At 61.8% G+C, this 46,798-nt stretch carries 25 protein-coding genes; 15 read left to right on the forward strand and 10 right to left on the reverse strand.

Annotated elements, in window-relative coordinates; translation table 11 throughout:
- Positions 1–306: 306 nt before the first annotated feature.
- Positions 307–3,447, reverse strand: coding sequence for an efflux RND transporter permease subunit (locus OJ996_RS25395; protein ID WP_264516569.1), 3,141 nt, complete (start codon positions 3,445–3,447; stop codon positions 307–309).
- On the reverse strand, positions 3,444–4,574 hold the full coding sequence (locus OJ996_RS25400; RefSeq protein ID WP_264516570.1) for an efflux RND transporter periplasmic adaptor subunit: 1,131 nt from the start codon (positions 4,572–4,574) through the stop codon (positions 3,444–3,446). The genes OJ996_RS25395 and OJ996_RS25400 overlap by 4 nt, the downstream gene beginning before the upstream one ends.
- Before the next feature lie 156 nt (positions 4,575–4,730).
- On the opposite strand from OJ996_RS25400, the gene OJ996_RS25405 reads away from it, so the two are divergent.
- The 6 genes from OJ996_RS25405 (at position 4,731) to OJ996_RS25430 (ending at position 15,513) form a co-directional block, all read left to right on the forward strand.
- A complete protein-coding gene (locus tag OJ996_RS25405) occupies positions 4,731–5,456 on the forward strand; it encodes a response regulator (RefSeq protein ID WP_264516571.1) in 726 nt (241 codons plus the stop codon).
- Positions 5,453–6,817, forward strand: a complete 1,365-nt coding sequence (locus OJ996_RS25410; protein WP_264516572.1) for an ATP-binding protein — start codon at positions 5,453–5,455, stop codon at positions 6,815–6,817. Before OJ996_RS25405 ends, OJ996_RS25410 begins: the two co-directional genes overlap by 4 nt.
- 355 nt (positions 6,818–7,172) lie before the next feature.
- Positions 7,173–7,805 (forward strand): RNA polymerase sigma factor, encoded by a 633-nt coding sequence (locus OJ996_RS25415; RefSeq protein ID WP_264516573.1) that lies wholly within the window; start codon positions 7,173–7,175, stop codon positions 7,803–7,805.
- Positions 7,802–8,275, forward strand: a complete 474-nt coding sequence (locus OJ996_RS25420) for an FHA domain-containing protein (RefSeq protein ID WP_264516574.1) — start codon at positions 7,802–7,804, stop codon at positions 8,273–8,275. The genes OJ996_RS25415 and OJ996_RS25420 overlap by 4 nt, the downstream gene beginning before the upstream one ends.
- 76 nt (positions 8,276–8,351) lie before the next feature.
- The gene (locus OJ996_RS25425; protein WP_264516575.1) at positions 8,352–11,588 is read left to right on the forward strand and encodes a protein kinase domain-containing protein; all 3,237 of its coding nucleotides are present in this window, start codon (positions 8,352–8,354) and stop codon (positions 11,586–11,588) included.
- 94 nt (positions 11,589–11,682) lie between these two features.
- Positions 11,683–15,513, forward strand: coding sequence for an alpha-amylase family glycosyl hydrolase (locus OJ996_RS25430; RefSeq protein WP_264516576.1), 3,831 nt, complete (start codon positions 11,683–11,685; stop codon positions 15,511–15,513).
- 167 nt (positions 15,514–15,680) lie between these two features.
- Here OJ996_RS25430 and OJ996_RS25435 read toward each other — a convergent pair whose 3' ends face one another.
- The 8 genes from OJ996_RS25435 to OJ996_RS25470 all read right to left on the reverse strand — a co-directional run bounded on the left by OJ996_RS25435 (position 15,681) and on the right by OJ996_RS25470 (position 25,339).
- Entirely contained in the window at positions 15,681–17,093 is a 1,413-nt protein-coding gene (locus OJ996_RS25435) for a sulfatase family protein (RefSeq protein ID WP_264516577.1), read from the reverse strand.
- Complete coding sequence (locus OJ996_RS25440) at positions 17,093–19,174, reverse strand: arylsulfatase (protein ID WP_264516578.1); 2,082 nt, start codon at positions 19,172–19,174, stop codon at positions 17,093–17,095. The genes OJ996_RS25435 and OJ996_RS25440 overlap by 1 nt, the downstream gene beginning before the upstream one ends.
- A 23-nt stretch (positions 19,175–19,197) precedes the next feature.
- Positions 19,198–20,802, reverse strand: a complete 1,605-nt coding sequence (locus tag OJ996_RS25445; RefSeq protein WP_264516579.1) for a sulfatase family protein — start codon at positions 20,800–20,802, stop codon at positions 19,198–19,200.
- Positions 20,803–20,808: 6 nt separating this feature from the next.
- Positions 20,809–22,212, reverse strand: coding sequence for a sulfatase (locus OJ996_RS25450; protein ID WP_264516580.1), 1,404 nt, complete (start codon positions 22,210–22,212; stop codon positions 20,809–20,811).
- Positions 22,213–22,217: 5 nt separating this feature from the next.
- Positions 22,218–23,651, reverse strand: a complete 1,434-nt coding sequence (locus OJ996_RS25455) for a sulfatase (protein WP_264516581.1) — start codon at positions 23,649–23,651, stop codon at positions 22,218–22,220.
- Positions 23,652–24,164: 513 nt separating this feature from the next.
- Positions 24,165–24,386, reverse strand: coding sequence for a hypothetical protein (locus OJ996_RS25460; protein WP_264516582.1), 222 nt, complete (start codon positions 24,384–24,386; stop codon positions 24,165–24,167).
- Between the two features lie 304 nt (positions 24,387–24,690).
- A complete protein-coding gene (locus OJ996_RS25465) occupies positions 24,691–25,101 on the reverse strand; it encodes a hypothetical protein (protein ID WP_264516583.1) in 411 nt (136 codons plus the stop codon).
- 25 nt (positions 25,102–25,126) lie between these two features.
- Positions 25,127–25,339 carry a hypothetical protein gene (locus OJ996_RS25470; RefSeq protein WP_264516584.1) on the reverse strand — a complete coding sequence of 71 codons (213 nt, stop codon included), beginning with the start codon at positions 25,337–25,339 and terminating at the stop codon, positions 25,127–25,129.
- Positions 25,340–25,848: 509 nt separating this feature from the next.
- On the opposite strand from OJ996_RS25470, the gene OJ996_RS25475 reads away from it, so the two are divergent.
- The 9 genes from OJ996_RS25475 (at position 25,849) to OJ996_RS25510 (ending at position 46,382) form a co-directional block, all read left to right on the forward strand.
- A complete protein-coding gene (locus OJ996_RS25475; protein ID WP_264516585.1) occupies positions 25,849–26,301 on the forward strand; it encodes a hypothetical protein in 453 nt (150 codons plus the stop codon).
- On the forward strand, positions 26,298–26,786 hold the full coding sequence (locus OJ996_RS25480) for a hypothetical protein (RefSeq protein WP_264516586.1): 489 nt from the start codon (positions 26,298–26,300) through the stop codon (positions 26,784–26,786). The genes OJ996_RS25475 and OJ996_RS25480 overlap by 4 nt, the downstream gene beginning before the upstream one ends.
- A gap of 138 nt (positions 26,787–26,924) precedes the next feature.
- Complete coding sequence (locus tag OJ996_RS26650) at positions 26,925–27,473, forward strand: YbbD-related protein (RefSeq protein WP_486624556.1); 549 nt, start codon at positions 26,925–26,927, stop codon at positions 27,471–27,473.
- A gap of 262 nt (positions 27,474–27,735) precedes the next feature.
- Positions 27,736–27,864 carry a hypothetical protein gene (locus OJ996_RS25485; protein ID WP_264516587.1) on the forward strand — a complete coding sequence of 43 codons (129 nt, stop codon included), beginning with the start codon at positions 27,736–27,738 and terminating at the stop codon, positions 27,862–27,864.
- A gap of 222 nt (positions 27,865–28,086) precedes the next feature.
- The gene (locus OJ996_RS25490; protein WP_264516588.1) at positions 28,087–37,017 is read left to right on the forward strand and encodes an RCC1 domain-containing protein; all 8,931 of its coding nucleotides are present in this window, start codon (positions 28,087–28,089) and stop codon (positions 37,015–37,017) included.
- A 990-nt stretch (positions 37,018–38,007) separates the two neighbouring features.
- Positions 38,008–44,619, forward strand: coding sequence for an RHS repeat-associated core domain-containing protein (locus tag OJ996_RS25495; protein ID WP_264516589.1), 6,612 nt, complete (start codon positions 38,008–38,010; stop codon positions 44,617–44,619).
- A complete protein-coding gene (locus OJ996_RS25500; RefSeq protein WP_264516590.1) occupies positions 44,582–45,064 on the forward strand; it encodes an SMI1/KNR4 family protein in 483 nt (160 codons plus the stop codon). Before OJ996_RS25495 ends, OJ996_RS25500 begins: the two co-directional genes overlap by 38 nt.
- Positions 45,065–45,119: 55 nt before the next feature.
- The gene (locus OJ996_RS25505; protein ID WP_264516591.1) at positions 45,120–45,251 is read left to right on the forward strand and encodes a hypothetical protein; all 132 of its coding nucleotides are present in this window, start codon (positions 45,120–45,122) and stop codon (positions 45,249–45,251) included.
- Between the two features lie 309 nt (positions 45,252–45,560).
- Positions 45,561–46,382 carry a Hint domain-containing protein gene (locus OJ996_RS25510; protein WP_264516592.1) on the forward strand — a complete coding sequence of 274 codons (822 nt, stop codon included), beginning with the start codon at positions 45,561–45,563 and terminating at the stop codon, positions 46,380–46,382.
- Positions 46,383–46,798: the final 416 nt, after the last annotated feature.

Below are 46,798 nucleotides of genomic sequence, written 5' to 3' on the forward strand. Positions count from 1 at the left end.
TGGGTACTGGAGGACCGGAACACGTTCGTGTTGAGACGGGTCAAACCGGCGAAGTCGGTGCTGAAAAAGCCGAAGGCTTAACCTGACGCGCATGCCCAAAGGGGCGGCAATGAGAAAGCCCAGGGTAGGGAGCAAAGCGACGCAACCCTGGGTACACCGCCAAGAATGATTGGTGCCCTGAAGGGGCACAAGGAGCCTGCCCCCCCCACCAATCAATTCCCGCATCTCAACAACCCCCGCCCGGGCCACCACCCCTCCGACCACACTTCATTCGAAAATTCGACATTCGTCATTCGTCATTCCCTCTCAAACCGCGTGCACCTCCACCCCCTCTGATTGCTCGTCCACCTTCCTCTCCCGCCTCCGCTTCAATCTCTCCCTCCACCCGTCGAACATCAAATAAACCACCGGCGTCGTGAACAAGGTCAGCATCTGACTCAGCGCCAAACCACCCACGATCGCATACCCCAGCGGCTGCCTCAGTTCCGACCCATCCCCATGACCCAAGGCCAAGGGAATCCCCCCGATCATCGCCGCCAGCGTTGTCATCAGGATTGGTCTGAACCGCTTCAGGCACGCCTCGAAGATCGCTTCATCCGCCGCCATCCCTCGATCCCTCTCCGCCTCGATCGCGAAGTCGATCATCATGATCGCGTTCTTCTTCACGATCCCGATCAAGAGGAGGATACCAATGATTGCGATCACCCCGATGTCATACCCGAAAGCCCAGAGGGTCACCAAGGCCCCCAAGCCGGCCGAAGGCAAGGTCGAGAGAATCGTCAATGGATGAATATAACTTTCATACAGCATCCCGAGGATGATGTAGATCGCGATGATCGCCGCCGCGATCAGATAGGGCTGGCTCCGCAGCGAATCCTGGAAGGCCTGCGCCGTGCCTTGGAAGCTGCCGGTGATCGTCGGCGGCAGCCCCATGTCCGCATTCGCCTTCTCCACCGCCGCCACCGCATCACCCAGCGCCACGTTCGGAGCCAGGTTGAAGGAGATGGTCACCGAGGGATACTGCCCGAGGTGGTTCACCGAAAGCGGCTTGTTCACCCCGGTATTGAAGGTCACCAGCGAAGACAGCGGCACCTGTCCGCCGGTCGTCGGTGATGTAAGGAAGATCCGGTCGAAGGTGGAAGGGTCCTTCTGCAGTTCCGGCGGCACCTCGATGATCACCTTATACTGGCTCACCTGGGTATAGAACTGCGTCACCTGCCGTTCGCCGAAGGCGTTGTAGAGCGCCGCGTTGATCGCCTGCGCCGGGATGCCGAAGCGGCTCGCCGCCTGACGATCGATGTCCACGCTCAGGGCTGGGGCGGATGACTCCTGGTCGGAAGTCACGTCCCGCAGCTCGGGCAGCTCTTTCATCTTCTCCATCACCCGGGGTGCCCAAGAGTTCAGCTCGTCCATGTCGGCATCGCGCAGCGCATACTGGAACTGCGTCTTGGACATCATCCCGCCCACGTTCAGGTCCTGCTGGGCTTGAAAGAACATCGTGATTCCCGGCACATGCGCCGTCGCCTTGCGCAGGCGGTCCATCACCACGTTGACCGGATCGCGCTGGTCGCGTTCTTTCAGCGTGATGAAGTAGCGGCTGGCATTCATCGCGCCGCCCCCGCGACCGCCGGATCCCACGCGATTCTGTAGCCCCTGCACCGCCGGGTCGTTCTTGATGATCTCGCCGATCTCCTGCGTCTTCGCGAACATCGCCTCGTAAGAGATGTCCGGCGCCGCCTCCGCCGTCGCATTCATCATCCCGGTGTCCTGCGAGGGGAAGAAGCCCTTCGGCATCTTCATGAAGACGAAACCCGTAAGGGCGATCGTGACCACCAGTGAGAACAGGGTCGACTTGCGGTGACGCATCACGAAGTGCAGCGCGCCTTCGTAGACCTTCTCCAGCCTACCGAAGAAGCCCTCTAGCATCCGGTCGAGCAGAGCCCGCGGCGAGTTGCCGGTCGGCGAATTGTGGTGCCGCAGGAAGCGCGAGCACATCATCGGCACGAAGGTCAGCGAGACAAAGCCGGAAACGAGAACGGCGGTCGTCACCGTCACCGCGAACTCGCGGAACAGGCGGCCCACGATGCCGCCCATCAGCAGTACCGGGATGAAGACCGCGATCAGCGAGAAGGTGATCGATAGAATCGTGAAACCGATCTCGCCCGCACCTTTCAGCGCCGCATCCATCGGCTTCATCCCGTCCTCGATGTGCCGGTAAATGTTCTCCAGCATCACGATCGCATCATCGATCACGAAGCCCACCGAGATGGTCAGCGCCATCAACGAAAGGTTGTTCAGGCTGAAGCCCAGCACGTACATGATCGCGAAGGTCGCGATGATCGAGATCGGCACCACCGCACTGGCGATCAGCGTCGCCCGCAGGTTCCGTAGGAAGGCGAACACCACGATGGTCACCAGCACCACGGTCAGGACAAGGTGGAGCTCCACTTCTTCCACCGAGGCACGGATCGTGCGGCTGCGATCGCTGAGCAGGTCGATCGACATCGCCGGCGGCATCGAGGCCCGCAGTTGCGGCAGCAGCTCGTTCACGCTCTTGATCGTGTCGATCACGTTGGCATCCGCCTCCTTGCGGATGATGATGCCGACCCCGGGCATGTTGTTGACCAAGGCTCCGGAGCGGATCTGCTCGGGCGCGTCCACGGCCACGCCCACGTCGCGGACCCTCACCGGTGCGCCATTGCGATAGGCCAGGATCAGATCGTTATAGGGCTCTGCCTTGAGGAGCTGGTCGTTGGCGTAGATCGAGAGGCTCTGCTTTGGTCCGTTGATGCTGCCCTTCGGCGAGTTGATGGTGGCCGAGGCGATTACCCCGCGGACGTCGTCCAAGCTCATGCCCAGCGCCGCGAGCTTGGCGGGATCCACTCGCACGCGTACCGCCGGCTTCTGCTCGCCCATCACATCGACCTGCGCCACGCCGCCGAGTTGGGAGATCTGCTGCGCCACCACGTTCGCCGCATAGTCGCTCACCTGCGTCAGCGGCAGGACATCGGAAGTCAGGCTCAGCAGCAGGATCGGCGCATCCGCCGGGTTCACCTTCCGGTAGTTGGGCGGGCTCGGCAGATTCGTCGGCAGTTGTCCTGCCGCCGCGCTGATCGCGGACTGCACCTCCTGCGCCGCCGCATCGATGTTCTTGTCCAGGTCGAACTGGATCGTGATCTGGACGTTGCCCAGACCGCTGTTGGAGGTCATCTGCGTGACCCCGGGGATCAACGCAAGCTGGTTCTCCAGCGGGGTCGCCACCGAGGAGGCCATCGTCTCGGGGCTGGCTCCCGGCAAGTTCGCGGAAACTTGGATAGTCGGGAACTCGACCTGCGGTAGCGGCGCGACCGGCAGCAGCGGAAAGCTCACCACACCCACCAGCATGATAGCGATGGTCATGAGGGCCGTGGCGATCGGCCGCTTGATAAAGGGGGCGGAGAGATTCATGACGCTGCCTTTTGTTCGCTGACCTTCGCACCGGGCTTCAGCTTGCTCTGCCCGTCTCTAACAACCCGGTCACCCGGCGACAGGCCCTCCTCGATCACGGTCATGCCTTCCAGCTCCATGCCCGGCTTCACCTGCCGGACTTCCACGGTTTCGTCCGGCTTCAGCAGATAGGCGAAAGGACCGTTCAAGCCCGGTTGCACCACTTCGGTGGGAACCACCACGGCATCGCTCTTGGTCTCCACCAGCACCTTGGCGGACACGTATTGCCCGGGCCACAGGGTATAATCCTTGTTCGGGAAGGTGGCCTTCAGCCGCAGCGTGCCGGTGCTGTTGTCGATCTGGTTGTCCACCAGTTCCAGGCTGCCCTCGTCCAGCAGCTTGCCGCTATCGTCCTCGGCCTGCACCCGCAGTGCTGCCGCTCCCGGCTTCATGTGTGGGCGCAATGCATCCAGATGTCGCTGCGGCAGCGTGAAGATCACCGAGATCGGTTGGAGCTGGGTCAGCACTACCAATCCCTCGGCCTGTCCCGCCGTGACCACATTGCCCTTGTCCACCATCCGGACGCCGGTGCGTCCGGAGATCGGGGCCCGCACCGTCGTGAAATCCAGATCGAGCTGCGCCGCGTCGATTGCCGCTTGGTCCGCCTGCACCAGTGCCTCAAGCTGCCCGGCGGCCGCTTCCGATTGGTCGAGCACCTGACGGCTCACCGCGTTCTCTTTCACCAGCGCCTGCGAGCGTGCCAAAGTGGCCGCGGCACTGGCGAGCTGCGCTTCGTCCTGCGCCTTCTTCGCTCTCGCTTGAGCCAGCACCGACTCATAGGGGCGGGCATCGATCCGCGCTAGCACGTCGCCTTCCTTCACCATCGCGCCCTCGGTGAAGTCCACGCTTTCCAAAGTCCCTCCCACCCGCGGCCGAACCGTCACCGTATTGGACGCCTGCACCGTCCCGAGACCCTCCAGCCACACCGGCACGTCTTGCTTGGCCACCTCCGTCAGCACCACCGGCACGGTCTGCGGTCCCTTCGGCCCCTTGTTGGCCGATGCAGCGAGCGAATTCGCTCGCGCCTTCCAAACCAATAGACACGTGACGGAGAGGACCAGCATCAGGATCCAGGAGAACTTCTTCATGGCGAGGGGGCATCCCTACCACGGAAAGCGCTCCCATGCGTGTCGGCGACCCGCTTTTATCGTCGCGAATTGTCGCGACTCCCGGTCTGCCGACACACTTTGCGACAAATTTTTCCCCGCTCCCCGCCGCTTAGCTGCCATCTTCTGCCTGACCTCATGGAAGAGCTCCCGCACATCGCGGTGGTCGATGACCACCAGGAGATCCGCCAGTTGCTCGTCCGCTACCTCGGCCAGCACGGCTACGCCGTCAGCGAGGCCGCCAGCGCCCAAGAGTTCCGCAACCAGCTCGATGCCGGCCTATGCCCTCATTTGGTCGTACTGGACATCATGATGCCACATGAAGACGGCCTCTCCCTCTGCCGCCACCTCAGGGCTACAAGTTCGTTACCCGTAATCTTCCTCACCGCCATGGCCGAGGACACCGACCGTATCGTCGGCCTCGAACTCGGCGCCGACGACTACCTCGTCAAACCCTTCAATCCCCGCGAGCTCCTCGCCCGCATCCGCGCCGTCCTCCGCCGCTCCAACAATCCGCAAGCCCAGGAAGACAATACTCCCAAGACCGAGCGCCTCCGCTTCGGTGACAAGATCTTCGACCTCACCCGCCACGAAGTAACCGGTAGCGACGGCGTCGCCGTCCCCCTCAGCACCTCCGAGTTCCGCCTGCTCTGCGTCTTCCTCGAACACCCGGGCAAAGTCCTGAGCCGCGACGCATTGCTGGAACTGACGAGCGGCCGCGAAGCCGACGTGTGGGACCGCAGTATCGACAACCAAGTCAGCCGCCTGCGCCGGAAGGTCGAGGAAGACCCCAAGAATCCCGTGCTGATCAAGACCTACTGGGGCGACGGCTACTGCTTCACGGGAAAGGTGAGTCCGGCATGAAGCGCTTCTGGATGCGAAGCCTGACCGGGCAATGGGTCACGCTGGTGCTCCTGGCACTGGCGGTCTCACAGCTGCTGTTCTTCGCGATCTACCGCGGCGACCAGATGCGAACGGTATTCCTGCTCCGGCGCGACGAGTTCCTCTCTCGTGCCGCCTCGGTGTCCCGTCTTCTCGACTCGGCGGAGCCCAACCTACATCCGGGGATTCTCAATGCGGCGAACACCGTTGCGGTGCGCTATTGGCTGGGTGAGAAACCCGCAAACGATCCTATCGAATGGGAGAAAGCGGCCCGCGAGAGCCTGATGGAGTCCTCGCGTCCGCCGCGGCTCGAGGATCTTCCGGTAATCGAGGGTGTGAAATGGGAAGAGCTGACGACTGAAGAATGGAAGGGCGAGTCACAGGCACACTTGCTCCATCTCCCGGACTGGAACGGTTTCGGCCTCACGACGAAGACCAAGGAGGGCTCGTGGCTGCACGCGGTGTACGCCAAGCCGGGGGCTCCGGTGGGTCCGCCTGGGAGCTACTATGTTTCGATGGTGATCACGGCGGTGGCGATTTGCTTCGTGACCGCGCTGGTGGCGCGAAGAGTGGGTCGACCGCTGGGGCGCCTGAGCGATGCGGCGGAGAAGCTGGGGCGCGGTGAGGAAACTCCGCCGCTGCCGGAAGAGGGGGCGGACGACGTGCGGCGCACGGCGGTGGCGTTCAACCGGATGCAGTCACGGCTGAAACTCTATGTGGAGGACCGGACGCGGATGATGGCGGCGATCAGCCATGATCTGCGGACGCCGATCACGTCGCTGAGGTTGCAGGCGGAGTTTGTGAGTGATGCGGAGACGCGCGACAAACTTGTAACCACGCTGGACGAGATGAAGGAGATCACGGAGGCGAGTCTGGCGTTTGCAAGGGAAGATGCTGTTTTGGAAGCTACTCGTAATGTGGATGTTATGGCTCTTTTGGAGAGTTTGTGCGAGGATCTTTCGCAGTTGGGGTGGGAGGTGAGGTTCACGGGAGGGGAGGCGCTGGCGTGGCGGTGCCGGCCGGATTCGCTGCGGAGAGCGCTGAGGAATTTAATCGAGAACGCGGTGCGCTATGGCGGTGCCGCGGCGGTCAGTTCGGAGCGGGGGAGTTCCGAGTTGAAGATCCACATCGACGACGAGGGGCCGGGGATTCCTGCGGCGGAGCAGGAGAAGGTGTTCATTCCCTTCGTGCGGCTGGAGAGCTCGCGGAACCGGAGTACAGGTGGAACAGGTTTGGGTCTGGCGATCGCGCGGACGATCGTGCGGAACCACGGGGGAGATATCTCGCTGCAGAACCGGAGCCCGAAGGGGCTGCGAGCGACGATCCGCCTGCCGCTCGACTAGAGAGCGCATCCGGCCTGCGACCGCCCGTTTCTTCAGGTGGACCTGAAGGGGGAGGCGGGCGGTCGAGGCGGGGAGGGGGATGTGCTATGGGAAAAGGTACCCGAAACTCTCCGGACTGCCTGGGAGGGGGAGCGCGTCAGGCTCCGGCCTAGAGGCCGAGGTCCGGCGCGAAACGATCCGGAGGTTTCGGGGCGATGAGTTAGCTTTTCGCTGTGTCATGAGCTTGAGAAGCAAACCGGCATCTACGGGGTATTGGCGAGGGAAACGGGGATCTTATGCGGAGTCGTGTCTTTTTTTGCGACCGTTTTTGCGCCCGCGCTTGACGGGCTTCCGGCGAGTCGCGATCAAACTGATGATGAATGAGGGTTTGAAGACCTCGGAAACCCAGTTGCGCACTCTCAAGACGCGAGGGTCGGACGGCGACTGGGAGGGTTTTTACCGGAAATATGCCGGGGTGATCCTTAGCTTCTGCAAGAAACAAGGATTAGATGACTTCTCCGCCCGGGACGTGTTACAGGAATCGATGATCCTGTTGATGCGGAAGTTACCGGGCTTCACCTATTCGGAGAGCAAGGGCCGCTTCCGCAACTGGCTGCTGACGCTGGTTTACGGGAAGGTCCGCGACGCACGGCGGCGCCTGATCCGCAGGGCGGAACAACCGTGGCAGGAATCGCCCTTGTCCGGGGAGGCTGCTTCGGCGTCCGTTGGCGAGGATCTGGCCGAAGACGAGGTGGAGAGTGCGTGGAGGATGACGCTTCTCGAAGAGGGGCTGAAGCGACTGAAGCGTAACCCGAGGATCAAGTCGGAGACGATGGAAGTCTTCGAGGCTTGCGTGATCCACAACATGACCATCCCGGCGGTTGCGGCGAAATTCCAGTTGGAGGAGAATAATATCTATCAGATCAAGAACCGGCTGATCCGGAAGTTACGCGAGGAGATCGAAGATCTGGAACAGAACCAAGCACTCCCAACCCCAGGTTCCGTATGAGCGAGCTCGATTTTCAGAAGCGGATTCAAGAGGTGGCCGAGACCGTCGAGATCACGCTGAACGAACCGGACGGCCTATTGGAGCAACTGCGGGCCTTGGACGGGTTGCTGGCTTCGCTGCCAGAGGGCCCCACGGAGCCGTCTTTAATTTTCCGCGATCCGAACGGGAGCATCCAGGTCCGCGGGATCGGCGAGGGGCTGGTTTTCGGTCGCGCGCCGGAATGCGAGGTGGCGTTCCCCGGTTACCGGGAGATCAGCAAACGGCATTTCGAGATCAAGCCGCTGGAGTCCGACTACGTCCTGCGCGATCTCGGCTCGACCAATGGAACCTTCGTGAACTTCGATTCCGCTCCGGTGGACCGGAGATTGTTGATCGACGGGGATCTGATCCGGGTAGCGGCGTTCCGCTTGGCCTTCATCCGCGCCCAAACCACTGATGCGGCCGAGCCCGAACCCGAAACATCCCCCTGAAATCGGGGGCTGGAAGAAGGCTGGATGAACCAGTTCGATTGGCCCAGTATCGAATCCGCCCAGTGCCCGGTGTGTTATGCCGCTGCCCCGTACCGAAATCACGATTTTCCATCGCGAAGAGCTTCTTCTGCGACGGGTGCTGACCCCCGGGCAGTACATCGTCGGATCGGATGACACGGACCTGCAGGTGGATTGTCCGGGGATTTCGCCGAAGCATCTGAGGCTTTCGCTGAGCGCGCACCTGCTCACGGTTGAAGATCTGGGTAGCGAGGAAGGAAGTTTCATCAACAACCGGCGGATCGAGGAACCGGTAAGGCTGTTCCCGAACCAGCGGCTGAAGCTGGGGCCGGAGACCGAACTCGCGGCGACGCGGCTGCGGGAAGATGATGATCCGGAGGCCTCGTGCTCGATCCAGCAAGCCTACGTCGACCGCTTGCTTCCTCCCGAACTGCGCCAGCGGCTGAAGTACGAGGTGAACAACGAAGTCGGACGAGGCGGGATGGGAACCGTCTTCTGCGCCCGCGAGATGCCGATCCGGCGCGAAGTGGCGATGAAGGTGATGCTGACCCAGGCCAGCGAGAGCGCCGTGGCGCGTTTCATCAAGGAAGCCCAGGTCACCGGGCAACTGGAGCATCCCAACATCGTGCCGATTCATGAACTCGGCGTAGATGAGCATGACCAGCTCTTCTACACGATGAAGTACGTGCGCGGGATCACGCTGAAGGAAGCGCTGGCCCGGCTCGGCTATCGTGACGGCGAGGCGCTCCAGCAATTCACACTCACGAACCTGCTCTCGATCTTCGACAAGGTGGCGGATGCGGTGGCCTTCGCCCACTCGCGGCGGGTGGTGCACCGGGATCTGAAGCCCGAGAACATCATGATCGGGAAGTTCGGTGAGGTTCTGGTAATGGACTGGGGCCTGTCTTCGGTGCTGCCGGAAGAAAGCATTTCCGCGAAGAAGAACAGTGCGGCGGCGGGAGCCGACAATGTCTCGTTGCTCTCCGCCGAACTGCCGGGCTTGGACAATGCCGTGGCGGGAACGCCGCAGTACATGGCTCCGGAGCAGGCCCGCGGCGAGCTGCGGTCGATCGGCGTGCGCAGCGACATTTATTCGCTGGGGGCGATCCTGTTTCACATCCTGTTCCTCGAGAAGCCGATCGGCGGCGAGGACATCGACGAAGTGCTGGAGAACGTGCGCGCAGGCCGGACCCGGCTGCAGACGAACGATCTTCCTAACAAGTCGCTGCCGCATCACCCGGGCCAAAGCCCGCCGGTCTCCTTGATCGCCGTGGCGCGGAAGGCGATGGCGCTGGCCCCGGGAGACCGCTATGCGAGCGTGAAGGAACTCCAAGCGGATATCCGGAACTACTCGGCCGGATTCGCCACGGAAGCGGAGAAGGCGGGCGTAAGGCGACAACTTCTGCTAGGGCTGCAACGCTACCGGCGCGAAGCGATCTGGGGAGGTATCTTCCTCGCCGTGCTCGCGGTGTTCGGCACCTCGGCGCTGGTGCGCTTGCTGCACGAGCGGAAGCGGACCGACGCGGCGCTCGCCCAACTGAGGGCCACTGCGCCGTCCTTCATCGGGCAAGCCCGGATGCAGGTGAGACTGCAGGACTTCGCGGAGGCTCGCAAGGCCTTGGACTATGCGCTGCTGTTGCAGCCGAATGTGGCGGAAGCCCATTTGCTCAAAGCCGACATCCTACAAGCGGAGCAGAAGTTCGAAGAGGCTGCGGTTTCGTATCGGGAAGCGGCGCGGCTTGATCCTGCGATCCAGCGGTCCCTTGCGAACGCGCAACTCAGCGAGCGGCTGGCTGCGAGTGTCGCCAGCAAAGGCACGCTGTCGCGAGAGGAGATGGGAGAACTCTTCGAGGTGATGGTGAACGAAGGCCGACTTCCCGGGTTGCTTCTGCCCCTGAGCCAGATTCTCGGACGTGAGAACGCGCTGACCCGGCAAGTCTGGCGGGACAAACTCAACCAACTTGCCAGTCCGGAGGACCGCCCGTGGGACACCCGCCTGATCGTTCGTCCGGACGGGCAACTGGAACTTGATCTGAGCGATACCGCCATCGCGGAGCTGAGCCCGATCGCCGACATGCCGATCCGGGTGTTGAACCTCCGGAACTGCGAACATCTCAAGAGCATTGCTCCCTTGCAGGGAATGCCGCTCCGATCCCTGATTCTGGATGGCAGCGGAGTCACTGACCTATCGCCGCTCAAAGAACTGAAATTGGAGGATCTATCGATTGCGGGGACCGGCGTGACCGACCTAACGCCGCTGGCGGGAAGCAGCCTGGTGCGCTTGGATTGCTCCGATATCCCGGCCAGCTCCTTTTCTCCTCTGGCGCAGACCGGGCTGGAGACGCTTTCGCTTGCGGGAACCTCAGTGGGTGAGCTGTGGTTTCTACGGGGCCTGCCCTTGCGCGTGTTGAGGCTAGACGATTGCCCGTCCGCCCGCGGCTATTCGGCGTTGCTCGACTTGGAAAACCTGGAAGTGCTGACGCTGCCGAAGAACTTCTACGATCTGCCGGTCGAGGAGCTGCCGAGCATCCGCGCCCTGAGCCGGCAGCCGCGGCTGCGGCAGATCCTGGCGGAGGCGGTGCCGACCTTCCGCCTGGGCAAGGAAGAGAATAGCGAGGCTTTCTGGAAGCAGTGGGAGCCGGAGCTGGCGTGGCTGGAGATGCTGCGCCGCGGGCAGAAAGGAACAGCGGAGCGACTGACGGACGGGAGCTGGTCGGTGAGCTTGCGCGGTACTGCCACGGTGGATCTCGGCTTCCTGAAGGGCGCGAAGATCAGCAAGCTGGATCTCTTCAACACGGCGGTGATGGATCTGAAGCCTCTGGCGGGAATGCCGCTGCAAAGCCTGGACATCCGCTTGAGCAAAGTCGCCGACCTCGGTCCGCTGCGGGGCATGCCCTTGAAGGAACTGCTCCTGTGGCGGAACGCGGTGACGGACTTCACGCCGATCTCCACGCTGGCCGAACTGGAGGTGCTGGATCTCACCGAGACCCCATTGTCCGATCTGACGGTGATCAAGGTGCGGCGGCTGAAGATGCTACGGCTCGGCAGCACGAAGATCACCGATCTCTCGCCGCTGGCGGGGATGTTCCTCGAGAAGCTGCATTGCGACGCGGTGGAAGTGACGAGCATCCGGCCGCTGCTGAAGTGCGAGGGCCTGCGCTGGCTGATCCCGCCGGTGGCAGCGACCGATATCGAAGTGCTCAGGGGTCACCCGACACTGGAGCGGATCTCCTACTTCTGGAATGCGGAGAGCGAGCCGACGATGACCGCGGAGGAGTTCTGGAAGACCCGATAGCGAAGCCGATCTGTTAGATGCGGGCTGGCGTAAGATCCGGGTCCTGCGTGCCAATACTTTTCTGCCCACTTTTCCCCAGCACACCCCCACCACGATGGCCAATCGCTTTGAAGAACTCTGGCATTATCACTCCGAGCCCCAGTCCGACCGCACGTCCGAATGGAATACCGAGACGAAAGGGATGCAGCCGATGGCTCTGGCCGAGTCCGACGGTGCCCAATTCGACATCGGCTTCCTGACCGCGAGCCTGCGGCCGAACCACCAGGTCAGCCTGATCACGGAGGCGACCGGTTGGTCGCGCGAGATCTTCGGGGTCTATTGGTACGGGGCGTGGCGCTTCCGCCTGCTGAAGTCGAGCTTCCGTCACGGGAGCAAGTATCGCTTCCGTCTCAACGGGTGCGTGGAATCGCAGACCCTGACGCTGAAGAGTCCGCATGACGTCTACCTGAAGGAGGGTGACGTGATCTTCCCGGAGACTCCGGCGCGCTACATCCACGGCTACGAGAACCTGCGGGTGAGCGAAGACCAGCAGCAGCAGAACGTGTTTCAGCCGCTGCCTTCGGAGTATGTCGACTGGGACATCATCGTCATCGGCTCCGGGATGGGCGGAGGGACGCTGGCGGATGCGCTGACCGATCACAAGGGAGCGAGCCCGCGGGTGCTGGTGCTGGAAGCCGGGCCGCTGGAATACGACACGCACATCTACAACAAGCCGCTGGCGGCCTTCGGGCGCTCGATCAACGGCCACGAGGTCCGCAACTACGAGAAGGACAACGATCACTCGAGTTTCGGGATGTTCCCGCAGATGAACTTCGGTGGACGCTCGCTGTTCTGGTCGGGATTGATCCCGCGGATGAAGGACTGGGAGCTGGCGCACTGGCCGAAAGCGATCGCGGACGACCTGCGCGAGCACCGCTACGACAAGGCGGAGGCGGTGATGCGCAAGCACGTGACGAGCGGGGAATACCAGGAAGATCTGATCAAACAGATGTCGGCGAGGTTTCCGGGATTCGAAGTGGTGGATACCCCGCGCTCGCTGCACCAGCCGGAGATCCGCAAGGATGGCTCGAGGCCGGATAGCGTTCTCCATCGATCAACAGGAACTTATTCCAGCGCGGAGCTCTTGCTCGACTCGCTGCGGAGCCCGGCGGATCCGGGAAGCGGGCGGCTCTTCGCGCAGTGCAACCACCTGGTGACCGAACTGGTGACGGAGAACGGCCGGGTGACGGAGGTGGTCTGCCAGGACCTGGTGGGCAACCGGGAGCGGAGATTCCGCGGGAAGTATGTGGTGCTGGCGGCAGGCTCGCTGGAGAGCGCGCGGCTGGCGATGGTGAGCAAGCTGGAGCCGGGCGAGCTGATCGGGAAGGGTCTAACCGATCATCCCTCGTATTACGCGCCGAACGATGGCAATTTCCTGCTGAAGGAAACCTCGCGCTATGCGGGCAGGGACTTCCATGCGAAGATCTTCCTCTATCCGAAAGAGCAGTGGGCGGGACACTGGTTCAACATCGAGATCGTGATCAACGGGGACTACTGGAACTCGCGCCATGCGGACGACGACGTGCAGATCAAGTGCCACCCGAAGGACATCCGCTCGACGGTGAACTTCAAGTTCATCTTCGGCAGCCCGCTGATCGACAGCAACTGGGTGGCGCTGGGCGGGCCGGACGGCAAGCTGCGGGTGAACGTGCCGCCGAATCCGCATGGCGAGAACGCGCGCGAGTCCGTGCGCAAACTGCTGGCGGATCTGATGGAATTCCTGGAGGTGGAGCCCGCGGACCTGAACGACTGGCGGAGCCTGCACTTCGGCAACGGGGGTACGGTGAACCATGCGGGCGGGACGCTGCGCACCGGCGAGCCGGGCAGCCCGCGGGTGCTGGACGAGGACCTGAAATTCGAGCGCTACGAGAACCTCTATGTTTGCGATCCCTCGGCGTATCCGTACATTCCGGCGGCGAATCCATCGCTCACGCTGGTGGCGCTGGCGCTGCGGCTGGGTGATCATCTGATCGGACGGCTGCAAGAGGATCGGGAGAAGCAGGGAGACAAGCGGGCGGAGGATCCGACTCCGCTGGAGATCCCGCGGCCGCGGATCATCATCGCCGAAGGCTCGGCCGCGGCCAGCAGACACGAAGGGTTGGGGAACATGCCCTTCGCCGGTGGCACGGCATTCCGGGTGTGGGCGCCCTTCGCGAAGTCGGTGGCGGTGGCCTTTTATCCGCATCCGCAGCGGAACCCCGCGGCACCTTCGCACATCGCCTATCTGGCCCAGGAGGAGCTGGGCTACTGGTCGGTGGATGTGCCGGGGGTGGAGCCTGGCCACTGCTACCGCTACCAGATCACGAACCGGGAGACGGCGAACGTTTCGACGAGGATCGATCCCTATGCACGGGAGGTGACGAACTCGATCGGGCATGGGATCGTGAGTTCCCGGGAGTTCCCCTGGCAGGTGAACGACTACCAGATGCCGGAGGCGAGCACGCTGGTGATCTACGAGCTGCATCTGGGGACCTTCGACGATGATCCGGGTGACCGGCCCGGAACCCTGGCGCGGGCTGCGAGCCGGCTCGGGCATCTGGCGGACCTAGGGGTGAACTGCATCCACGTGATGCCCCCGAACGAATTCGCGGCGGACCGCTCCTGGGGCTACAACGTGGCGCTGCCCTTCGCGATCGAGGAGGCATACGGCGGGGTGAGCGAGTTCAAGAAGTTCGTGGACGAGGCGCACCGGCTGGGGCTGGCTGTGATCACGGACTGTGTCTTCAACCACTTCGGCCCGGGGGACCTGGAGTCCTGCCTGTGGCAATTCGATGGCTGGCAGGAGCGGGGACAGGGCGGGATCTACTTCTATAACGACGAGCGGGGCATGACCCAGTGGGGGCCACGCCCGGACTTCGGCCGCGAGGAGGTGCGGCGCTACATCCGGGACTATGTTTCCTTCCTGTTAGAAGAATGCCGCTGCGACGGGCTGCGGATCGACAGCACCTGCAACATCTGGGGCTTCAACAACGGCGAGGGGTGGAATCCCGAGGGCTACGACCTGCTGCGCTCGATCGCGGACGATGTGAAGAACCGCTATCCGCATCCGCGGCAGAAGATCCTGATCGCCGAGGACTGGCACAACGACGGGTGGGTGACGCGGCCGACGCATGAGGGCGGCGCGGGGATGGACGCGGAGTGGCACTGGTTCGTGCACGAGGCGCGGCGGGCGCTGATCCCGCCCGCCGATCATGAGCGCGACATGGGCTCGGTGGCGCGGGCGCTGCATGCGAACTTCAACGGGGATGCCTTCACGCGGGTGATCTACACGGAGTCCCACGATGAATCCGGCAACGACGACAATCTGGCGCGGAAGATCGACCGCCACGATGCGGACTCCTGGTATGCGAGGAAGCGGACAACGCTGGGTGCGGCACTGCTACTGACGGCGCCGGGGATCCCGATGCTGTGGCAGGGGCAGGAGATCCATTGGACCGGGCGCTTCACGGACGAGGTGCCGCTGGATTGGAAGCGGCTGGCTCAGTTTCCGGGGATCTATCAGCTCTACAAGGATCTCTGCCACCTCCGGAGGAACTGGTATAACCACACGCGCGGGCTGCGCGGGCAGCATCTGAACTGCCAGATGGTGGATGAGGAGAACAAGGTGATTGCCTACCACCGCTGGGACCAAGGCGGGCCGGGGGACGATGTGATCGTGATCCTGAACTTTTCCCACCGGAGCTGGACCAACTACGTGGTGGGCCTGCCGCGCGAGGGGACTTGGGAGTGCCGCTTCTCCAGCGATTGGGGAGGGTATGGCCCGGACTTCGGGAACCACGGGGGCCATGCGGTGGAAGCGGTGGCGGAGCCGCGACAAGGGCTGGGATACCATGCGCGGTTCGAGTTGGCGCCGTATTCGGCGGTGATTTATTCGCAGGGTGGGTGAAGGCGGGTTTGAAGGGGAGGAGGTTCGGCCGGGGTGGTGGGCCGCGACCTCCTTGTGCCCCTTCAGGGCACCAATCATTCTTGGCAGTGTACCTAAGGGTTGCGTCGCGTTGCTCCTTACCCTGGGCTATCTCCTTGTCGCCCCTTTGGGGCTTAGATGGCTGGGCTTTAGCGCCTGGCTTTGCGGGCGGGCTTTTCGTTGCCAAAGCGGTCGGGGTCGGCGGAGCCGGGGATCTTGAAGGCGGTTTCGCGTTTGAGTTCGTCGAGGCGCTTCTCAAGGCGCTGGCGAAGCTCGGCCTTTTCGGGGTTCGCGATCTGGTTGGTCAGTTCGTACGGGTCGTCTCGTACTTCGAAGAGCTGGTTCCACGACTCGCGGCCGGGGTAGGTGACGAGCTTCTCGGACTCGGTGCGGACGGCGACGATGGGAGGGTTCCGGAAGTTCCGCTCGTAGAAGTATTCGTAGAGGAAGTCCTTCCGCCAGTTGTCGGGGGTGTTGCCCTCTAACAGAGGCTTGAGGCTGCGGCCTTGGAAGGCGGCGGGCGGAGTGATGCCGGCGAGATCGACGATGGTGGGGGCGAGGTCGAGATTCAGCACGATGGGGGTCGTGGTGGAACGCTTGGGATCGTGGAAGGGTGAACGGACCAGCAGCGGCAGGCGGAGGGATTCCTCGTAGGCGGAGCGCTTGTCGCCCAAGCCGTGTTCGCCGAGGTAGTAGCCGTTGTCGCTGGTGAAGATGACGACGGTGTTCTTTTCCAAGCCGAGCGTGTCGACTTCATCGAGAAGGCGTCCGAGTGCTCTGTCCGCGCTGGTGAGGGTGCGGAAGTAATCGAGCAACTTGGGATTGCCGGCGTTGAAGCGGCGAGGGCCTTGCTCCGCGGCCGGGCGGAAGGGCGAGAGCGCATCGAGATTCGGGACGGGCTTGGCAGACTCGCCGGTGTAGCTCGACTGGTGATCGGGATGCGGCTCGCGCGGGCCGTGGACTGACTTGAAGCCCACGGTGAGGAGGAAGGGGCGCTCCTTGTTCTGGCGGAGGAAGTCGATGGCGAAGTCGGTGGAAGCCTCGTCGATCCACTTGTCCGCGATGATCTCCTTTCGTTCGCCGTCCTTGCGGACGACGACGGGGCATTGGAAGAACTTGCCCTGACCGCGGAAGCTGGCGGAGAAGTCGTAGCCGGGCCGCTCGTCCTGATTTCCCATGTGCCACTTCCCGACGTAGCCGGTGCGGTAGCCGTGCTCCTTCAGCACGGTGGCGTAGGTGGTGCTGTTAGAGGGGAAGGGCGTGTGGTTGTTCGTGACGCCGTGGGTGTGCGTGAACTGCCCGGTGAGGAAGGTGGCGCGGCTGGGCGAGCAGAGCGAGGTGGTGCAGAAGGCGTTCCGGAAGGAGGCCGACTGGGACTTCAGCTTGTCGAGCGCCGGCGTGTGCAGCCATGGGAAGCGGGCCTTGCCTCCCTGCTCCGTTTGCACGGCGGCGATGGCATCCCAGCGCTGGTCATCGGTGATGATGAAGAGGAAGTTCGGACGCTTCTCCTCCGCGAGGGAGACGAGCGTGGCGGCGAAGAATAGCAGTGCGGGAAGTTTCATCAGGGTGCTTGCTTTTTCTTCTTCTTGCCGAGGGTGATATTCACCGAGCGGATGGTACCATCGAAGCGTGCGGCCTTCTTGTAGGGGCCGACCGCGGGGCCGTGGTCCTCGCCGATGCTGAGGCCATCGATGGGATTCGAGGCGAAGAGCTTCTCGCGGGTGCCGCTGGCTTCATTGCCTGCGGCAGAGAGGGTGATCTTGCCATTGCTGGCGAGGACCGCCTTGGCCTGCACCGGGCCATTGAAGGGGCCGGGAAGTTCGACGCTGACGACATCGCCACGGCTGCGGAGGAAGAACACGAGCTTGCCGTGATGGATGGAGAGCGAGAAGCCGTGCGCGGTGCCGCCCTGGGCGGCGATCACGCCATCGCCCTTCGGTGCATCGAAGTCGGCGGTGATGGTGATGGGGCGGTTGCGAAGGTCGGGCGCCTTGTCGCCTTCGAGATAGTCGCCGGTCTTCAGGGTGAAGTTGCGCTCCTTGCTACCCTTCGGGCCGTCCGGTTCGGGGGCGCGCCATGAGCCGAGGGGTAGGACATTCGAGCGTGCGGCCCATGCGTCCCACTTGGCGGCGAGGTCCTTCACGACTTCAGGACGTTCTGCGGCGAGGTCCTTTTGCTCGCTGCGATCGGCGGCGAGATCGTAGAGGCGCCAGGCTTGGTTCTCCAAGGCGACGAGTTTCAGGTCGCCCTCGCGGACGGCGCGGTTGCCTTCGTGTTCCCAGAAGATCGGCTTGGTGCGTGCGAGCTTCTCACCCTTGAACGCGGGGAGGAGGCTGACACCTTCCTTCGGGGTGATGGCCTTGCCCTTGAACTCGGCGGGGTACTCCGCGCCTGCGATATCGACGGCGGTGGCGAGGATATCGATGAGGTGGCCGGGTTGCTTCTCGATGGCACCACGGCGCTGGTCCTTGATGACGGCGGGCCAGTGGGCGATGAGCGGTGTGGAGATGCCGCCTTCATCGGTGTAGTGCTTGTAACGGACGAAGGGGGTGTTGTTGAGCGTGGCCCAGGTTTTGCCGATGAAGACATCGGACTTGGCGTCGCCGAGCTTGTCGCCATTCGAGCGGCCGCGCACACCGGCTTCGGCGTTGCCGCCGTTGTCGCTGAGGAAGAGGATGAGGGTGTTGTCGAGCTGGCCGCGCTGGCGGAGGCCCTCGACAAGAGTGCCGACGCCCTTGTCCATGCGCTCGAGCACGGCGGCGTAGATGGCCATGAGGTGATCGTAGCGGTCTTGGTCCTCGGCGGAGAGACTATCCCATGCGGGGACGTCTTCCGGGCGTGCGGAGAGCGGCCACTTGGGATCGATCAAGCCGTTCTCGATCTGCTTGCGGTAGCGGGCTTCGCGGAGCTTGTCCCAGCCGGCCTTGAACTTGCCGCGCCAGCGGGCGATGTCCTCGTCGGGGGCTTGCAGGGGGAAATGCGGGGCGTTGAAAGCGTTGTAGAGGAAGAAGGGTTTCTTCTCCGTGATGGCTTCGTCGATGAACTTGAGGCCGAACTCGGGCCAGAGGTCGCTGGCGTACCATTCCTTCGGGAGAGGTGCGCTGTTCGTGCCGACATCGGTGCCGTTGTAGAAGATGCGGGTGCCGGGGGAATCCGGGAAATAGAAGCCGCCGGCGGCAGCGGTGAGGGTGCGTTGGAAGCCGCGAAGCTCGGGTCTAACACCGTGATTCTGGCCGACGTGCCACTTGCCGGTCATGGCGGTGAAGTAGCCGGCCGTGCCGAGGACTTCCGGGATGGTGACGCTGGTGTCATTGAGGCGGCCGGAGTAGCCGGGGCGGACCTTGCCTTGTTCGTCGCGGCGTTCCTCCGTCATGTGGCCGACCCCGGCCTGGTGCGCGTAGAGGCCGGTGAGGAGCGAGGCGCGGGTGGGGCAGCAGCGTGCGCCGTTGTAGAATTGGGTGAAGCGCAGGCCGTTCTTGGCGAGGGCGTCGAGGTTCGGGGTTTTCAGCTCGCTGCCGTAGCAACCGAGATCGGACCAGCCCATGTCATCGACGAGGAAGACGACGATGTTCGGCTTGGTTTCTTGCGCATGGGCGAGGCCGCTGGCGGCGATGGCGAGAAGAAAGGATGCGAGGAGTTTCATGTGTGAAGCGTGATCGGTGAGTGTCAGCGGGCGGGGCCGGAGAGCGGCGGGTTCTCGAAGTAGGCGCCGTCGTTTTCGAGGCGCGGGTCGCCGCTGCGCTTGAGTTCGGCGATGAGCTTGGATTCGAGCTGCGAGCGGATGTCGGCGTAGGCGGGGTCGGTGGCGACGTTGTTGGTTTCGTAGGGGTCCTTCGAGAGATCGTAGAGTTCCTCGCGGGGGCGTGGGGCGAAGGCTTTCTCGAAGAAGGGTTTCGCGAGATCGGTATCGCGGTGGGTGACGAGCCATGCCTTGGTGGGACCGGCGTCGAGATCGGCGATCACGGCGCGGGTGTCCTGGCGGATCTTCTGGTAGCTCAGGCCGTTGTCCTTTTGATTGAGGATGGCGTAGTCGCCGAGGGGATAGCGGTCGGGCTTGAAGTTGATGATGTAGAGGAAGTGGCCGGAGTGGATGGCACGCTGGGGATAGGGGAGGAAGCCTTCGCGGGCGCTGTCCACGTGACGTTCGCGACCGGTAACGACCCAGGTGCGCGCGGGATCGGTCTGGCCGGACTTGTCGGATTTCAGAACCGGCCAGAGACTACGGCCGGTGACGACATCGGGGACCGGCACCGAGGCGGCTTCGAGGAAGGTGGGGGCGAGATCGGTGAGGTTGACGAAGTCATCGACGACACGGCCGCCCTTCACGCCGGGGCCGGCGATGGCGAGGCTGACGCCGGTGCCGAAGGTGTAGAGATTGCACTTCCCGTTCGGGAAGCCGGGGGCGCCGTGATCGCCGCTGATGGCGATGAGGGTGTTGTCGCGTTGGCCGGTTTTCTCCAGTTCTTCTAACAGAATGGCGATGGCGCCGTCGAGGGCGGCGACCTCGCCGAGGTAGTCGGCGAGGTCCTCGCGGATCTCGGGGACGTCCGGGAGGAAGGGCGGGACTTTGCCTTTCAGGCTGTCCGGGTTGATTGCCCAGAGGGTCTTGCCGCTGCCTTGCTGCCACTGGCGGTGGGTGTTGGTGGGGCCGAACCAGTAGTGGAAGGGCTTGGCGGGATCGCGTTCGGTGAGGAAGCGGCGGAAGTTGGCGCGGACTTCGGCGTAGATCTCGCGTTTTGCGTCGTCGACGGACTTGCCATTTCTAGTGAGGCGGGTGACCTGGTGGGAGAAGCGGTTGAAGCGGGTGCCGGCTTGCTCGTAGGCGTAGCGCTGGCCGCCGAAGGGAGCGTCGGAAGGATTGCCGGGGCTCCAGACCTTGTGGCTTTTGCCGATGTCGTAGCCGGAATCGCGGAGAAGAAGGGGATAGGAGGGAATGGCAGGATTCCATTGCGCGCCGGAGAGGATCGCACCGCGCCGGGTGCGCCAGAAGTATTGGCCGGATAGTAGCGAGCTGCGGCAGGGCGTGCAGGAGGGGGCATTCACATGCGCATTCCGGAAGAGCACCCCGCGCTCCGCCACCGAGTCGAAGGCAGGCGTGCGCACGATTTCGTTCAGCGCATGCAAGGGTGTGCCGGGCTGGCTGTGGCGATGGTAGATGCTCGCGTAGCGCCCCCAGTCATCGGCGAAGATGAAGAGGATATTCGGCCGCTCCGCCGAGCGGGCGAGAGTGCTCAGGCCGATGAAGGCGGCGATGCGGAGCAGGAGCTTCATCAGAATTTATTCGGTAGCACGTTTCTTACGACCCTTGCCTTGGCCGGAGTCCCGCCAACCATCGCCCTTGGTGAGGCCGGGGACATTCTTCGCGGGTAACAATCCTGCCAGCTCGCGCTTCACCGGCGTGAGACTCGCGTCGCCCGCGAGGTTGGTCCACTCGTAGGGATCCTTGCGGTGGTCGTAGAGCTCCTCCGAGCCATCGGCATAGCGGGTGTAGCGCCAGTGCTCGGTGCGGATCGAGTGATTGCCTTGCAGCCAGGTGCTGAGTGCGTGGCCCTTCCATTCCGCCGCGGGATCTTCCAGCAGCTTGCGGATGCTCTCGCCCTCCACGTGAGCGGGCTTCGAGATGCCAGCCAGATCCGTGAGGGTGGGGTAGAGGCTGCTGAAGTCGACCGGCCGGGTGCTGATGGTGCCGGGCTTCGTTACACCGGGGACGACCCAGATGTAGGGTGCGCGGGTGGCCTCTTCCCAGAGGGCGAACTTCCGCCAGTGCTCCTTCTCCCCGAAGTGCCAGCCGTGATCGCCGAGGAGGATCACGATGGTATTGTCGCGATGCTCCGAGGCATCGAGGGCGGTGAGAAGGCGGCCGATCTCCGCATCCGCATACGAGACCGCGGCGAGGTAGGCCTGCACGGCTTCCTTCCAGCGACCCGAATCGAGGATCTGCTTGTGATCACCCTTCGGCCGGGCGAAACCGACGCCTGCGGCAGGCACATCCGCCAGATCGTTCTCCTTGATCGGCGGCAGTTCGATCGACTCCAGCGGATGGAGGTCGAAGTACTTCTTCGGCACGAACCACGGCATGTGCGGCTTGTGCAGGCCGACGGTCAAGAGGAAGGGCTTGTCGTGCTTCTTCTGCAACTGCTGGATGCCGTAATCGACAATGCGGTGATCGCTCAGCTCCGAGTCATCGGCATCGATCACGCCGAAGCGGATGCCGCCGACGCCCTTGCTGCCTGCTGGCTCCGGGCCGCGCGGGCCTTCGTTTTGCAGGTAGTCATCCCACTCCGATTTCCGGTCGTAGCCGCCGTGATAGAGCTTGCCCGAGCCGAGCGTGGTATAGCCCGCCTGCCGGAGAACGGAGATGAGGGTCTTCTCGGGAGGGATGACCTTCCGCCAGTCATCGCCGTTCCCATAGACACCGGAGGTGTAGGGGCGAACGCCGGAGAGCAAGCTGGCGCGCGAGCCATTGCACACCGGCACGGTGGCGTGGGCATTCGAGAAGCTCGTGCCGCGGGCGGAGAGCCGGTCGATATGCGGGGTCTTGGTCTGCTTGTTGCGCCCGGTGTAACCGATCCAGTGGTTCAGGTCATCCGAGGCAATGATCAGGATGTTCGGCTTCCGGGTCTCCTCCGCGTGGAGGAAGGGTGTGAGGAGAAGCAGCAGGGAAAGAAGAGGTCCTTTCATGGCGATCACTTGTTGCGCTTGCGCTTCTTCTTGCCGCCCTGGTTGGCGGTGTCCTGAGAGTCGTTTTTGGTTGGCAGCGGTGCCTTGATCGACTCGCGCCATGCGTCCAGCTTCGCGAGAAGCTCTTGGGCTTTCTCCGGCTGGGTGCTGGCGAGGTTGTTCTTCTCGCCGAGATCCGCCTCGAGGTCGTAGAGCTGCAGCGAGCGGTCTTCGAGGTTCTGGATCAGCTTCCACTGGCCGCTGCGCACCACGCTCACCGGCTTGGTGCGCCAGGTATTGTTGCCCGCGCCGAGATAGCCGGGGAAGTGCCAGAAGAGCGCGTCGCGCTCGACCAAGGTTTTGCCCGGGTCCTTGAGGTGCGCGGCGTAGCTCACACCATCCAGCACGTAACTCTCCGGCTTTTTGGCGGAAGCGAGTTCGAGGCTGGTGGGATAGAGATCGATCGATGCAATCGCTTGCTTGGACACGGCCCCGGCAGGAATGGTGCCTTTCCAGCGGAAGACGTAGGGGACGCGGATGCCGCCTTCGCTCAGAGTGCCCTTGCCGCCTTTCAATGGGGCATTGTCGGTGGTGTCCTTGGCCTGGATGCCTTCACGTTGATAGCCGCCCACGCCGCCGTTGTCGCTGGAGAAGATCACCAGGGTATTCTCCGCGATGCCGAGTTGATCGAGCTTCGCGGTGATGCGGCCGACGCTTTCATCCACGCTGGCGAGCATGGCGGCATAGACGGGATCCTTGTGACCTCCTGCGGCGGCCTTCGCCTTGAACTTCTCCGTGAGCTCGGGCTTCGCTTGATAGGGGGAGTGGACCCCGAAGTGCGGCACGTAGAGGAAGAAGGGGCCGTCCTTATGGCGTTCGATGAAGTCGACGGCTTTGTCGGTGAGGAAGTCGGCAAGGTAAGTGCCCTCGGGATAAGAGACCTTCGGATCGGTGACGAAGTTGAAGTGCTTGCCGTTCGAGACGATGGCTTCATCGAAACCGCGCTTGGAGGGATGGGCCGCGGGTTGATTGCCGAGATGCCACTTGCCGAAGAGTCCGGTGGCGTAGCCGGCGGCCTTGAGCGACTGCGCGATGGTCACCTTTTCCAAGGGCAGAGTGGCCACGTTGTCCACCGGCTTCAGCGCTTGGCTGCGCCAGTTGAAGCGGTCGATATTGCCGACGGTGTAGACTCCGGTGCGGGGGCCGTATTGGCCGCTGAGCAGGGCGGCGCGGGTGGGCTGGCAATTCGGGCCATTGGTGTAGCCGTTGGTGAACTTCAGGCCCTCGGCCGCGAGGCGGTCGATGTTCGGCGTTTCGTAGAACTTGCTGCCGTAGGTGGAGACGTCGGTGTAACCCAGATCGTCGGCCAGGATGAAGATGATGTTGGGGCGCTCCGAGGCGGCCTCAGCCATCGCCCATGGCAGGAAGAGCGTGGCGAGAAGGTAGCGGGTGATCTTCATTGTAGAGTATTTTGTAGAGATTTTAACTGCCGGGCTCCGATTTGGTTGCGGAATTGCCCGAATGACTTTCGGGAAGCGTGACCGGTGCCGTAGTCGGCTGGCGGAACAAGGCCTTCCTCCCCGGGTGGGAGTCGGTGGCGACGCAAGCGGCGGAAGCCGCTGACGGCGGTGAACTAATTAAAGTGCTAAACTTTGTAAACATTGAAATCCGCAGACTCGGCCGGTCGGTTGCGCGTGAGTCTCCATCGTTATTTTCCGTAGAGTCGGGGTGTTCTCCTCGAGCAGAGAGTTCCAGAAGAAGGAGACTTGGTTGTTCTAGCTGGGGAGGCCGAACAAGAGCTCCACGGCGAGCCCGGCGGCCACGCGAAAAGCCGGAAGCACAAAGTGCTCTCGCTACGGAGGGAAGGCTCGCTGGCCCGGTCGCAAAGAGGCGCAGACGGGCGCAAAAGTTGTTGGAACAGGCGGCGAACGGTTGGACCTGTGTCGTCCGACACCTCGAGCCGCGCCTGCCGTTCAGGCCTCCCCTGTGCCGTTCGCCTGTAGATAGTGCTCTGGCTTCATGAGAAGCGCACCGGTGCTCGATTCATCGATGGGCGGTAGGACCGAGACCGAAATGTGGAGGCGCTTTCCATCGGGCAGGCCTTCCAGCAGGGAAACTTCAGTTGCTCCCGATGCCGCGAGCACGCTGCTGGCGGAACTGACGATCGTCTGGCGTTGTTCTTCGGTGATCGGCATCGGCTGAAAATTCGCTGGAGAATTCCTAGCTGGTTGCGGGACTTCGGCCAGCGCCCGCAACAAACTTACGTAGATCACGGCAGTCTATAACACCCAAAATCGGACGTAACCCCCTAAAGTAGGGGATCACGCCGGGGTAATCCTGCGCGGGATTACGGGTGAGGGAAACGGGAGGAGATGGGGGATCGATTCAGGTTTGGAGGAGGAACCAAGCCAATCCCGTGAGCGCGCTCAGAAGGAGGAGCAGGTCCAACCAGTGATTTCTGAGATGGGTTAGCATGCGTTCCGAAGGGTCGGAATGATTTCAGAAGGGCTGGAACTTCAGCCCGAAGCGGGCCCGGAATCTTTCCGGAAAGCGTTCATCGAGAACGAAGTCATCGATCTGCTCGGGCCGTGCTTGCAGGGAAGCATTGGCGAGTTTCAACGCTTCCATTTCCTTGCCCCGCTTGAAGGCTTCGGCGGAGAGTGTCTGGAAAGCATGGGCCGCCGCGTTTCGATCGTTCGTGCTGCCCAAGCGCAGGCTCCATGCGAGCTTCAAGGCACGCTGCCACAGCCCGAGCGATGTGGTGGCTTGGAGTTCCGCCCGCCGTCCGGGTGAGCTCTCCCGAACGTCCGGGGGAAGCTTCTGGATGAGCGACAAGGCTTCGCGGACCATGCCGAGCTCTAGAAGCTCGATGACATAGGGAAGCGAGAGTTGGGGGCTAAGATGGTTCATGGCGAGCTAGTCTGTTAGGAAAGGGTTAGCGTCGTCCGCAGGCACCCGAGACGAGGCCTAGCAGGATACCGGTGCCGAAGGCGGCGGCCACGACGGCGCAGGGATTGCGCCGGATGGCTTGGGCGCAGCAGCGATCGAGCTGGTGGCAGGCGCCTTCCAAAGAAGAGGAGGAAGCTGGCTGCGGATTTCCGGAGACAGGCAAGTCCGAGGCGGGATCAGGAGGAAGGTCCGAGGTCATGAACTTCTGTTTTCGCAAGGAAGATGCCAAGCGGAGGGATGGATTTCTGGGACCTGAGAAACGCGCTGGAAACCACGAATAAAAGGGGATCGGCACGAATGAAAGGCGGCGGACACGGGTATTATCGCCTGATCCCCGGAGTGCCGCTGGCAGCCGAAGATTTCCGGACTTTGCAGCACGCAAGTGGGAACATGGCATAACGCATGGTGTGGAGGAGGGTTGTCCCGAGCCGATATGGGTGAGGATTCATGCCTGAGTGGCAAGGCTCCTTGGACCCCGGCATTGACGACGGATGGTACGGATTTGACGGATTACACGGATGAGGCTGCGTGGGTGTCGATGGAGGGAGCTTCTATTTTGGGTCCTTCCAGACTGTTTCTTCGAAGCCGTTCTGGCTTGTGGTCCGTGTCTTTCGGGTGCCGTAGCCAACCGGTTCTCAGATGATGCGTGGGATCGGTTGATGATGACTTGGCGCTTTCTTTTTCCCGGTCTGCTGCCATGACTCCGGGGTGCGGCTCGCCCTCCACCGATCGATTGCCTTCTGGTCGGGCATTCTTGTGATGGGTTTCTTCGGTTGGGCGTGGTGGGATTCCTACCGGCATGACTCGTGGTACACGACACGGCATTTCTCCGGATCAAACGCAGCCGGTGCTGTCTCTCTGGCCCTCTATCAGGTCAATATGAGTCCTTGGTCCGGGCGTCGTGATATTGCTCCGTCCGACTTGCCTCGTCCGGCCTTCACGAAGCTCGAGTTCATCAGCGATGAGCCCGATATCAGCGGGTCGGTTTCGTCCATACCGCACTCCGGCGAACGAGTCCGGATCATGCTCAGCGGCGCGCGCGGAGGGGTCTACCGGATTCTCAATCTCCCCCACTGGTTGATCCTCCTCGTCGTGGCGATCCCGTGGTTTGCGCTGTTAGCATGGAGAGTCCGCCGCCATCGGAGAATCCCGCAGGCATGAAGCTCGGGCTGCACCGCTCCGTTACCTTCTGGTTCGGCATCCTCGTGATGGGGTTCATCTGTTGGGCATGGTGGGATTCACAACGAGTAAGAAGCGTTGCGAGAACGAGAATCGGCGAGGTCCAGATGCTGGAGGGCACAGCAGGACTTCTATTTTCTCCTGGCCTTGGGATGAGCGGACTTAAAATGTCCCGCAGAGATATTTACCGCAATAACCAAGAGTTTTCCTCCTTTCCCTTTCCTCGGCCTCTCTTTACCCGCGGTGGCGATCCCAAATTGGCAAGCCATCCCCACGACGGGTCGCTAGACACGATGCACGAATCCATTGTTCTGACCATGTTCGCGCGGCCCAGTAACTGGTGGATCATCTTCCTGCCCCACTGGCTCCTGCTGCTCGCCGTTGCGCTCGCATGGGTCGGCCTGCTGCTCTGGCGGGCGAGGATGAGGGCGAGCGCTAGGGCAGTTAATGCCGGGATCTCTCGATAGTTCGGGTGGAGGAAGCAGAAGGCCGGGGGGCGAATCAATGGCGTGATGCCGATTCGGTTTTCCGAGGCGGACATCCGTGGTAGAGATATGGACGTTACATCTGAGATGATCCTTCGACGTGCGATATTGCTCATCGCGATGGCATGCTGGGTCACGGGCTGCGATGAGTCCGTGTCACTCGATTATGCGACGCGCGCCGACGCCGAGGCTGACAAGCCTTTTGCGCGAGGATGGCTGCCGGAGATCATCCCTGCATCGAGTCGTGACATCGCGATGCGCAACGATCCCGACTCCAATATTTCGAGCGGGACCTTTGCTTTTGATCGATCTGACTACGAGGGATTCGTGACCCATCTCAGGAGGGAGCCGTCACAGGACGAGGGTGGATCCGTAGCCTTCGTTTATCAGGACTGGATCTTCCGGATCGAGGGCGAGAAGAACCGGTGTCGTTTTCATCTGCGCCTCGGTCGGGGGATCGAGCGCGGCGCTAGGTCTGGACGCGAGAGGGAGTCGGGGATGGCGAGATTTCCGGGGATTCGCCTGGCCGGAAGGACGAGTCCTTCCGCTACCATGCGCCTCAACCCGGGCACGAAGGAGGGAGCCTTTGCGGGGCTCCCTAGTTCATTCTCTTCTGAAAGAGAGTGGTGCTCGAGGGGGGACTCGAACCCCCACGGATTACTCCACTAGATAATCGATCAGGCCCTTCTGCTTCTCCGAGAATTCGACCTGCTCGGCGGGCAAGTCCTCTTCTGTCAGTTCCCTGAGGTCAACCTCGACTGGGTCCCGGAACCATCATGAAGACCTGGCGCCTCCAAATCCGGGACAATCCACGACCGGGCTGGCTTCAACCTACGCGCCGGCGATCCACGGCTGCCGGAGCGGGTGAGGATCGTCAACCTGCCGTCCTACAGTCCCCGAACTCAATCCATGCGAGCAGCTGTGAGACATCATGAAGGATGCGATTACCAACAAGGCGATGACCGCGACTCAAGCGCTGCGCGACGCGGTGGTGCCGGTGCTGCAGTTGGTTGGTCGACCAAGACTGATGGATCGAGCATACACTACGTATCCAAAATGAAAGTCACGTTAATTCGAAGAAATAGTATCATGTCTGATTTTGCCCAGGTTTACGGGTGTGAATCGGACAAGTGGAAGGGTTTTTGGTGATTTGGGATAACGTTGTGACGTAAATTGTTCTATCTCTCGGTTGACCGAGAAATGGGATCGAAGATAGGCGTAACGGGAAATGACACCTTTGCTTGTTCGGCCCGGTTCATGTGGAGGGAATTTGGTCCGGGGAATGCTCGTGATATGGGCTTCGTCATGCCTGATCGTATCCGGTGTGGTGGCGACGCCGACCTTTGCCCCGACGGAAGGGGATGCGATCGGACGCTTCAACGTGGTGGTGAGCTGCGCCACGTCCGGGGCCACGATCCACTACACGCTGACCGGCGCGGAGCCGACTGTGTACGACCGCAGCATCGCGTCGCAGGGAAGCATCCTCATCGACCGAAACATGACGCTGAAGGCAAAGGCCTTCAACGCAGGAGAGAGCAGCACGACCGCGAGCGGATTCTTCCGGGTGACCGGCGATATCTTCGCGGGGGGGACGTCCCTGATGGCGTTGAAGAACGACGGAAAACTCTTCGGATGGGGTCACCAGGATCATGGGCGCTTGTCGAACGGGTCTACCTCGACGACGGCGACGGCTACGCCGGGAGCAGCCAAGTCTTCGCTTTCGGGAAATCCTGCGATCGTCGATGCCCTGCAGGTTTCGGTGGGTCATCGCCACATGGTAATGGTGGATTCGTTCGGTAAGGTCTGGGCATCCGGCAACAATACCTTGGCGGAGTGCGGGAGGGCTACCGGTGGTGAATTCACCTATGCTGTTCAGGTCCGCATAAACACCTCCAATGCTCCTCTGATCGATTGCGAGTCGGTGGCGGCGGGGGTCGACTTCTCGGCGGCGGTGCAAACCAACGGCCAAGTCCGGAGCTGGGGAAGCCAGGTTTCGGGCCGCTTGGGTAACGGGGTTCACCACGCGTCGAACGTCCAGAGCGTCGCCAACCTGGTCTTGAAGCCTGGCTCCGTGGCTCTCACAGGGATCCAGCAAGTGGCCTTGGGCAAGGACTTCGGCATCGCGCGTCAGGATCACTCCGATGAAACCCCCGGCGGGACCGGGAAGGTGTGGGTGTGGGGCGAAAGCTCAACCGGCAGCTTGGCTCTGGGTTCCGTTTCGGACCAGCTTTTTGCCGCTGAGGCGAAAGCGAGCGCGACGACGGGAGACTTTCTAACAGACGCGCTGGAGGTGGATGCCGGCGAGACGCATGCCGTGGTGCTGCGGTCGAAGGCCAACACGCTGGATATGGACGGCACCGTGTGGACCATGGGGAGCCGGGCGAACGGTCGGATCGGCGACAACGGCTTGATGACCGGAAACCAGAACTACCCGGTGAAGGTGAGAGAGACCAACGGGACCGTTCTGAATGATATCATCCAGATCTCGGCTGGCGCCGCGCACACGCTTGCACTGGATAAAAACGGGAAGGTCTGGGCTTGGGGGAGGAACACGCAAGGCGAGCTGGGTGACAACTCCACGACCGACCGCGCGGGGGCCGTGCAGGTGAAGAAGGTGGGCAACGTGGATTTGACGAATATCGTCCGGATTTCCGCCGGTGGATACTTGGGAAGCGTGACTCCTACATTGGGCTTCAGCTCGGCGCTTGCCGAGGACGGCACCGTGTATGTGTGGGGCAATAACAAGACCGGCGTGCTGGGTAACGGGGTGGTCGCTGATGCCAACACGACGGTGGCGACTGCGTTGACCTCGTTCAAAACGCAGCCCGGCTTTCCGACGATCACGCTGGATGCGACGGTGGGCACGGCCAATGCGCCCGGCACGGCGACCCTGACCGCCACGGTGGCGGATCCAGACGGGATCCAGGACGTGAAATTCTACCTCAATGGCGTGCTTCAAACCACGACCGCACAGTGGAGCGCCACTGTCGGCTCCTTGGCGGAAGGTAACTACCACTGCTATGCGGTGGTGACGGATGCGACCGGCCTCGAGACCGTTTCTCTTCCGGACACCTTCAGCATCCTGCCCACGCTCGATAGCGATTCGGATGGCTTGGTGGACTCGTGGGAGATGGCCCACTTCGGGAATCTCTCGCAGAGTGGAAGCGGGGATCCCGACGGTGACAGCGTGAGCAATGCCGCGGAGGCCGCTGCCGGCACGGACCCGAGCGCGAATCCCGATGCGAACTCGGACGGGATTCCGGACCATTGGGTGACTTGGCAGCTGTCCCTGCCCGGAGGTGTTGCGGTCCTGGACCTCCCGGCCAGCGGGGATCCCGACGGCGATCTGCTCACCAACTTGAGGGAATTCCAGCTCGGCACGCGGCCGAGGCATCTGGACTCGGATGGTGACGGCGAGAGCGATTGGCAGGAGTTGGCCCAGCAGACGGATCCCAACAATGCTTCATCCAAGAGCTCTCCGTTGGAGGTCTCCGCCTATGAAGGAACTACGAATCTGGTAGTTCCCCAGACTTTGACCAATCCAATCACGGGTGCGGCTTACGACTTGTCCCTGCTCGGGGCTTCGCCCGCGGTCGAGCCGTATGAGATCCGGTCATCCAATCAGCCGGGCGGACCCGCTTACGAATGGATCGAGATCAGCGGGACCGGCGAGCGGATGACGGCGTTCGACTCGAACTCCTACGCGATGGTCACGAAGACGCTGCCCTTCGCGTTCCCGTTCTACGGCACGAACTACAACAACATCTACATTTCGGGCTGCGGCTTCCTGACCTTGACCGATCCCGGCGGTTCCAATCCGGGGTTTCCGGTGAACTTCCGGACCGAGTTCCCGAATCCGGCCGGCCACAAGCCATTGATTGCTCCCTACGAGCAGTTCCTTGAGCCCCATTTAGACGGTTCCGTCTACTATCAGGCGTTCAGCGACAAGGTGGTCGTCCAGTACGAGCAAGTGAGGCAGTATGGTGATTCCTTGGTCACGCTACAGGTGGTGCTGTATCCGGACAAAACGATCCGCTGCAACTACAAGAACATCCCCCTGGCTACCGGTGGGTTCTACGTGAACGGTTACTTGGTCGGGATTCAGAATGCCGCGGGTGACAAGGGCTTGGCTGCGTCCTGGTATCCCAATACCAGCCAGCAGGGGCTCTTGCTGCATTCCCTGGACCCGCTGACGATCCGCTTTGCGGCGCCGACGACGATGCCGGCGGATTGGGTCGAGGCATCCACGACCGCGGTTTCAGGAGATCCGCTGGGGTGGAGTCTTGAATTCACGCTCACCGGGCTCAGCCCCGGCTTGCAAGAAGCGCAGTTGGTGCTGAAGAGCCAGGCGGGGACCACCCTGTATACGCGTGCAGTGAAGCTCACGGTGCTTCCTCCAGGAGGCTCGGGAGACGATACGATGACCGGATCCGCGGCCAACGATACGATCAGCGGTAATGGTGGTGCCGACACGATCAGCGGTCTGGGCGGCAATGACACGCTGAATGGCGGTGCGGGGAGCGATACACTTTCCGGCGGTGCGGACAACGACACGCTCAACGGTGGCAACGACAACGATATGCTTACGGGTGATGCCGCGAGCGATATCCTCAATGGGGACGCCGGCAATGACACTTTGACCGGAGGTGCCGGCGACGACACTCTCGCAGGGGGGGCTGGCAAGGACGTCTACCACTACGATCTGGGTGACGGTCACGACACTTATACCGACATTGATGGAATCCATCAGGCCGACGACCTGACCGCCGATTATTCGGACCTGTATTTCGGTCCGGGGATCAATCCTGCCATGCTGCGGTCCTACTATCTTCCCGAAGATGTAACGCACCCAAGAGGGCGATTGAAGCTCGAGGTGATCCACTTCTCCGGAGGGAGCGTCACAATCAGCGATTGGAACGTGAGATCCGGCTCAACCAACGTCTATGTCAGCAAGCGTTGGCGCTTTCATTTCGCCGATACCACGGTTTGGAGCGGGACTCTTTTCTGGAATCTCAACCTTTCCACTCCTTTCCAAGGGTTCACCGGAGGTGTGGGCAATGACATCCTGATGGGCAGCGCCGCGACTGAAGAGTTCCGCGGGCTGGGAGGAAACGACCTCATGCAGGGCGGCGACGGATGGGATACCTACTACTACGAGTGGGGTGGGGGTGACGACATTATCCAGGACACGCCGGTCACGATGCAGACCAGTTCCCTGTATATTCACGGGGCGGCTCTCCACGACAAGCTAAGCTACCATTTTGTCGCCCCGGACCATCTCAGGATCGACATCGCGCATCCCTCGGACCCAGCGAAGAACGGGAGCGTGCTGCTCCGCGAGTGGTATCGCTCGACTCCGTTCCGGGTGAAGGAGAACTGGCGTGTTTATGCCCAAGACGGATCGGGCGGCTGGACGAATCTCTCCACCTTCATGCACCGCATGGGCACTGACGGGCCGGACAACATGCTTCTGGTCTACAATCATACCGGCCATGGCAGCACCTTCGATGCCGGGGCTGGAAACGACATCCTCCATGGCACTTCGTGGAATGAGAGCCTCCTCGGTGCAGAGGGTGATGACGTGATCTATGCCCAGAGCGGGAACGACACCGTGAGCGGCGGAACCGGGAGCGACACGCTTTCCGGAGGCGGCGGCGATGATGCTTTGGACGGCGGCGAAGGCGATGACACCCTGTGGGGCGAAGTTGGCGTCGACCACCTCGACGGTGGTGATGGAGCTGACATTCTTGATGGCGGATCGGACGCGGATGTCCTCAATGGTGGAACCGGCGACGATTTGCTCCGCGGCAGCTACGGTTCGGATGTTTATGAATGGGACCTCGGAGACGGCAATGATATCGTCACCGACGAGCCGGGCGATTCCTCCGCCGGGTTGATAAACCGGCTTGTTTTCGGCATCGGGATTCAACCGTCGGACGTCGAGCTGCAGGTCGTGGATACCTCGCTGAAGTTGGTCGTGAAGAATGTGTTAGGGGTTCCCGTGGGTTCCGTGACCATCGCGAACTGGTATGGGGGAGCAAGCGGCGGTGGTCATCACTCGGCCAGCTGGCGTATCGAGTACGCCGATCATGCGGGGGATTGGTGGGCAGGTAAGGATCGACCCACCACCGGGCCGGACTTCTTGTCGGGGTCGAGTGGCTCCGATGAGATCGCCGGCGGCTTGGGCAACGACATCCTCCAAGGACAGGGCGGCGATGACATTCTGAATGGCAATGACGGGGATGATTCTCTGAATGGGGGCGATGGCGTGGACGCCTTGTCAGGCGGAAGCGGTGCGGATTCCTTGGAGGGTGGTGACGGCGCGGACTCGCTTACCGCCGGGATGGGTTCCGACTACGTCCGCGGGGGTAAAGGTTCGGATCACTACTACTGGGCTGTTGGCGACGGGAATGACACTTACGAGGAGCTTGCTCAGAACCCGGGTGACGTGAACGTCATTCACTTCAGCGGTGAAGTCGCTCCCGGGACAGGGATCGACCGGTTGTTCGTAAGGGTTTCACCCCGAGGTTTTGACGACGCCGCTTTCACCGTTCTGGCGTCAAGCGGCGAGGTGCTCGCCGAGATCACGGTGCGGAATTGGTCCGCTTCGCAAGGCAATTGGAAGGTGCAGTTCCCCGGTGATCCGGAGCCGATCGACTGGGCGCTATTGTCCCTGCTGGGCACGACCGCGGCCGACACGCTCACGGGAAGCTCCTATGCCGACGAGATTCTGGGGCTTGCCGGGGACGACGTCCTCGCAGGCGCAGGCGGTGCCGACACCATTGACGGCGGCGAAGGTGAAGACGACATCAGCGGCGGAAGCGGGGCGGACCTCTTGAGAGGAAGCCAGGGCAACGACGAGCTGCATGGAGGCGAAGGAGACGACCGGCTTGAGGGCGGTGAAGGTCAAGACCTGCTGGAAGGGGATCAAGGAGCCGACATTCTGATTGGGGGTCTTGGCGACGATACCCTCGATGGCGGTCAGGGCGAAGACAGCTACCTTTGGTTGGCCGGGGATGGACACGACACCATCCACGACATCTATGGCAATGGCATCGGGTCGTCGGGGCTGAACCGGCTTGTCTTCGGACAGGAGGTTACCCCCGCCACGGTCAGGATGGTTCCGGTGGGCGCGGATCTCCGCTTTGAGGTTCTGGATGCAGATTTGCAGGTCGTCGGTTCGGTTTCGATCAAGGATTGGTACGCTCCCTTCCTGAGCGGGCTCGATTGGTCGATCGAATTCGCGACCGGCGATGTTTGGCTGAAAAGCACGCTGGCGACTCCGGGAGATGACGTGCTCTCGGGCGGGAACGCCGATGATCATATCCGCGGCGGGATCGGCAACGACACTCTCACCGGAGGCGCCGGCGCGGATCTTATCGATGGGGGCCCGGGTAATGATGTCCTTACCGGGGGCACGGGTCGCGACACCTATGTCTATTTGCCAGGCGACGGCAATGATGTGATCCACCCGAACTCGGCCACGACCGGAGAAAAGGATCTGATCGATCTCACGGCTTTCTCGCGTGAGGATGTTTCTCTCATTCTCACGACCCAAACCTTCGGTGTCGATGTTCTGATCACCATTACGGCAACCGGGGAAACCCTGGAGATCAAGAACGCTCAGTTCGTGATCATCGAGTTTGATGATGCAGCGGTAGAGTTGGATCAAACGGGCACGGATATCCGTCAGGCGGGATCCATAGCCGTGGCTCCCGGATGGCACGATACGGACAGCGATGGGTTTCCGGATGACATGGAGGGCGAGTTGGCGGGATTCAATTCCGCGCTCGCCGACCCTGCGGACAACGCCAGCTTCCCTGCCGACGATGCCATTGCCGACGCTTCGATCACCACGCCTTCGGGAAACCGTTTCCCAACGATTTCCGCCGCATTGGCCGCGGCCGAGGCGGGTCGTGCTGGCAGACCTTACGTCGTGATCAAGGTTGAGCCCGGAATCTATGCGGAGAGCCTGGACCTTGATATCACCGGAGTGTTTTTGCGTGGGCCCGGGAGCGCAGGGAGGGCGACTATAACCAGAGGCAATCTGACCCGGCCTGTTTCGATCAAAGGCCGGAAGCTGATTTTCGACGGACTTTGCTGGGGCAGCAAGGAGCAACCCTTGGGGTTGAAGATTGGCGCTACGGACATCTCGGACGGAATCAGGTTCACCAACTCCCTGTTCGCGGACCGTCTGATCCAGGTCTCTTCCATCAATCCGCTCTCGATCGAGATTGAAGCTGGAGATGTCGCCTTCGTTCATTGCTCCTTCCTCGAGCTTTCCGAGATCAAGGTCTCGGCGGATGCAAGCGCGAGGGCCGTCAACTCGCTCTTCAAGTTGAACTCCCGCTCCACTTGGGCGGGAAGCGAGCGCTTGCGTTCCTTCTCTTGTCTTCCCAGTCCTTTGCAGGCCGACCCCACGCCTCCGGATCTAGCCTTCCGGAGCGATGGACTTCTGAAAGGTTACCCTGCGGCCTCGTGCCCGCCGCTCAATCTCGTGCCTGGCAGTGGTATCTTGAACGGATGGCGCGACCTCGACGGCGATCTACGCGACATCACTCCCGATATAGGTTGTGACGAATACATCGATGTGGAGGGTGGTGCCGACCACCTGCAGGATTCATGGGAAAGACGCTGGTTCGGAAACACCGCCGCCCAGAACGCCGCCGGGGATCCCGACAGCGACGGCAGGAGCAATCTTCAGGAGTACAATGCAGAGACCAATCCCCTGACGCCTCCCGGCTCCGGAGGCGGTCTTGCGACCGTGGATCTATCGTCCGTCGACAGCTACAGCCAAGGCAACTTGCTCGGCGCGGCACCGATGCCTGCTTCCGGCTCATCGGATTGGCTCCTGACCGAAGCGGACGGGATCACGCTCGCAGGAAGACAAGGCTTCCTCGAATACAAGGCAGTCTTGCAGGATACCACGGTAGCGGCCCTGCTCGTGGATATCTCCTTCGCAGCGATCCAAGGCTTGGGGACAGGCCAGGGTGCTGTAAGGATCTTCCTCGATGGGGAGTTTGTCACCGAATTGCAGAATACCTCCGGCGAACTCCTGATCCCGCTTTACCTGCTCTCCGCCGGGGAACACACGATCCGCCTGGAGCTGATCAATTCGCACCGGAGCTACCGGCCTGTCATCCATTCCATTGCACTCCGGGCACTGGACGCCCAATACGATTCCGCGGCGTTTCGTGAGCTCTTGATCGAGTCCTCCAATCCCGTGACCGTATTGCCGCAAGACTCCTTCGTGAGCCCGGCTTTCATCGAGGGCTTGGCCCTGCATCGCTCGTCCCTGAGACTGAATCTTGCGGGAGGAAGCGGGGTCGAGGTGAATGACGGACCCGACAACCTGTGGTATGCAAACGTCCCCTTGGAGGATTCGGCGTCGAACACCAGCATCACCCTTTCGCGCGAAAACGGTGAGCTCGTGAGCCAGCACTCGATCTCATGGAAACCGGTGGTGCTTGGCGAGGTGTCCGAACTCACGATCCGGAAGGGAGATTCGCTGCGGCTGAAGATCAGCGGAAGCGGTATTCCGGCAGCGAGCCAAGTGGACTACATCGGCAATTCCAATCTCTTGGGATCAGGCGTTCTGGAGACTCCGCTCGCTCACGAGTTCGCTGAAGCCGGAACCTTCCTGATCACCGCCAGTGTCGGGGGAAATCCGGTTGCCGGAGCAAGCCTTACGCTAACCGTGGTTGAAGCCAACTTCGGCGAGCCGCTGCTCGCGGCGAAGGGCGCCGGGATCCAGTGGAATCTGCCTAACGTGCCGACTTCGCTCGAACTGCAGGCCGACTCTTCCCTCTGGGCCTACGACAGGGTGGCATCCTACCTCTCGATGCAGCCGCGATCGATCGGGACTCATGCCGTCGTCGCTCGCATCGGCAGCGGCGGGCCAATCGTAGCGAAGGGGAAGGTGAACGTGATCAATGTCACCGGCACCGGCGCGAATGGAGGAGGGCGTGTCATCATCACTCTCCCCGATGGCCGGAAGATCGTGAACATGACCTACACGGTCAATGGTCCCATTCCGCCGAACCTTCTTGTCCGGGTGCAGCTTTACGCTGGCGGCACCACCTTCCTCGACGGTTCGACCGTCGCATGGCTCAGCGCCGAGGATTTCGACGAGTTCGGGGTGGCCAATCTCGAGGTCGTGATCGGTTCCGGCGGGGCCATCTGCCAAGGCGTGGGACTCTACCTGGGCGAATGATGTCAACTTACCTGAAAATAGACATCCTCCCGGTGGGGCGGCGCGTTTTGTTCTTGGCGACCTGCCTAGGCCTTCTCGCTGGCTGCAAGCGTGCCCACAATTCTTCGGCGACGCCGGCAGCGGAACCTGCAGCTTTCGGGACGCCTGAGAAAGATTTGCCCGAAACGTGCGAGGGGATTCTCGAGAAGCTCCAATCAGGCAGTCCGGAAATTCCTCCGCAGGGCGTGGAGGAAGCATTGGCATATCTTCAGAAGCCCGCTCCTGCAGCAAGCGGGGAGGAATCCTCGGCCGAGTATTTCAATCTGGTGATCGGACTCCTGCTCGCGCAACCGGCAGCGGTGGAACGCCTGTCCGGAACGCTTCTCGCCGTCGCAGACGACCCTGCGGTTTCTCCAATTCTGCAGGACTATGCCTTACAGCACTTTTTCCACGCTTGGGCACGCGATCCCAATCTTCAGGGCAAAAGCGAGATGGAGTCGCGGTTGAAGCGGGAGATCGATGATGGGAAGGGACCCTTGTGCGGAACCGCATTGCTTACCGCCTGCAGGATGTTCGAAGCGGAGATGCCAATTACCGGTCCGAGGGGTCAGAGAGTCAGACCCTTGGGCTCATCTCCCGGCATTGTTCCTGCCTCCCGTACCGTGGCTTACCGGAGGGACGATTTCATCCACTCCGCTCTCCGGATCTCCAGCGACCGGTCCGGCTTGCCAGCGGTTCGAACCAGCGCCTTCAACGTTCTACTGAGATTGGGGGTTCGCACATCTCTCGCTCCCGCCCGCTCCGTAGCCTCTGATATTTCAGAGCCCGAGCTTGTCCGTTGTGCCGCGGTAGCCGTGCTCGGCAGTTTGGGCGAACCCGCGGGTGACCGTAAGCTGCTTGAATCCATTCCGCTGGAACCGGCGCTCGTGAGGACGGCTGCCGAACTCGCCCTCTCCCGTCTTGCCGATTCTTCGTCCCGCCCTTGACCCAATCTTTCCTGCAACCGCATCCATGATTCTTCGCCGCCTGATCTCACTCCCGGCCGTATCCTTTTGGATCGCACTTCTGCTGTGTTTCCCCGCTGAGGGACAGACCGGTTTCCCGGGTGGAGGCAACAGCAACCCGTCTACCGCAAACGGCCCTCCGACGCACCCGGACGACGACAAGCCCTCGACTGACGATGAAGGCGGGAGCGGAGACCAGCCGCCGGGCCCTATCGATCTGGAAGCGGAACTCGAGAAGAGCTGCGAAGAACTGCTCCGTGACCTTGAGGACAAGTACGGGGATGGCACCGGCAACCCAGGCAGCGTGGACCTTACTTTCAAGTTGGCGGCCTGCCCCCTGGAGAAGTCCGTCTCAGCCGGAGCCCTGAGGCTCTATTTCGACGAACCTGCCGAAAACATGGGGGATCCGGTCCACCTGCAGTATCACTCGGTGGCAGGAGCCGAGATCTCCAGCCAGGAAGTCACCGGGCTGCCCTCGGGGGTCGCGCGGCGTTACACGATCAAGCAGGCATCGGGCAAGCCCTTGAGCTTTGAACTCAAGACCGGCCAGAGCGTGATGAAGCCCTACGGGAGCGGTTCCGCCAGTGCCGCCCGGGTTGAACTACGGACCTCCACCGGAATCACCACCGACCCGGCGAATGCCACGATCATCCGCCAGTATCGGACAGCCGGTGGCTACATGGACTTCAATGCTTCCACGGGCAAGATCCAGGCATGGGCGGGACCTACAGGCAGAGCCCTCAACCTCACCAACTCCCCCGAGCAAGGTGCGAATGTTGCGGGTCTGGAAGTCATCCGCGAGGGCGCGGCGATCCGTCAGGTCAGGTCGGCCGCCGGACTTCTCGATATCGTTCCGGATGCCTCGGGCCGTGGTTACAGCGTCATCACTTACCTTCCTTCGGAAGTGCTGGCGAAGGCCGGTAACCGCTATCCGCTGGTTTCCGACGCGAAGCCCAAACAAACGATCCATGTCACTCACCCTGTCGGAAGGCAGCGGTTGCTCGCCACCTATACCGATCACTCGCCGGATGGCATGGCCGATCAGGTGAAGGTCTTGACCTTTGACTACCTCGATCCGCTGGACGGCGGGCACGAATGGAAATTGTCCTCCGAGTCCGAAGGACTGTCGGTATCCAGCACCCGTCGTGTGCTGCCCGATCATGATAAATCGGGGATGCGGCGCGTGATCCGCGAGAGGAAGGATGGGACCGGGAAACTTCTGGTCCGGACCGAGACCCTCCAGCAATACGAGCAATCATGGGATGGCTGGACTGATATTTCGGAGATCGAGATCCCCGAGGGAGATTCTTCCGCCAAACTCGTCCGAAACTTCCGTTACGGCACCACCCCGGGGGAGAACGACTTTCGTAAGGTCAACTGGCAGAAGACCGGCAGCGGTCTCACCTACACCTTCCAGTATGATTCAGAAGGCCGGATGACCCGCCGGATGCGCCCTTGGCTGGATGGAGGCAATGGTCTCTTCCTGATCGAGAGCTACGCCTACGCGCCCCACGGGCCCGGTGAAACCGTGCTGCCGGGCGATGAACGCCCTCGCACTACCACCGTCGAAGTTGGAGCCCCGGGGTCGGGTTCGAACACCATTCTCACCCGGACCTTCTTTGCTGCCTATAATGACGCTTCAAATGGCAATCGCCACACGGTCGTCAAGGAAGATGCCGCAACTCCTTCGAGCGGATATGGCAACCCCGCGAACCGGCGGGTCGTGGAAGTCTTCAATGCCGCGGGAGCAGGAGTGGAAGCCGGGCGTCTCCGTGAGGTGATTGCCGCAGCGGGCGTCCGTTCCTTATACGAATACACTGCCGGCCCATCCCAAGGATTGATCGAGACCTTGACCTCGCCTTTGAATGCAATTGGCGAGGCCAAGAAGGGTATCACTCGGAAGGTCGTCACTGAGAAGGATGCGGCCGGGCGCACCCTGAGAATCCGCCGGTCGGTCTACAACGGGTCCGGGTACGTCGATGTCGAGGAGGATATCCGGGTTCACGCCCGCCAGGGACAGCTACTGCACGTCACACGCACTGACCTGGTCAGCGGCAGACAACGTCTAGTTGAAAGCTTCCAGTGGAAGGGGGAGCGCGTGATCGCCACCACCGACGAATCGGGCAAGACCACGAGACAGGCCTATGATGGCCATGGTCGCCAAACCTTGATTGCCACCAGTGACATCCCGGAGGTCGCATCACCGCTCGGCGGACTGAGCTACCCCGCCCGCAACGGGGTCTCCAGCGTCACCACCGGTTCCATCGCAGGAAGCCTGCACAGCATCACCTGGGGCGACTTCACGATCACGACCAGCGCGGGAGGGCTCAGCACGCAGCGCTCCATCAAGAACGATGCCCGCGGCCGGTTGACCCAGGAAACCGATTCCGATGGCTATGTCTCGAAGGTCCACTACTCCGCCGACAACCTAAGGCGGACCGTGACCCGCAAGGACCTCTCGACCGAACGCACGGTGGACTACCTTGATGGACAGCTCAAGGAGCGCAGCGGCACCGGGGCCGTCGCCGTTTTCTACAGCTATGCGCCGCGGACTGGAGGAGGGCTGATCACCACCACCCGCTTCGGCCGCGCCGATAGCCCGCGCTACCGGAAGGTGGAAACCGACATGTTGAACCGCACGGTGGCGGTCACCACCCCCGCGTATACGGGAACCTTGGTACGAACCATCGAGTATCTACCCGGCACTGATCTGCCGGTGCGGGAGGCCGCGTCGGCCCCTGATGTTCCGGTGAAGCTCCTCGCTTACGACAGCTTCGCCACGCCGGTGCGGCAGGGGCAGACCGTGCGTGGCGGCGCCACCACCTTGGATATTTCGTCAGCCGATCGCGTCCAAGACGTTGAAACCGACCTGATCTCCGATGCCGGGGGCCTTTGGCATGTCGGGCGGCAGTTCATCTACCCCCACGCGGGGGCGAATGCCAGCCAACGGCATCTGGTGATGGAAGTGCGGAAAAAGCTGGCCGGCTTCGAGACGAACGAGGTTTCGAGAAGCTATTCGGTCGATGCCTTCGGCAACTGGAGCCAACGGGTTACCGAGGAGATCCCTTCAAGCCGTCTGCGAATCGAACGCTCGACCTCTAACGCCTACGCGGGTGAAGGCGTCACCGTGGTTCATGGCGGTCTGCTAGTGGAACAGCGCCGCCCGGGTGACAGCGCCTCGACCATCACCAGTCACGATGGGCTCGGGCGTGTGGTCGGGGTCAAGGAACCGCGTCATGCCAATGCCAGCTCTTTCGCCTACGCCATCGGGAGTTCTCGCCCTGTGAGCCAAACCGATGCCAGCGGCGTGGTCACCAGCTTCAGTTATTATCCCCAAGGGGTCGCGGGTGCAGGGAGAATCGCGGCAACCACCTTCCCCGATACCACCGTCCGCCGGACTGCCTATGACCTTCACGGGAACGTGACGAAAGAGTGGGGGAGCGCGACTGCGGCCCTGTCCTACCAATACAACCTCTACGACGAGTTGGTCGGAAGTCTCACCTACCGGCAAGCGACTCCCGTTGATAGCGCCTCCTGGCCCTTGGAGCCCGGACCTGCGGACTCCACCGAGTGGATCAGGCAGGAGAGCACCGGCCTGCTGGAACAGAAACAGGATGCCGATGGAAAAGGTGCCACGCTGGTTTACGACCAAGCGGGCCGCATCGCGACCCGGACCTCCGCGCGCGGCATTGTGACCACTTATGGCTACGACGCCTGGGGCCAGCAGAATCTCATTGATTACGGCGACGCCACCCCGGACGCGGCGATGAGCTACGACCGCATGGGCCGGAATACCCTGCAAGACAACGGAATCGCCTCGACCGCCATCGAATACTCCCCGGTCAATCTCCTGCCTATCGCGGAAACCATCAGTTACGATCTCAATCAGGACGATGTGCCCGAATTGTCCCGTCGGATCGACCGTGGCTACGATGCCTTCCTGCGGCCGCAGGGTATCACGCTCTCGAACGATGGTAGCGCCGAGAGCGGCACCGTTTATGGCTATGACGCCGTAGGCAGGCTTTCTTCCGTGAATGGTGGGGGCCTGGGAACCTTTGCCTACAACTACACCCCCAATTCCTCCCTGCCATCGAGTGTCAGCGGCCCTGTCCACGCGGGTTCCAGCACTTGGGAGCCCAATCGCGACCTACTGGACGTGAAAGAGAACAAGGTGGGTAGCACGGTGGTTTCCCGCTTCGACTACACCACCAACGGCATGCAGCGCCGCTCGGCGGTAAGCACGAGCGGCACCGCCTTCACATCCGCACGTGAGATCGGCTGGACCTACGATTCACTGGGCCAAGTCATCGCGGCGGATTCCAGTGTTTCGGGGCAAGACCGGGCCTATGGCTACGACGCCGCGGGCAACCGGCTGAAATCGGCAGATAGCCTGACGCTTCCCGGTTCGCCTAACTATGCAGTCAATCATCTCAACCAGTACACCTCGATCGGTCCTGTCTCACCGGTCTACGATCTGGATGGCAATGCGACCTCCTACCCGCTCCCTGCCTCGCCTCTCGCCAACAGCACCTTGGCTTGGGATGCAGAGAACCGGTTGAAGTCCACGACCGTTGGAGGAACTCCGGTCACTTATTACTATGACACGACCGGACGCCGGATTGCAAAGGTCAGTGGAGGCACCACGACCTTTTACCTGTATGACGGCTGGAACTGCATCGCCGAATACCAGAAGACCGGCGGCGACCTCCCGGTGCTCAAGCGCGCGGCGCTCTGGGGCACGGGCTCCGGCGGGGTGGAGGGCCTTCTCTCTCTCTGGATCGAGGGCTCGATCTACTATCCGCTCTACGACGGCGCAGGCAATGTCACCCAATACCTGAACGCCTCCGGGTCGGTCGCCGCGCATTTCGAATACGACCCCTTCGGGAGGGCCACCGTCGATACCGATACCGCCGAGCTCTTTAACATCCGCTTTAGCACGAAGCAGATCGATACCCTCACGGGGCTCTACTACTATGGGTATCGTCATTACGACCCGATTACCGGCCGCTGGCTCTCGCGGGATCCCCTGGGGGAAGCCGGGGGACTGAACCTCTACGGCTTCGTCTTCAACAACGCCATCAACCTCGTCGATCCTCTGGGACTCGAAGGAGACGAATACTTCGGCGAATCCTTCATCATGACCTTGCAGTATGCCCTGCCTGCATTCGGTCGCGACCTGAAGAACATAGGCAGCCAGATCGTGGAAGGCGTTGGTGCGGTCGGTGGAGTTATCGGCAATGAGATCGCCTTGATCCAAGGAGCGATCCAAGACCCCTACTTGGCCGAAGAATACAAGAAGACATGGCAAAACCGCGGCGACACTGCCGCTGCGATCGCCGGCTTGATCCTCGAAGCGACCCACGATCCGTTCGTCCGCAGGCTGATCTGGTGCAACCTGTCCGAAGACATCAAACAGCGCTACAGTGGCGAGGAAGGCTTCCTGCAGGCTCTCATCGACGGCCAGGTCGCTGCGATTCAGGCGATCACCGGAGCAGGCCTGGCGAAAGGCTGGGATGCACTGGCGAAATCCGCGAAGCTCGCAAAACTGGCGAAGCTCGCGAAGGTGGATCTTCCTGATCTTCCGACAGGAAAACTTCCCAATCTTCCGGACGGTGACCTCCCTGAGGGCTTTCCGGGATCCTGCTTTGTTGCCGGAACCCCGATCCAAACCGAAGAGGGCGGCAAACCGATCGAATCCCTCCGGGTCGGGGATCGTGTTCTCACGACCGATGGCAGTTCCTCGACGTCCATCGAGCCCGCCAACTGGCGCAAGATCCGCCTCAGGATGCCCAATCCGGAGGCTCCTGCCGATATTCTGGAGATCGAACTCCTTCGCACGATCCAGTGGATCGCAGCGACGGGATGCGAGCCAGGAACCCGGATGTGGTTCGTGCTTGAGGAAATGGGCCTGCGGGGATGGGCGGAGGTCATAGGCATTGATGCCTGTCCGGTCATTGAAGCGGGGCGCGGGCGGGTCGTTCTTGCCACGGTGACCCACGAGAACACCTTCGTCATCGAGCTGCGGCTGCGGGGCCAGGAACAGCCGCTCCTCCCCACCGACCGCCACCGCTTGTTCTCCGTCACGAGGAACGACTGGATACCAGCAGCTCACTTGCAGCCCGGCGAGGAACTCCAGACGATGGAAGGTACCGTCCTCGTCGAGAAGGTGAAGCCGTGGCCCGGAGTCCACCGCGTGTTCAACCTTGAGGTTGAGACCGAGCACAGCTACTTCGCTGGCGAGGCGAAGGTTCTCAGTCACAATAACAATCCATGTGCCGCAAACAGAACACCAGACCTAAAAACTGGAGTGGGATACGACGCTGGGGATGTTCCTGTGCGGGTTGAAGGACCTTGGTCGATCAATGATATGAAGCAAGGGCTGCTCGGACATCCGCCACGAGGTCTTGGATCTCCGGACATTCATCACGGGGGCCAGATGCCCGGTGGGGCAAAGCATGAAATCATTGCCAACCAACACAGAAACAACTCAGAACTACATCCGAATCCCAATCAGGGGGTAACTAAAGAAATGCGGCAATCTGATCGCCAATTACATTGGTGGTATCGCGCCCGTGAACAGGGTGCCGATCAAGCACTGCCTGATTGGATTTACGACTGATATGACTTTAGAACAATTTCAACAACGACATCGAACTGGAGTGGTGGAAAAGCCGAAATTATTCGCTCTCATCCCAGCGGACCCGCCAGCCTCTATCCAGCAGATTGCTGAGACGGAGAGTCAGCTCGGCGTTCAACTGCCCGCCAAGTATCAGCAGTTCTTGTCTGCATTTGGAGGTGGCAGCTTCGGATTGATAAACATTTTTTCCGCTTGTTCGGACAGTGATTTTTACCTTCCGATGCGGCGTGAGGAGTCCCGGAACTATCTTCCTGACGATCTAGTTCCATTTTCTGATGATGGAGCTGGAGGACTTTATGTCATGAAGGTGAGTGGGCAGGCTTTAGGAGATGCCGTGTTTTATTGGAATCAGGATGGCGGCTTGGACACCACTGAGTTCGAAGACATTTTGGAGTTCATCGCTCGATACGCATACGCTGCAGCTTGATGCCGTGTTGAGCGGTCAACCCGCGCATTTTGGGAGTGGAAGCCTGTCCCCTAACGTGGCTAGGCTTGAAACTGCCGAAGGCTTCGCGCGGAGGTGGCGCAGCGATCGCGCGGCGGACAACGGGCGGTCGATGGATGAGGCGGAAGACGTGCAGCGGCCGGGCAGGCGCACGGGCATCGGCCCGTGAAAAGATCGTTAGCATGCAGCACCGGTGCGTGGCATCTGAGGCAGCGGGCCGTGGGGAAGCGCGTTCGGGTGGCCGGATCGGTGCGGGGTGTCCGCCGTGGCTCCGCGGTGCCCTCTGCGGGCGCTGGAGGCGTCAAGCGCTGTCCTGGTCGGTCGTCGCTTTCGCGCTCGTGCCTCGCTTGTGCAGCTTCCTTCCTCCTGCGGGATCTGTTACGGGCCCGGCTGACATCGCACTCTGCGGCCTGAGCGATCGTAGCGAGGCGCAGGTGTTACGACGCCGGTGGTCGTGCGGGCGTGGATTTTCTGAGGCATGGCCAAGGCCTTTAGGCTGAGGGAGGCCATTTTACGACGGAAGGGCCGGGTCGTGCAGTGCGCGGGCTACAGCGGCGAGGAAGGCTTCCTGCAGGCTCTCATCGACGGACAGGTCGCTGCGATTCAGGCGATCTCCGGCGCAGGCTTGGCGAAAGGCTGGGATGCACTGGCGAAATCCGCGAAGCTCGCAAAACTGGCGAAGCTCGCGAAGGTGGATCTTCCTGATCTTCCGACAGGAAAACTTCCCAATCTTCCGGACGGTGACCTCCCTGAGGGCTTTCCGGGATCCTGCTTTGTTGCCGGAACCCCGATCCAAACCGAAGAGGGCGGCAAACCGATCGAATCCCTCTGGGTCGGGGATCGTGTTCTCACGACCGATGGCAGTTCCTCGACGTCCATCGAGCCCGCCAACTGGCGCAAGATCCGCCTCAGGATGCCCAATCCGGAGGCTCCTGCCGATATTCTGGAGATCGAACTCCTTCGCACGATCCAGTGGATCGCAGCGACGGGATGCGAGCCAGGAACCCGGATGTGGTTCGTGCTTGAGGAAATGGGCCTGCGGGGATGGGCGGAGGTCATAGGCATTGATGCCTGTCCGGTCATTGAAGCGGGGCGCGGGCGGGTCGTTCTTGCCACGGTGACCCACGAGAACACCTTCGTCATCGAGCTGCGGCTGCGGGGCCAGGAACAGCCGCTCCTCCCTTACCGACCGCCACCGCTTGTTCTCCGTCACGCGGAACGACTGGATCCCAGCAGCTCACTTGCAGCCCGGCGAGGAACTCCAGACCATGGAAGGTACCGTTCTCGTCGAGAAAGTTGAGCCGTGGCCCGGAGTCCACCGCGTGTTTAATCTTGAGGTTGAGACCGAGCACAGCTACTTCGCTGGCGAGGCGAAGGTCCTTAGCCATAACAACAATCCATGTGCCGCAGAGTGGACACCGCAGTTTCCGCAGGGATCGTTTTCAATCACAGAGCACGGTTGGCAGGGATACCCCGACGGTGTTCCAAAGCCCGCAGGACCACTCCGTTTGATTGAGGGAGCAGAATACAGTGCAGCCCGCTCGGCAGCCAACTCGGCCAACAACCAGATTCGAGTTCAACAAGGTCTCAGAAGCTGTCTGAAAAATGGTCAGGCGTCGATTCTTGCGAGCATGCGCTTGGTCATGGAGAGATAGATCAGCGCTTCCGAATGTTCGATCCTTACCTCGTGGTCGCGGATCAAACGACGGGATTGGA

The sequence above is a fragment of the Luteolibacter rhizosphaerae genome, from assembly GCF_025950095.1.
In the GTDB taxonomy this organism is placed as follows: Bacteria; Verrucomicrobiota; Verrucomicrobiia; order Verrucomicrobiales; family Akkermansiaceae; genus Haloferula; species Haloferula rhizosphaerae.

Coding starts and splice junctions, on each gene's coding strand:
- OJ996_RS25395 (WP_264516569.1), bottom strand. CDS start 3,447: ATGAATCTCTCCGCCCCCTTTATCAAGCGGCCGATCGCCACGGCCCTC.
- OJ996_RS25400 (WP_264516570.1), bottom strand. CDS start 4,574: ATGAAGAAGTTCTCCTGGATCCTGATGCTGGTCCTCTCCGTCACGTGT.
- OJ996_RS25405 (WP_264516571.1), top strand. CDS start 4,731: ATGGAAGAGCTCCCGCACATCGCGGTGGTCGATGACCACCAGGAGATC.
- OJ996_RS25410 (WP_264516572.1), top strand. CDS start 5,453: ATGAAGCGCTTCTGGATGCGAAGCCTGACCGGGCAATGGGTCACGCTG.
- OJ996_RS25415 (WP_264516573.1), top strand. CDS start 7,173: ATGAATGAGGGTTTGAAGACCTCGGAAACCCAGTTGCGCACTCTCAAG.
- OJ996_RS25420 (WP_264516574.1), top strand. CDS start 7,802: ATGAGCGAGCTCGATTTTCAGAAGCGGATTCAAGAGGTGGCCGAGACC.
- OJ996_RS25425 (WP_264516575.1), top strand. CDS start 8,352: ATGCCGCTGCCCCGTACCGAAATCACGATTTTCCATCGCGAAGAGCTT.
- OJ996_RS25430 (WP_264516576.1), top strand. CDS start 11,683: ATGGCCAATCGCTTTGAAGAACTCTGGCATTATCACTCCGAGCCCCAG.
- OJ996_RS25435 (WP_264516577.1), bottom strand. CDS start 17,093: ATGAAACTTCCCGCACTGCTATTCTTCGCCGCCACGCTCGTCTCCCTC.
- OJ996_RS25440 (WP_264516578.1), bottom strand. CDS start 19,174: ATGAAACTCCTCGCATCCTTTCTTCTCGCCATCGCCGCCAGCGGCCTC.
- OJ996_RS25445 (WP_264516579.1), bottom strand. CDS start 20,802: ATGAAGCTCCTGCTCCGCATCGCCGCCTTCATCGGCCTGAGCACTCTC.
- OJ996_RS25450 (WP_264516580.1), bottom strand. CDS start 22,212: ATGAAAGGACCTCTTCTTTCCCTGCTGCTTCTCCTCACACCCTTCCTC.
- OJ996_RS25455 (WP_264516581.1), bottom strand. CDS start 23,651: ATGAAGATCACCCGCTACCTTCTCGCCACGCTCTTCCTGCCATGGGCG.
- OJ996_RS25460 (WP_264516582.1), bottom strand. CDS start 24,386: ATGCCGATCACCGAAGAACAACGCCAGACGATCGTCAGTTCCGCCAGC.
- OJ996_RS25465 (WP_264516583.1), bottom strand. CDS start 25,101: ATGAACCATCTTAGCCCCCAACTCTCGCTTCCCTATGTCATCGAGCTT.
- OJ996_RS25470 (WP_264516584.1), bottom strand. CDS start 25,339: ATGACCTCGGACCTTCCTCCTGATCCCGCCTCGGACTTGCCTGTCTCC.
- OJ996_RS25480 (WP_264516586.1), top strand. CDS start 26,298: ATGAAGCTCGGGCTGCACCGCTCCGTTACCTTCTGGTTCGGCATCCTC.
- OJ996_RS26650 (WP_486624556.1), top strand. CDS start 26,925: ATGGCATGCTGGGTCACGGGCTGCGATGAGTCCGTGTCACTCGATTAT.
- OJ996_RS25485 (WP_264516587.1), top strand. CDS start 27,736: ATGAAGGATGCGATTACCAACAAGGCGATGACCGCGACTCAAGCGCTG.
- OJ996_RS25490 (WP_264516588.1), top strand. CDS start 28,087: ATGCTCGTGATATGGGCTTCGTCATGCCTGATCGTATCCGGTGTGGTG.
- OJ996_RS25495 (WP_264516589.1), top strand. CDS start 38,008: ATGATTCTTCGCCGCCTGATCTCACTCCCGGCCGTATCCTTTTGGATC.
- OJ996_RS25510 (WP_264516592.1), top strand. CDS start 45,561: ATGGCCAAGGCCTTTAGGCTGAGGGAGGCCATTTTACGACGGAAGGGC.